The 56,653-nt window shown below is 71.2% G+C and carries 52 protein-coding genes, 5 tRNA genes and 1 pseudogene (2 of these 58 only partly in view); 41 read left to right on the top strand and 17 right to left on the bottom strand.

The window, feature by feature from the left end; all coding sequences use genetic code 11:
- A protein-coding gene (locus ACWGJM_RS18020; protein ID WP_453412645.1) for a sensor histidine kinase crosses the window boundary here: on the bottom strand, positions 1-278 show its start. Its footprint begins 3,535 nt before the window's first position; only the first 278 of its 3,813 coding nucleotides appear in the window; its start codon is at positions 276-278; the stop codon falls past the left edge of the window.
- A gap of 562 nt (positions 279-840) precedes the next feature.
- Between ACWGJM_RS18020 and ACWGJM_RS18015 the strand changes: the two genes are divergently transcribed.
- The 9 genes from ACWGJM_RS18015 (at position 841) to ACWGJM_RS17975 (ending at position 4,897) form a co-directional block, all read left to right on the top strand.
- On the top strand, positions 841-1,029 hold the full coding sequence (locus ACWGJM_RS18015) for a hypothetical protein (protein ID WP_453412644.1): 189 nt from the start codon (positions 841-843) through the stop codon (positions 1,027-1,029).
- A 169-nt stretch (positions 1,030-1,198) separates the two neighbouring features.
- Positions 1,199-1,984 carry a fumarylacetoacetate hydrolase family protein gene (locus ACWGJM_RS18010; protein ID WP_453412643.1) on the top strand — a complete coding sequence of 262 codons (786 nt, stop codon included), beginning with the start codon at positions 1,199-1,201 and terminating at the stop codon, positions 1,982-1,984.
- Complete coding sequence (gltX, locus tag ACWGJM_RS18005) at positions 1,977-3,500, top strand: glutamate--tRNA ligase (RefSeq protein WP_453412642.1); 1,524 nt, start codon at positions 1,977-1,979, stop codon at positions 3,498-3,500. The genes ACWGJM_RS18010 and gltX overlap by 8 nt, the downstream gene beginning before the upstream one ends.
- Positions 3,501-3,594: 94 nt before the next feature.
- Positions 3,595-4,326 carry an HAD family hydrolase gene (locus tag ACWGJM_RS18000; RefSeq protein ID WP_453412641.1) on the top strand — a complete coding sequence of 244 codons (732 nt, stop codon included), beginning with the start codon at positions 3,595-3,597 and terminating at the stop codon, positions 4,324-4,326.
- Positions 4,327-4,417: 91 nt separating this feature from the next.
- Positions 4,418-4,489 (top strand) — tRNA-Gln (locus tag ACWGJM_RS17995).
- A gap of 39 nt (positions 4,490-4,528) precedes the next feature.
- A tRNA-Glu gene (locus ACWGJM_RS17990) sits at positions 4,529-4,601 on the top strand.
- A gap of 29 nt (positions 4,602-4,630) precedes the next feature.
- Positions 4,631-4,703, top strand: a tRNA-Glu gene (locus tag ACWGJM_RS17985).
- Positions 4,704-4,724: 21 nt separating this feature from the next.
- A tRNA-Gln gene (locus ACWGJM_RS17980) sits at positions 4,725-4,796 on the top strand.
- Between the two features lie 28 nt (positions 4,797-4,824).
- Positions 4,825-4,897: transfer RNA gene (locus tag ACWGJM_RS17975), tRNA-Glu, on the top strand.
- Positions 4,898-4,949: 52 nt separating this feature from the next.
- On the opposite strand, the gene ACWGJM_RS17970 is transcribed toward ACWGJM_RS17975, so the two are convergent.
- Positions 4,950-5,594, bottom strand: coding sequence for a MerR family transcriptional regulator (locus ACWGJM_RS17970; protein WP_453412640.1), 645 nt, complete (start codon positions 5,592-5,594; stop codon positions 4,950-4,952).
- A 79-nt stretch (positions 5,595-5,673) separates the two neighbouring features.
- Between ACWGJM_RS17970 and ACWGJM_RS17965 the strand changes: the two genes are divergently transcribed.
- Positions 5,674-6,198, top strand: coding sequence for a DUF4188 domain-containing protein (locus ACWGJM_RS17965; protein WP_453412639.1), 525 nt, complete (start codon positions 5,674-5,676; stop codon positions 6,196-6,198).
- Positions 6,199-6,276: 78 nt separating this feature from the next.
- Here ACWGJM_RS17965 and ndgR read toward each other — a convergent pair whose 3' ends face one another.
- Positions 6,277-6,993: an IclR family transcriptional regulator NdgR gene (ndgR, locus tag ACWGJM_RS17960; RefSeq protein ID WP_009320373.1), complete on the bottom strand. Its 717-nt coding sequence runs from the start codon at positions 6,991-6,993 to the stop codon at positions 6,277-6,279.
- Between the two features lie 188 nt (positions 6,994-7,181).
- On the opposite strand from ndgR, the gene leuC reads away from it, so the two are divergent.
- The 4 genes from leuC (at position 7,182) to ACWGJM_RS17940 (ending at position 10,486) form a co-directional block, all read left to right on the top strand.
- Complete coding sequence (gene leuC / locus ACWGJM_RS17955) at positions 7,182-8,609, top strand: 3-isopropylmalate dehydratase large subunit (RefSeq protein WP_453412638.1); 1,428 nt, start codon at positions 7,182-7,184, stop codon at positions 8,607-8,609.
- A gap of 6 nt (positions 8,610-8,615) precedes the next feature.
- On the top strand, positions 8,616-9,209 hold the full coding sequence (gene leuD, locus ACWGJM_RS17950) for a 3-isopropylmalate dehydratase small subunit (protein WP_453412637.1): 594 nt from the start codon (positions 8,616-8,618) through the stop codon (positions 9,207-9,209).
- A gap of 260 nt (positions 9,210-9,469) precedes the next feature.
- Positions 9,470-9,700 (top strand): SCO5555 family protein, encoded by a 231-nt coding sequence (locus ACWGJM_RS17945; RefSeq protein ID WP_453412636.1) that lies wholly within the window; start codon positions 9,470-9,472, stop codon positions 9,698-9,700.
- 138 nt (positions 9,701-9,838) lie between these two features.
- A complete protein-coding gene (locus tag ACWGJM_RS17940; RefSeq protein WP_453412635.1) occupies positions 9,839-10,486 on the top strand; it encodes an HU family DNA-binding protein in 648 nt (215 codons plus the stop codon).
- A gap of 93 nt (positions 10,487-10,579) precedes the next feature.
- On the opposite strand, the gene ACWGJM_RS17935 is transcribed toward ACWGJM_RS17940, so the two are convergent.
- Positions 10,580-10,804: a hypothetical protein gene (locus ACWGJM_RS17935; protein ID WP_453412634.1), complete on the bottom strand. Its 225-nt coding sequence runs from the start codon at positions 10,802-10,804 to the stop codon at positions 10,580-10,582.
- Positions 10,805-10,813: 9 nt separating this feature from the next.
- Positions 10,814-11,452, bottom strand: a complete 639-nt coding sequence (gene cofC, locus ACWGJM_RS17930) for a 2-phospho-L-lactate guanylyltransferase (RefSeq protein ID WP_453412633.1) — start codon at positions 11,450-11,452, stop codon at positions 10,814-10,816.
- Positions 11,453-11,616: 164 nt separating this feature from the next.
- On the opposite strand from cofC, the gene ACWGJM_RS17925 reads away from it, so the two are divergent.
- The 3 genes from ACWGJM_RS17925 to ACWGJM_RS17915 all read left to right on the top strand — a co-directional run bounded on the left by ACWGJM_RS17925 (position 11,617) and on the right by ACWGJM_RS17915 (position 14,616).
- Positions 11,617-12,381, top strand: coding sequence for a lysophospholipid acyltransferase family protein (locus tag ACWGJM_RS17925; RefSeq protein ID WP_453412632.1), 765 nt, complete (start codon positions 11,617-11,619; stop codon positions 12,379-12,381).
- A complete protein-coding gene (locus tag ACWGJM_RS17920; protein ID WP_453412631.1) occupies positions 12,378-13,388 on the top strand; it encodes an NAD(P)H-dependent glycerol-3-phosphate dehydrogenase in 1,011 nt (336 codons plus the stop codon). Before ACWGJM_RS17925 ends, ACWGJM_RS17920 begins: the two co-directional genes overlap by 4 nt.
- A gap of 70 nt (positions 13,389-13,458) precedes the next feature.
- Positions 13,459-14,616 (top strand): D-alanine--D-alanine ligase family protein, encoded by a 1,158-nt coding sequence (locus ACWGJM_RS17915; RefSeq protein ID WP_453412630.1) that lies wholly within the window; start codon positions 13,459-13,461, stop codon positions 14,614-14,616.
- 21 nt (positions 14,617-14,637) lie between these two features.
- On the opposite strand, the gene ACWGJM_RS17910 is transcribed toward ACWGJM_RS17915, so the two are convergent.
- Complete coding sequence (locus ACWGJM_RS17910) at positions 14,638-15,153, bottom strand: DUF3515 domain-containing protein (RefSeq protein ID WP_453412629.1); 516 nt, start codon at positions 15,151-15,153, stop codon at positions 14,638-14,640.
- Between the two features lie 20 nt (positions 15,154-15,173).
- Positions 15,174-15,407 (bottom strand): Lrp/AsnC family transcriptional regulator, encoded by a 234-nt coding sequence (locus ACWGJM_RS17905; RefSeq protein ID WP_020121007.1) that lies wholly within the window; start codon positions 15,405-15,407, stop codon positions 15,174-15,176.
- Between the two features lie 195 nt (positions 15,408-15,602).
- On the opposite strand from ACWGJM_RS17905, the gene ACWGJM_RS17900 reads away from it, so the two are divergent.
- Both ACWGJM_RS17900 and thiD read left to right on the top strand, forming a co-directional pair.
- Complete coding sequence (locus ACWGJM_RS17900) at positions 15,603-16,568, top strand: thiamine-phosphate kinase (protein WP_132855927.1); 966 nt, start codon at positions 15,603-15,605, stop codon at positions 16,566-16,568.
- Positions 16,565-17,374: a bifunctional hydroxymethylpyrimidine kinase/phosphomethylpyrimidine kinase gene (gene thiD / locus ACWGJM_RS17895; protein ID WP_453412628.1), complete on the top strand. Its 810-nt coding sequence runs from the start codon at positions 16,565-16,567 to the stop codon at positions 17,372-17,374. Before ACWGJM_RS17900 ends, thiD begins: the two co-directional genes overlap by 4 nt.
- Positions 17,375-17,461: 87 nt before the next feature.
- Here thiD and rpmB read toward each other — a convergent pair whose 3' ends face one another.
- Positions 17,462-17,647, bottom strand: a complete 186-nt coding sequence (gene rpmB / locus ACWGJM_RS17890; RefSeq protein ID WP_384995299.1) for a 50S ribosomal protein L28 — start codon at positions 17,645-17,647, stop codon at positions 17,462-17,464.
- Between the two features lie 259 nt (positions 17,648-17,906).
- On the opposite strand from rpmB, the gene ACWGJM_RS17885 reads away from it, so the two are divergent.
- Positions 17,907-19,628 (top strand): DAK2 domain-containing protein, encoded by a 1,722-nt coding sequence (locus tag ACWGJM_RS17885; RefSeq protein WP_453412627.1) that lies wholly within the window; start codon positions 17,907-17,909, stop codon positions 19,626-19,628.
- Between the two features lie 111 nt (positions 19,629-19,739).
- On the opposite strand, the pseudogene ACWGJM_RS17880 reads toward ACWGJM_RS17885, so the two are convergent.
- From ACWGJM_RS17880 to ACWGJM_RS17870, 3 genes and pseudogenes are all read right to left on the bottom strand, one after another.
- Positions 19,740-19,928, bottom strand: a pseudogene (locus tag ACWGJM_RS17880) (bifunctional hydroxymethylpyrimidine kinase/phosphomethylpyrimidine kinase); the annotation flags it as partial.
- A 38-nt stretch (positions 19,929-19,966) separates the two neighbouring features.
- Positions 19,967-22,918 carry a tetratricopeptide repeat protein gene (locus ACWGJM_RS17875; protein ID WP_453412626.1) on the bottom strand — a complete coding sequence of 984 codons (2,952 nt, stop codon included), beginning with the start codon at positions 22,916-22,918 and terminating at the stop codon, positions 19,967-19,969.
- The gene (locus ACWGJM_RS17870; protein WP_453412625.1) at positions 22,915-24,783 is read right to left on the bottom strand and encodes an HSP90 family protein; all 1,869 of its coding nucleotides are present in this window, start codon (positions 24,781-24,783) and stop codon (positions 22,915-22,917) included. Before ACWGJM_RS17870 ends, ACWGJM_RS17875 begins: the two co-directional genes overlap by 4 nt.
- A 175-nt stretch (positions 24,784-24,958) precedes the next feature.
- On the opposite strand from ACWGJM_RS17870, the gene recG reads away from it, so the two are divergent.
- The 8 genes from recG to mutM all read left to right on the top strand — a co-directional run bounded on the left by recG (position 24,959) and on the right by mutM (position 32,257).
- On the top strand, positions 24,959-27,178 hold the full coding sequence (gene recG / locus ACWGJM_RS17865) for an ATP-dependent DNA helicase RecG (protein WP_453412624.1): 2,220 nt from the start codon (positions 24,959-24,961) through the stop codon (positions 27,176-27,178).
- A 46-nt stretch (positions 27,179-27,224) separates the two neighbouring features.
- Positions 27,225-27,812, top strand: coding sequence for a 16S rRNA (guanine(966)-N(2))-methyltransferase RsmD (gene rsmD / locus ACWGJM_RS17860; protein WP_453412623.1), 588 nt, complete (start codon positions 27,225-27,227; stop codon positions 27,810-27,812).
- A 26-nt stretch (positions 27,813-27,838) separates the two neighbouring features.
- A complete protein-coding gene (gene coaD, locus ACWGJM_RS17855) occupies positions 27,839-28,318 on the top strand; it encodes a pantetheine-phosphate adenylyltransferase (RefSeq protein WP_453412622.1) in 480 nt (159 codons plus the stop codon).
- A 98-nt stretch (positions 28,319-28,416) separates the two neighbouring features.
- The gene (locus ACWGJM_RS17850; protein ID WP_453412621.1) at positions 28,417-29,505 is read left to right on the top strand and encodes a cell division initiation protein; all 1,089 of its coding nucleotides are present in this window, start codon (positions 28,417-28,419) and stop codon (positions 29,503-29,505) included.
- Between the two features lie 134 nt (positions 29,506-29,639).
- Positions 29,640-30,290: a YceD family protein gene (locus tag ACWGJM_RS17845; protein ID WP_453412620.1), complete on the top strand. Its 651-nt coding sequence runs from the start codon at positions 29,640-29,642 to the stop codon at positions 30,288-30,290.
- A 2-nt stretch (positions 30,291-30,292) separates the two neighbouring features.
- Positions 30,293-30,466 carry a 50S ribosomal protein L32 gene (rpmF, locus tag ACWGJM_RS17840; RefSeq protein WP_003951102.1) on the top strand — a complete coding sequence of 58 codons (174 nt, stop codon included), beginning with the start codon at positions 30,293-30,295 and terminating at the stop codon, positions 30,464-30,466.
- Positions 30,467-30,473: 7 nt separating this feature from the next.
- Positions 30,474-31,319, top strand: a complete 846-nt coding sequence (rnc, locus tag ACWGJM_RS17835; protein WP_453412619.1) for a ribonuclease III — start codon at positions 30,474-30,476, stop codon at positions 31,317-31,319.
- Between the two features lie 77 nt (positions 31,320-31,396).
- Positions 31,397-32,257, top strand: coding sequence for a bifunctional DNA-formamidopyrimidine glycosylase/DNA-(apurinic or apyrimidinic site) lyase (gene mutM, locus ACWGJM_RS17830; protein WP_453412618.1), 861 nt, complete (start codon positions 31,397-31,399; stop codon positions 32,255-32,257).
- Here mutM and ACWGJM_RS17825 read toward each other — a convergent pair.
- Entirely contained in the window at positions 32,230-32,631 is a 402-nt protein-coding gene (locus ACWGJM_RS17825) for a winged helix-turn-helix transcriptional regulator (RefSeq protein ID WP_453412617.1), read from the bottom strand. The two genes, mutM and ACWGJM_RS17825, sit on opposite strands and share 28 nt — an antisense overlap.
- A gap of 148 nt (positions 32,632-32,779) precedes the next feature.
- Between ACWGJM_RS17825 and ACWGJM_RS17820 the strand changes: the two genes are divergently transcribed.
- Entirely contained in the window at positions 32,780-33,364 is a 585-nt protein-coding gene (locus ACWGJM_RS17820) for a flavodoxin family protein (RefSeq protein ID WP_453412616.1), read from the top strand.
- A 45-nt stretch (positions 33,365-33,409) separates the two neighbouring features.
- On the opposite strand, the gene ACWGJM_RS17815 is transcribed toward ACWGJM_RS17820, so the two are convergent.
- Entirely contained in the window at positions 33,410-34,513 is a 1,104-nt protein-coding gene (locus ACWGJM_RS17815) for a CAP domain-containing protein (RefSeq protein WP_453412651.1), read from the bottom strand.
- Between the two features lie 170 nt (positions 34,514-34,683).
- Here ACWGJM_RS17815 and ACWGJM_RS17810 point away from each other — a divergent pair, with 170 nt between their 5' ends.
- The 4 genes from ACWGJM_RS17810 (at position 34,684) to ACWGJM_RS17795 (ending at position 41,446) form a co-directional block, all read left to right on the top strand.
- A complete protein-coding gene (locus ACWGJM_RS17810) occupies positions 34,684-34,965 on the top strand; it encodes an acylphosphatase (protein WP_453412615.1) in 282 nt (93 codons plus the stop codon).
- Between the two features lie 381 nt (positions 34,966-35,346).
- A complete protein-coding gene (locus ACWGJM_RS17805) occupies positions 35,347-35,550 on the top strand; it encodes a hypothetical protein (RefSeq protein ID WP_030048901.1) in 204 nt (67 codons plus the stop codon).
- A gap of 238 nt (positions 35,551-35,788) precedes the next feature.
- The gene (locus tag ACWGJM_RS17800; RefSeq protein WP_453412614.1) at positions 35,789-39,790 is read left to right on the top strand and encodes an AAA family ATPase; all 4,002 of its coding nucleotides are present in this window, start codon (positions 35,789-35,791) and stop codon (positions 39,788-39,790) included.
- 243 nt (positions 39,791-40,033) lie between these two features.
- Positions 40,034-41,446 carry a sugar porter family MFS transporter gene (locus tag ACWGJM_RS17795; protein WP_453412613.1) on the top strand — a complete coding sequence of 471 codons (1,413 nt, stop codon included), beginning with the start codon at positions 40,034-40,036 and terminating at the stop codon, positions 41,444-41,446.
- An 8-nt stretch (positions 41,447-41,454) separates the two neighbouring features.
- Here ACWGJM_RS17795 and ACWGJM_RS17790 read toward each other — a convergent pair whose 3' ends face one another.
- The gene (locus ACWGJM_RS17790) at positions 41,455-41,910 is read right to left on the bottom strand and encodes a hypothetical protein (protein WP_453412612.1); all 456 of its coding nucleotides are present in this window, start codon (positions 41,908-41,910) and stop codon (positions 41,455-41,457) included.
- Between the two features lie 77 nt (positions 41,911-41,987).
- Positions 41,988-42,959 (bottom strand): LLM class flavin-dependent oxidoreductase, encoded by a 972-nt coding sequence (locus ACWGJM_RS17785; RefSeq protein WP_453412611.1) that lies wholly within the window; start codon positions 42,957-42,959, stop codon positions 41,988-41,990.
- Between the two features lie 322 nt (positions 42,960-43,281).
- On the opposite strand from ACWGJM_RS17785, the gene ftsY reads away from it, so the two are divergent.
- On the top strand, positions 43,282-44,484 hold the full coding sequence (gene ftsY / locus ACWGJM_RS17780; RefSeq protein ID WP_453412610.1) for a signal recognition particle-docking protein FtsY: 1,203 nt from the start codon (positions 43,282-43,284) through the stop codon (positions 44,482-44,484).
- Between the two features lie 103 nt (positions 44,485-44,587).
- On the opposite strand, the gene ACWGJM_RS17775 is transcribed toward ftsY, so the two are convergent.
- A complete protein-coding gene (locus tag ACWGJM_RS17775; RefSeq protein ID WP_453412609.1) occupies positions 44,588-45,244 on the bottom strand; it encodes a bifunctional DNA primase/polymerase in 657 nt (218 codons plus the stop codon).
- A 478-nt stretch (positions 45,245-45,722) separates the two neighbouring features.
- Between ACWGJM_RS17775 and nsdA the strand changes: the two genes are divergently transcribed.
- From nsdA to ftsH, 6 genes are all read left to right on the top strand, one after another.
- Positions 45,723-47,201 carry a transcriptional repressor NsdA gene (nsdA, locus tag ACWGJM_RS17770; protein WP_453412608.1) on the top strand — a complete coding sequence of 493 codons (1,479 nt, stop codon included), beginning with the start codon at positions 45,723-45,725 and terminating at the stop codon, positions 47,199-47,201.
- A gap of 400 nt (positions 47,202-47,601) precedes the next feature.
- Positions 47,602-48,945: an ammonium transporter gene (locus ACWGJM_RS17765; protein WP_453412607.1), complete on the top strand. Its 1,344-nt coding sequence runs from the start codon at positions 47,602-47,604 to the stop codon at positions 48,943-48,945.
- Positions 48,942-49,280, top strand: a complete 339-nt coding sequence (locus tag ACWGJM_RS17760) for a P-II family nitrogen regulator (RefSeq protein WP_030990174.1) — start codon at positions 48,942-48,944, stop codon at positions 49,278-49,280. Before ACWGJM_RS17765 ends, ACWGJM_RS17760 begins: the two co-directional genes overlap by 4 nt.
- Positions 49,281-49,315: 35 nt before the next feature.
- Positions 49,316-51,763 (top strand): [protein-PII] uridylyltransferase, encoded by a 2,448-nt coding sequence (locus ACWGJM_RS17755; RefSeq protein WP_453412606.1) that lies wholly within the window; start codon positions 49,316-49,318, stop codon positions 51,761-51,763.
- A gap of 90 nt (positions 51,764-51,853) precedes the next feature.
- Positions 51,854-53,407, top strand: a complete 1,554-nt coding sequence (ffh, locus tag ACWGJM_RS17750) for a signal recognition particle protein (RefSeq protein WP_453412605.1) — start codon at positions 51,854-51,856, stop codon at positions 53,405-53,407.
- A 95-nt stretch (positions 53,408-53,502) separates the two neighbouring features.
- Positions 53,503-55,446, top strand: a complete 1,944-nt coding sequence (ftsH, locus tag ACWGJM_RS17745; RefSeq protein ID WP_453412604.1) for an ATP-dependent zinc metalloprotease FtsH — start codon at positions 53,503-53,505, stop codon at positions 55,444-55,446.
- Positions 55,447-55,504: 58 nt separating this feature from the next.
- Here the strand turns inward: ftsH and ACWGJM_RS17740 are convergent, their stop codons facing one another.
- A complete protein-coding gene (locus tag ACWGJM_RS17740; protein WP_453412603.1) occupies positions 55,505-56,338 on the bottom strand; it encodes a methyltransferase domain-containing protein in 834 nt (277 codons plus the stop codon).
- Between the two features lie 199 nt (positions 56,339-56,537).
- Between ACWGJM_RS17740 and proS the strand changes: the two genes are divergently transcribed.
- On the top strand, positions 56,538-56,653 hold the 5' portion of the coding sequence (proS, locus tag ACWGJM_RS17735) for a proline--tRNA ligase (RefSeq protein WP_453412602.1). It continues 1,300 nt past the right edge of the window; only the first 116 of its 1,416 coding nucleotides appear in the window; its start codon is at positions 56,538-56,540; the stop codon falls past the right edge of the window.

The raw sequence follows: 56,653 nt of genomic DNA, 5'->3' as shown, positions 1-56,653 counted from the left end.
AGCGACACCAGGCGCGTGGAGATGCGCCAGTTGCGCAGGGCTATGCGCGAACCGGGCCCCGTCGGGCCGCCGGCGGGCTTGACCGCGGGAGCGGGGCTCGCGGGCCCCGCAGGTGCCGACGCGCCGGCGCGCCCGGGGCGCTGACCGCCGTCACCGGACGGGGCCGGGCCCGGGTTCTGGGCGTGCTGGGGCGAGGAGCTGCCATTGCTGGGGGCAGTCCCGCCATGCGGCTCCGGCTCGGCCGAAGCACTGCCATCCCTCTTGAAACGTCCCTGCACTAGCGTCGCAACCTCTGGACCAGGCACCCCTCCGCGTGAACGGAAGGACACGGTGTCGGCGTTGTGGGGAACGCCCTGAAAACGCCCCCCTGGGTGGTCTTGAGTGACCGGCGCTGGCTCCCCCTGTCTCGCCGCCACTCGGCGCTGCGTCGCGCCCCCTGTGCGCCGGCTCGATCCTGCGGCGGTCCGTGAGATTCCAGCACAGTGCAGGATCTCCAACAAGGGCCGGAGCCGAGCTGTGACCTCCGTGACAGAATGTGAGTGACGCATTACGAGCCGTGGAAGTCGTTCTCGTGCAAAACGGACTTATTCCAGCGAGTCGCCGGGATAGCGTCGGTGTCCCAGTCGCCATGATCAGGAGCGGAATGGTGGCTTCAGGGGGTCAATGTCCGTTTCGGCGGTTTCCGTTGCAGGCCGGAATTGACCGGATTGTCTCCACAGTCGTGAGCAAACTCACAGACTGATCACGAGTACTTCGCGAGTCCGCCGGGGAATCGCGTGTTTAGCCTGACGCTTTACAAATACGGCAACAACGACAACGAGAACAGGGCGTACGACAACCGTGAAAACGACGATGATGTTCCGCACCATAGCCAACCCGCGGCGCACGACTCTGGCGCACCTCGAGGACGCCGACGAACTGCAGACCGTGGAGCAGCCGGAGCACTCCGTCGAACTGCCGGCCCAGACCGCCAACCCCAGGCGCACCATCCTCACCGAGGTCCCGGTCGGAGCCTCCGTCGCGGAGTAGTACGCACCCCGGCCGCCGGACGCTCAGCCGCGGCCGCACGAAACTCAGGGCGCCCCGCCACCAGGGGCGCCCTTCGTCATGCGCGAGGTCCCGGGCCTCTTCCGCGTTAGCCTGGAGCGTCAGACTCCAGCCGGCTCGGTCACCGAAACTTAAGGGGCGCAAGGATCCCGTGCGCATCGCCAGATTCTCCATCGACGGGAACGTCGCCTTCGGCGCGGTCGAGGGCGACAAGCAGGACGAACTCGTCCTCGACATCATCAAGGGCATCCCGTTCGCGGACTACGAGCTCTCCGGCACGAAGGTTCCGGTCAGCAAGGTCAGGCTGCTGCCGCCGGTGCTCCCCAACAAGGTCGTGGCCTTCGGCCGCAACTACGCCGAGCACGCCCGCGAACTCGGCAACGAGGTACCCGACGCCCCGTTCGCCTTCTTCAAGCCCTCCACCTCGGTGGTCGGCCCCGGCGACGACATCCAGTACCCGCCCTTCTCCCAGGAACTGCACCACGAGGCCGAGCTGGCCGTGGTCATCGGCCGCATGTGCCGCGAAGTGCCCCGCGAGCGCGTCCAGGACGTGATCTTCGGCTACACCTGCGCCAACGACGTCACCGCCCGCGACGTCCAGAAGCGGGAGAAGCAATGGGCCCGGGCCAAGGGCTTCGACACCTCCTGCCCGCTCGGCCCCTGGGTCGAGACCGACCTGGACCTCGCCACCGCGTCCGACCTGACCGTCCAGCTCACGGTCAACGGCGAACAGCGCCAGCTGGGCCGGACGTCCGAGATGATCCACTCCATCGAGGACCTGATCGTCAACATCTCCGAGGCCATGACGCTGCTCCCCGGCGACGTGATCCTCACCGGCACCCCGGCAGGGGTCGGCCCCCTGAACGTCGGCGACGAGGTCGCCGTCACCATCGAAGGCATCGGCACTCTCACCAACAAGGTTGTCAAGCGTGGCTAGCGCACCCTCCCCCAAGCCCTCGGCTTCGCTCGAGCAGGGGGCACTCCCGTCCCCCGTTCGCGTCCGTTTCTGCCCCTCGCCCACCGGTAACCCCCACGTGGGCCTGGTCCGCACCGCCCTGTTCAACTGGGCGTTCGCCCGGCACCATCAGGGCACTCTGGTCTTCCGCATCGAGGACACCGACGCCGCCCGCGACTCCGAGGAGTCCTACAACCAGCTGCTCGACTCGATGCGCTGGCTGGGCTTCGACTGGGACGAGGGCCCCGAGGTCGGCGGCCCGCACGCGCCGTACCGCCAGTCGCAGCGCATGGACCTCTACAAGGACGTCGCCGCCAAGCTCCTCGACGCCGGCCACGCCTACCACTGCTACTGCTCCCAGGAGGAGCTGGACAGCCGCCGCGAGGCCGCCCGCGCCGCCGGCAAGCCCTCCGGCTACGACGGCCACTGCCGCGACCTGAGCGCCGAGCAGGTCGAGGAGTACAAGGCCCAGGGCCGTACGCCTATCGTCCGCTTCCGCATGCCCGACGAGACGATCACCTTCACCGACCTGGTCCGCGGCGAGCTGACGTTCACGCCCGAGAACGTCCCGGACTACGGCATCGTCCGCGCGAACGGTGCCCCGCTGTACACGCTGGTCAACCCGGTCGACGACGCCCTGATGGAGATCACCCACGTCCTGCGCGGCGAGGACCTGCTCTCCTCCACCCCGCGCCAGATCGCCCTGTACAAGGCGCTGATCGAGCTGGGCATCGCCAAGCAGACCCCGGCCTTCGGTCACCTGCCGTACGTGATGGGCGAGGGCAACAAGAAGCTCTCCAAGCGCGACCCGCAGGCGTCCCTCAACCTCTACCGGGAGCGCGGTTTCCTCCCCGAGGGCCTGCTCAACTACCTCTCCCTGCTCGGCTGGTCGCTCTCGGCCGACCAGGACATCTTCACGATCGACGAGATGGTTGCGGCCTTCGACATCAAGGACGTGAACCCCAACCCGGCCCGCTTCGACCTGAAGAAGGCCGAGGCGGTCAACGCCGACCACATCCGCCTGCTGGATGTGAAGGACTTCACGGAGCGCTGCCGCCCGTGGCTCCAGCCGCCGTTCGCCCCCTGGGCGCCGGAGGACTTCGACGAGGCGAAGTGGCAGGCGATCGCCCCGCACGCGCAGACCCGCCTCAAGGTCCTGTCGGAGATCACCGACAACGTCGACTTCCTCTTCCTCTCCGAGCCGGTCTTCGACGATGCGAGCTGGGCGAAGGCGATGAAGGAGGGCTCCGACGCCCTGCTCCGCACGGCCCGCGAGAAGCTCGAGTCGGCCGACTGGGCCTCGGCGGAGTCCCTGAAGGAGGCCGTCCTGGCCGCCGGCGAGGCCCACGGCCTCAAGCTCGGCAAGGCCCAGGCCCCCGTCCGCGTGGCCGTCACCGGCCGCACGGTGGGCCTGCCCCTCTTCGAGTCCCTGGAGGTGCTGGGCAAGGAGAAGACGCTGGCCCGCATCGACGCGGCCCTGGCCAAGCTGGCCGCGTAACCGCGTACCCGTGAGGGGCGGTACCCGAAGTTCCGGGTCCCGCCCCTCGGCGCATTCCGGCCCATGCACCTCGCCCCCGGGTTACCGTCGGGGCATGAGCATCCGCGCCGTGGTCTGGGACGTCGACGACACCCTCTTCGACTACACGACCGCGGACCGCACCGGTATGCGGGACCATCTCGCCGCCGAGGGGCTGCTCGTCGGGTACGCGAGCCCGGAGGAGGCCGTCGTGCGGTGGCGGGAGATCACCGAGCGGCAGTGGGCCCGCTTCGCGGCCGGGGAGCTCTCGTTCGAGGCGCAGCGCCGGGAGCGCGTACGGGTCTTCCTCGGCCAGGAGCTGACCGACGCCGAGGCCGATGCCTGGTTCCGGCGTTACGTCGCTCACTACGAGGCCGCCTGGGCCCTCTTCCCGGACGTGCTGCCCGTCCTCGACGCCCTCGCCGCCACCCACCGGCACGCGGTGCTGTCCAACTCGAGCATCCACGTCCAGGAGCGCAAGCTGCGCACCCTGGGGGTGCGCGACCGTTTCGAGGCCGTCCTGTGCGCCGCCGAGCTCGGTGTCTCCAAACCGGAGGCCCGGGCGTTCCTCGCGGCCTGCGAGGCGCTCGGCCTGCCTCCGCACGAGGTGGCGTACGTCGGCGACCACCCGGAGATCGACGGCCGCGGTGCGGCGGAGGCGGGGCTGCGGTCCGTGTGGATCGACCGCGCCGGTGCGTGGGCCGGCGGTGACGGCCCCGTCGGACGCCACCGGATCGAGTCCCTCGCCGAACTACCCGCGCTGCTCGCTCCGGATAGTCGTTTTGGAGCCCCGTCCACCTTCAGGTAATGTTCTTCCTGCGCCGCCGGGGAGCGGGCCGAAAGGCCGGAACCCGGGGGAGCGAACTAGAACGAGATCCCCTCAAGGGCTTGCGTTCCAGTGGCCTATGGTGTAATTGGCAGCACGACTGATTCTGGTTCAGTTAGTCTTGGTTCGAGTCCAGGTAGGCCAGCTCGCGGAGCTCATCCGCACCGCGGAACAGATCCGCAAAGCCCCCGTTGTGTAGCGGCCTAGCACGCTGCCCTCTCAAGGCAGTAGCGCCGGTTCGAATCCGGTCGGGGGTACTGATCCTGATCCTGTCGGGATCGCTAGGGCCCCCGTTGTGTAGCGGCCTAGCACGCCGCCCTCTCAAGGCGGTAGCGCCGGTTCGAATCCGGTCGGGGGTACTGACTGGTCTAAACCATCATTGGTCTATGGTGTAATTGGCAGCACGACTGATTCTGGTTCAGTTAGTCTTGGTTCGAGTCCAGGTAGACCAGCACGGATCTGCGGAAACGTAAGATCCTCGCCCCCGTTGTGTAGCGGCCTAGCACGCCGCCCTCTCAAGGCGGTAGCGCCGGTTCGAATCCGGTCGGGGGTACGACATGAAGGCTCCTCGCTTCGGCGAGGAGCCTTCGTCTTTTCCGATTGGCTCACTCGAAGCCGTAACGCCGTGCCGACTCCTCCTCCTGGGCCAGCCGGTGCAGGGCTCGCAGCACCGGCTCGTTGAGGATCGCCCCCAGAACCGCGGTTTCCGCCTTCTCCGCCTCCGACGGATGGGTCTCCACGAAATCCAGGTCGAGCACGGCCGCCTGATGCATCAACCGGCCGTAGGGCGCGAGCAGTTCAGCTCCCCAGTCGTAGCCGAGCCGCCGGAACGCGGCCACGCCGACCACCAGTGAGCGGTAGGCGGGGGAGATGGTGGTCAGCGCCTTCGCGTTCGTCCAGCCCAGGGTCTCCAGCAACTCGCCCACCTCCCGGTGCGCGGCCCGGACGTACTCGTCGTCCTCGTCCGGCTCCGGCACCTGCGGCAACGCCCACAGTGCCGCGCCCAGGCGGATCGTCCGGCCCAGCGAGTCGTCGTCGACGTGCCCGAGCACTTCCCGGACCGTTGCCACCGGCAGTCGGCCCACCTGGATCATCGCGCGCACCAGACGGAGTCTGCGCAGGTGCTCGTCGTCGTATTCGGCCGTGGTCGTGTTGACCTGGCGGCCCGCCGGCAACAGCCCTTCGCGCAGGTAGTACTTGATCGTCGCGGTGGACACACCGCTGCGTCTGCTCAACTCGGCGAGCCGCATGTCTTGCGCTCCTTCTTGGATAACGGCACTATCCAAGCACGAGGACTTGGATAGCACTGCTCACCGACGAGGGGGAGTCATGCTCCGGAAACGGGTCATCCCGGGTCGCACCACCGCGGACGCCGGGGGAGATGTGGTCGTCCTGCTGATCGGCATGCGGATCAACCACTTCCGGGGGGTGCACCACTGGCTCCCGGTGTTCCTGGCGATGCCGCGCATGCTCCGCGAACTGCGGAAGGAGCCCGGGCGCGGCCTGCTCGGCCATGTGCTGCTGACGGCCTCGCCACGGACGTACTACGTCGTCCAGTACTGGGAGTCCAAGGAGAAGCTCTACGCGTACGCGAGCTCTCCCGACATGTTCCACCACCGGGCCTGGTCGATCATCAACCGCAAGGAGAAGGCGGGCAAGAGCCGGCGGCACGTGGGGCTGTGGCACGAGACCTACGTCGCGTCCGAGGGGGCGTACGAGTCGATCTATGCGGACATGCCGGCGTTCGGGCTCGCCGCCGCCCACGGGCAGGTGCCGCTGGAGCGGCGGGGGAGGCGGGCGAAGGACCGGTTCGCGCACCGGTCGGAGGAGGTGACGGCGTCGCGGGACTCGTGAGACAGGTGAGACCGGTGGGGTCGGGCCTGCCGCGGCGTTGAGGCGGGCCCGAGCCGTCCGGTCACCTGTCGCGGGCGGTCAGCCCGAGCGGCGCAGGGCCTCGGAGAGGCGGGCGGCGGCGTCGATGACCGCCTGGGCGTGCATACGGCCGGGGTGGCGCGTCAGGCGCTCGATGGGGCCGGAGACGGACACCGCGGCCACCACGCGGTTGGAGGGGCCGCGCACGGGCGCGGAGACGGAGGCCACGCCGGGCTCGCGCTCACCGATGGACTGGGCCCAGCCGCGCCGCCGTACGCCGGACAGGGCCGTCGCCGTGAAGCGGGCGCCCTGGAGGCCGCGGTGCAGGCGCTCGGGCTCCTCCCAGGCCATCAGGATCTGCGCCGAGGAGCCGGCCTTCATGGTCAGCGTGGAGCCGACCGGGACCGTGTCCCGCAGGCCGGACAGGCGTTCCGCCGCGGCCACGCAGATGCGCATGTCACCCTGGCGACGGTAGAGCTGCGCGCTCTCCCCGGTGACGTCCCTGAGATGCGTGAGCACCGGGCCCGCCGTGGCCAGCAGGCGGTCCTCGCCCGCCGCCGCGGCCAGCTCGGCCAGACGCGGTCCGAGAATGAAACGGCCCTGCATGTCGCGCGCCACCATGCGGTGGTGTTCCAATGCCACGGCCAGCCGGTGGGCCGTGGGTCGTGCCAGTCCGGTGGCCCCGACCAGACCCGCGAGGGTGGCCGGACCGGACTCCAGAGCGCTCAGGACGAGGGCTGCCTTGTCCAGAACGCCGACGCCGCTACTGTTGTCCATGCAACGATACTCGCGTCTCACTCTGTGAAACGCAAGTTCAATTTTCCGTGGACTGCGACACCCTTGAACACACAACGGCCCGCGGACCAACGGGCCCGGCGGCGGACGCCCGTATCTGGGGCGCGGGCAGCTGCCTCCTCAAGATCTCTAGTTGGGCCGGCGCACCTTTGCCGGCCGGAGGGAAAGCGATGGGTAGGACACTCGCGGAGAAGGTCTGGGACGACCACGTCGTCCGGCGCGCCGAGGGCGAGCCCGACCTCCTCTTCATCGATCTGCACCTTCTGCACGAGGTGACCAGCCCGCAGGCCTTCGACGGCCTCAGGCAGAACGGCCGCCAGGTGCGCCGCCTCGACCTCACCATCGCGACCGAGGACCACAACACCCCCACCCTCGACATCGACAAGCCCATCGCGGACCCGATCTCCCGCGCCCAGCTGGAGACGCTGCGCAAGAACTGCGCCGAGTTCGGCGTCCGGCTGCACCCGCTGGGCGACGTCGAGCAGGGCGTCGTGCACGTCGTCGGCCCGCAGCTCGGCCTGACCCAGCCCGGCACCACGGTCGTCTGCGGCGACTCGCACACCTCCACGCACGGCGCCTTCGGCGCGCTGGCGTTCGGCATCGGCACCTCCCAGGTCGAGCACGTGCTGGCCACCCAGACGCTGCCGCTGGCCCGCCCCAAGACCATGGCGATCACGGTCGACGGCGAGCTGCCCGAGGGCGTGACGGCCAAGGACCTGATCCTGGCGATCATCGCCAAGATCGGTACGGGTGGCGGCCAGGGCTACATCCTGGAGTACCGCGGCTCCGCCATCGAGAAGCTCTCGATGGAGGCCCGGATGACCATCTGCAACATGTCGATCGAGGCCGGCGCCCGCGCGGGCATGATCGCCCCGGACGAGACCACCTTCGAGTACCTCAAGGGCCGCCCGCACGCCCCCGAGGGCGTGGACTGGGACGCGGCCGTCGCGTACTGGAAGACGCTGAGGACCGACGAGGACGCCGAGTTCGACGCCGAGGTCGTCATCAACGCCGGCGAACTGTCGCCGTTCGTCACCTGGGGCACCAACCCCGGCCAGGGCGCGCCGCTTTCGGCGTCCGTCCCCGACCCCGCTTCGTACGAAGACGCTTCGGAGCGCTTCGCCGCCGAAAAGGCCCTGGAATACATGGGGTTGGAGGCCGGTCAGCCGCTGCGCTCCATCAAGGTGGACACCGTCTTCGTAGGTTCCTGCACCAACGGCCGCATCGAGGACCTGCGGGCCGCCGCCGATCTCCTCCGGAGCCGCAAAGTCGCCGACGGCGTACGGATGCTGGTCGTCCCCGGCTCCGCGCGGGTCGGTCTCCAGGCCGTCTCCGAGGGCCTGGACGTGGTCTTCAAGGAGGCCGGCGCCGAGTGGCGGCACGCGGGCTGCTCGATGTGTCTGGGCATGAACCCCGACCAGCTCGCCCCGGGTGAGCGCTCCGCCTCCACCTCCAACCGCAACTTCGAGGGCAGGCAGGGCAAGGGTGGCCGTACACACCTGGTGTCGCCGCAGGTCGCGGCCGCGACGGCCGTCCTGGGCCACCTGGCGTCCCCCGCCGACCTGTCCGCCGACACCCCCGCGCCCGCTGGAGTCTGATCAGTCATGGAAGCATTCACCTCGCACACCGGCCGGGCCGTCCCGCTGCGCCGCAGCAACGTCGACACCGACCAGATCATCCCTGCTCACTGGCTCAAGAAGGTGACGCGGGACGGGTTCGAGGACGGGCTGTTCGAGGCCTGGCGCAAGGACCCGGAGTTCGTGCTCAACCGCCCCGAGCGGCAGGGTGCGACCGTCCTGGTGGCCGGCCCCGACTTCGGTACCGGCTCCTCCCGTGAGCACGCCGTCTGGGCGCTCCAGAACTACGGCTTCAAGACGGTGATCTCCTCCCGCTTCGCCGACATCTTCCGCGGCAACTCGCTGAAGAACGGCCTGCTCACGGTGGTCCTGGACCAGAAGGTCGTGGACGCGCTGTGGGAGCTGACCGAGCAGGACCCCACTGCTGTGGTCACTGTGGACCTTGAGGCGCGTGAGGTGCGCGCTGAGGGCATCACCGCCTCGTTCGACCTGGACGAGAACTCCCGCTGGCGGCTGCTGAACGGACTGGACGACATCTCCATCACGCTCCAGAACGAGGCCGACATCGCCGAGTACGAGGCCAAGCGCCCGTCGTACAAGCCGCGGACGCTTCAGGTCTGAACCAACTGAAGAGGTCGACTTTCGGCCACTGCGACACCTCGGCTGTACCCCCGATCACCACGATTGGGGGTACAGCCGTTTCTGCACCCGAACGGCCCCGCACCGCTCGGACCCGGCAGCCAACTTCCCACGTTAAGAAGGTGGTTGCCGGGGTACGCGTCTTGTGGGACCGAGGCCTCCGGGCGAGCCAGGAAGCCCTTCCGGGGCGGTAGTTGCACCCTGGGCAGGCGACAACTCGCCCCAGATGGCACAATCTGTGCATGGAACACGACGGCCAACTCGAGCTCTATGCGGCGGTCGCGGACCGACTCAAGGAAGCGCACTCAAGGGTGCGCGCACTGCAAGTCCCGGAGGGCGTACGGATGGCGCTGACCCGGAAGCTGCTGGTCATTACGGCCGCGGCCAAGCACGATCTCGCCGACGCGGCAAGGCGGCTCGATCGGTTCACCGCGGACCTCGACGCGGGGCGCATCCCCGAAGAGGGCCGCTGAACAAGATCAGAACTCGCCGAGTCCGTTGCGGCACAAGGGTGATTAGCCCGTTTCGTGTTTGATTTGCGGTATATATCTGCCTAACGTGCGAAAAAGCTTGAACACTTTCGTTCTGGCGATGTCTCCGAAGGGGAAGACGTGAACAAGGCGCAGCTCGTAGAAGCGATTGCCGACAAGATGGGTGGTCGCCAGCAGGCCGCCGATGCTGTCGACGCGGTCCTGGACGCCATCGTTCGAGCGGTGGTCGGCGGAGACCGGGTCTCGGTCACCGGCTTCGGGTCCTTCGAGAAGGTGGACCGCCCCGCCCGCTACGCCCGCAACCCCCAGACGGGCGAGCGGGTTCGTGTCAAGAAGACCTCTGTGCCGCGCTTCCGTGCCGGTCAGGGCTTCAAGGACCTGGTGAGCGGCTCGAAGAAGCTGCCGCGCGGGGGCGAGGTGGCCGTCAAGAAGGCCCCGAAGGGCAGCCTGTCCGGCCCGCCGCCCACCATCTCCAAGGCGGTCGGCAAGAAGGCCGCCGCCAAGAAGGCGACGGGTGCGGCGAAGAAGACCACGGCGAGGAAGACGACGGCTGCCGCGAAGAAGACCACGGCCGCCGCCAAGAAGACCACCGCGAAGAAGACGACCGCCAAGACCACCGCGGCCGCCAAGAAGACGACGGGCACCAAGGCCGCCGCCAAGAAGACCACGGCCAAGAGCGCACCGGCCAAGAAGGCCACGGCCAAGAAGGCCCCGGCCAAGAAGTCGTCCGCGCGCAAGACCACCGCCAAGAAGGCCACCGCCCGCTGAGGCGCAAGGGCGAAGGGCACTCACACGCCGGGCCGGACTCCCCTCGGGAGCCCGGCCCGCGGCGCGTTTCCCGGACGTTCAGAAGGTCTGGAGTCAGAAGGTCTGAAGCGTCACCAGGGTGATCCGCAGGGCCGCTCCCGAGCCCTCCGGCGACTTCACCGCCGGCTCCGTCTCGATCCGCACCCGCTGCCCGGGCCGCAGCAGCCGCAGCCCGCCAGCGTCGAACGCCGGCGCCTCGAAGGCCACCGGGGTGCCGTCGTCGAGAAGTACCTGCCCGCTGCGGGTCTCGGGGTCGTACGTGTACGCGGTCGCCTGCATACCGGCAGCCTACTGCCCCGGAATCAGCAGCCGCGCGGTCACCGCCGCTGTGCGCGGGCCCACTCCGAGGGCCAGGGCCGCCCGCAGGTCCTCGCCGGTGTCCACGTCCTGGCGTACCGAATCCACCGCGTCGAGCAGGAGTTCCGCGGCGCCGGAGGCGCGGTGCCGGACGCGGGAATCGGCGCCGAAAGCCGGAGACAATTCCCGGCCGGGGGCTGCGGCCAGCAGGGTGGTGCCGACCCCGGCCGCGTCGGGGAGAAAAGCGCGCGGGAATTCCGCCGCCGCCGACAGGACCCGGGACAATTCCAGCGGCCGCAGGGCCGGCAGATCGGCGTTCACGGCCGCGAGCGGGCTTTCCGGACGCGATGCCCGTACGACGGCGGCGGCGTGCGCCAGAGCGGCGTTGAGGCCGCCGCCCGGCTCGTCGGAGACGATCTGGGCGCCCAGCGCGGCCAGCTCACGGCCGGCCAGGGCGTCGTCGGTGACGACCGCCACATCCGCCACCGCGGGGCAGGCGAGCGCGGCGGCCACCGTGTCCTGGGCGAACGCGAGGGCCAGCCCCGGGCGCAGCCCGTCGGCGGCGGTGTTCGCCAGCCTGCTCTTGGCCCGCTCCAGGGGCTTGAGGGGTATGACCAAGGTCCACTGCACCGACGTACCGTCCCTTACTCGTTGCGCCCATTGTCCCCCTGGGCTTCCGGCACGCCGGGCGGCGGGGCGTACGGTGTCCTCGACAGACCGGCGGCCTGGGGCGACACTTGTGCGGCTCCCCGGCCCTGGTGGCAGCCCTGGAGGACCTAGAGGAAGGTGTCCGCGTGCCCCGCCGCAGAATCGGCTTCTGGTACCGCTTCGCCGCGGTGATCTGCAAACCGCCCCTGGTGGTTCTGATCAAGCGGGACTGGCGTGGAATGGAGCACATTCCGGCCGAGGGCGGATTTATCACCGCGGTGAACCACAATTCCCATGTGGACCCCTTCGCGTACGCGCACTACCAGTACAACACCGGACGGGTTCCGCGATTCCTGGCGAAGAGCGGCCTTTTCAAGGCGGGATTCGTCGGCGCCGCCATGCGCGGCACCGGGCAGATCCCCGTCTACCGCGAGTCCACCGACGCGCTCAGCGCCTTCCGGGCCGCGATCGACGCCGTCGAGCGCGGTGAGTGCGTCGCCTTCTACCCCGAGGGCACTCTCACCCGCGACCCGAACGGCTGGCCCATGACCGGCAAGACCGGCGCCGCGCGCGTGGCGCTCCAGACCAAGTGCCCGGTCATTCCGGTCGCCCAGTGGGGCTGCAACGAACTGCTCCCGCCGTACGCGAAGAAGCCCCAGCTGCTGCCGCGCAAGACCCACCGCGTGCTGGCCGGCCCGCCGGTGGACCTCGCGCGCTTCTACGACAAGGAGATGACCGCGGACCTCCTGAAGGAGGCCACCGAGGTCATCATGGCGGCCATCACCCGCCAGCTGGAGGAGATCCGCGGCGAGAAGGCCCCCGAGGCGCCCTACGACCCGCGCCGCGAGCGGATCGAGCAGCGGCGCAGGACGCGGGCGCAGAGCGGCCAGGAAGAGGAGAGCGCCAAGTGAGCGAGTCGGTCAAGGCGGCGGTCTTCAGTGCCGGTTCGTGGGGCACTGCCTTCGGGATGGTGCTCGCCGACGCCGGCTGCGAGGTCACGCTGTGGGCCCGCCGCGCCGAGGTCGCGGACGCCATCAACTCCACCCGGACCAACCCCGACTATCTGGCCGGCGTGGAGCTCCCGGAGAACCTGCGGGCGACCACGGACGCGGCCGAGGCCCTCGCGGGCGCGGACTTCACGGTCCTGTCGGTGCCCTCCCAGACCCTGCGCGAGAACCTCGCCGAGTGGACCCCGCTGCTCGCCCCCCGCACCGTCCTCGTCTCCCTCATGAAGGGCGTCGAACTCGGCTCCGCCATGCGGATGAGCGAGGTCATCGAGGACGTCGCCAAGGTCGGCCGAGAGCGCATCGCCGTGGTCACCGGGCCCAACCTGGCCCGCGAGATCGCCGCCCGCATGCCCGCCGCGGCCGTGGTCGCCTGCACCGACGAGACGGTCGCGCAGCGGCTCCAGACCGCCTGCCACACGCCGTACTTCCGCCCGTACACCAACACCGACGTGGTGGGCTGCGAACTCGGCGGCGCGGTCAAGAACGTGATCGGCCTGGCGGTCGGCATCGCCGACGGGATGGGCCTGGGGGACAACGCCAAGGGCTCGCTCATCACGCGCGGGCTCGCCGAGACCACCCGGCTCGGTGCGGCCCTGGGTGCCGACCCGCTGACCTTCTCCGGCCTCGCCGGTCTGGGCGACCTGGTGGCCACCTGCTCCTCGCCGCTGTCCCGCAACCACACCTTCGGCACCAACCTCGGCAAGGGCATGACCCTTCAGGAGACCATCGCGGTCACCAAGCAGACCGCGGAGGGCGTCAAGTCCTGCGAGTCCGTGCTGGATCTGGCCCGCCGGCACGGCGTCGACATGCCGCTCACCGAGACGGTCGTCGGCATCGTGCACGAGGGCAAGCCGCCGGTGGTCGCCCTGAAGGAGCTGATGTCGCGCAGCGCGAAGCCCGAACGACGCTGAGCGACGCCGCGCTCTTCCCGGCCCGCCGACGCTGTCTCGGGGCCCTACCACCGGGTACTCTCAACGCGATATGAGCACCGAGAACCTCCCCCAGAGCCCTGAGCAGCCGTCCCGCAAGCCGCGCGTGGCCGTCGTGTTCGGCGGGCGCAGCTCCGAACACGGGATCTCCATGGTCACCGCGGGCGCCGTCCTCAAGGCCATCGACCGGACGAAGTACGACGTCCTGCCGATCGGCATCACCAGGGACGGCCGTTGGGCGCTCACCGCCGACGCGCCCGAGCGCATGGCCATCGTCGACCGGCGCACGCCCAGCGTGGAGGAGCTCGCGGAGTCCAGCGAGGGCAGTGTGGTCCTCCCCGTCGACCCCGCCAACCGGGAGGTCGTCTACAGCGAGCCGGGTTCGGTGCCCAAGGCCCTCGGCGAGGTCGACGTGGTCTTCCCGGTGCTGCACGGCCCGTACGGCGAGGACGGCACCCTCCAGGGCCTCCTGGAGCTCTCCGGCGTCCCGTACGTGGGTTCGGGCGTGCTCGCCTCGGCCGTCGGCCAGGACAAGGAGTACATGAAGCGGGTGTTCACCTCCTTCGGGCTCAAGGTGGGCCCGTACGTGGTGATCCGGCCCCGCGAGTGGGAGCAGGACGAGCCCGCCGCCCGCAAGAAGATCGTCGACTTCGCCGGCGAGCACGGCTGGCCGCTGTTCGTGAAGCCCGCGCGCGCGGGTTCGTCGATCGGCATCACCAAGGTCGACGATCTGGCCGGCCTCGACGAGGCCATCGCCGAGGCCCAGCGGCACGACCCGAAGATCCTCGTGGAGGCCGCGCTGCGCGGCCGCGAGATCGAGTGCGGGGTCCTGGAGTTCGAGGACGGGCCGCGCGCCTCCGTGCCCGCGGAGATCCCGCCGCCGGACGCGCACGCGTACTACGACTTCGAGGCGAAGTACATCGACTCCACGCCCGGCATCGTGCCCGCCCCGCTCACCGAGGAGGAGACCGCCGAGGTGCGGCGCCTCGCGGTGGAGGCCTTCGAGGCGGCCTCCTGCGAGGGTCTGGTCCGCGCGGACTTCTTCCTCACCGAGGACGGCGAGTTCGTGATCAACGAGATCAACACGATGCCCGGCTTCACGCCCATCTCGATGTACCCACAGATGTGGCAGGCCACCGGCATCTCCTACCCCGAGTTGGTGGACCGGCTGGTGCAGGCGGCGCTGCGGCGGTCGACCGGGCTGCGGTAGCCGCCGGAAACGGCCGCGCGGTCAGACGGTGGAGGCGATCCCTGTGGGGATCGCCTTCTTGATGGCGGCGGCCAGGTCGACGAGGACCGCGGCACTGTCCTGCTCGGCCACCGACTTCGGCAGGGCCACCTGCACATATGCCTCGCGCTTGGCCGTGGTGAACCGGTACGTCCCGTCGTCCTGCTTCTCCATCAGCCAGTCGACGCCGTCGACCCCGCCGCCGATCGCGTCCGGGTCGGTGCCCTTGGCCACCTTGGGGTCGATCATCTTGGGCGGCCTTCCGACACCGCAGCGCAGTATGATCGCCGGGCTTCCCCAGCCCGCCGTGAGGGCGGACCTGGGTTCGGGGTCGTTGCGGCTCCGGCCGTCCACCTTCTCCGGCAGTACCTTGTGCAGGTTGCGGCACAGCTTCGCGGTCTTGGCGTCGGGGCTGGGAACCGCCACCGTGGCGCTGTCGTCTGCTGAGGAGCAGCCCGCGACGGCGATCAGCAGGGCGAGCGCGGGCAGGCCGGTGAGCCGGTGACGGAAGATATTCACCGGCCAAGGGTAGACGGGGGCTACAGATGCACGACCGGGCAGGTCAGGGTGCGGGTGATGCCGTCCACTTGCTGGACTTTCGCGACCACCAGGCGGCCGAGGTCGTCGACGGTGTCGGCCTGGGCGCGCACGATGACGTCGTACGGGCCCGTCACGTCCTCGGCCTGGATGACTCCAGGGATCTTGCTGATCGTCTCGGCGACGGTCGACGCCTTGCCGACCTCCGTCTGGATCAGGATGTACGCCTGTACCACGGAACCTCCAGGGCGGCCACGAGGATCATGTGGGGAAAAGGAACGCCACGGTATCGCGTCGCCGGTCGCCACGGGGAGACCTGGGCGGCCCACGAAGCAACGCGCCCATTTTGTTCGGGGCTCCGGGGGGACCAGGATGACGCGCGAGCGGGTACGGACAGGCGTACGGCCAGGTACAGAAGGGGCTGAAGGGCAATGAAGGGCACTGTGGGTGAGCTGGGCGAGTTCGGGCTCATCCGGGAGCTCACCTCCCGTCTCACCACCACCCCGGCGGTCCGGGTCGGCCCCGGCGACGACGCCGCGGTGGTCGCCGCGCCCGACCGCAGGGTGGTGGCGAGCACCGACATCCTCCTCGAGGGGCGGCACTTCCGCCGCGACTGGTCCACGGCGTACGACGTGGGCCGCAAGGCGGCCGCGCAGAACCTCGCCGACATCGCCGCCATGGGTGCCGTACCGACCGCGCTGCTGCTCGGCCTGGTCGTACCCGCCGAACTCCCGGTCACCTGGCCGAGCGAGCTGATGGACGGGCTGCGCGACGAGTGCCAGGTCGCGGGCGCCTCCGTGGTCGGCGGTGACGTGGTGCGCGGTGACACGATCATGGTTTCGATCACGGCGCTCGGCGATCTGCGCAACCAGGAGCCGGTGACCCGGGCCGGTGCCCAGCCCGGCGACCTCGTCGCGGTGACCGGCTGGCTCGGCTGGTCCGCGGCCGGATATGCGGTGCTCGCCCGCGGGTTCCGCTCGCCGCGCGCCTTCGTGGAGGCCCACCGGCGCCCCGAGCCGCCGTACCACGCGGGCCCGGCCGCCGCCGGGCTCGGCGCCACCGCCATGTGCGACGTGAGCGACGGCCTGATCGCCGACCTCGGGCACATCGCCGAGGCCAGCAAGGTCCGCATCGACATCCGTTCCGGCGCCATCGACATCCCCACCCAGATGAACGACATCGGGCAGGCCGTCGGCGTCGACCCGTTGCAGTGGGTGCTGACCGGGGGAGAGGACCACGCGATCGTGGCGACCTTCCCGCCGGACGTGAAGCTGCCGGCCCGCTGGAAGGTGATCGGCGAAGTGCTCAACCCCTCGGCGCTGCCCCAGGTCACGGTCGACGGGGCGCCGTGGACCAGCAAGGGCGGCTGGGACCACTTCGGGGACATCGAGTCATGATCCCCAGGGTCCTGACCGTGGCGGGCTCGGACTCGGGCGGAGGCGCGGGCGTCCAGGCCGACCTGAAGACGATGCTCGCGCTCGGGGTGCACGGCATGAGCGTGATCACGGCGGTCACCGCACAGAACTCGCTCGGCGTGCAGGGCGCCTGGGAGCTGCCGGTGGCGGCCGTACGGGCCCAGTACCGCAGTGTCGTCGACGACATCGGCGTACGGGCCGTGAAGACCGGGATGCTGGCCTCGGCCGAACTGGTCGAGGCGGTCGCCGAGTTGCTCGGCGGGACGGACGCTCCGGCGGTCGTGGACCCGGTGGGCGTCTCCAAGCACGGGGACCCGCTGCTGGCCGCGTCCGCGCTGGACTCCGTACGTACGAAGCTGCTGCCGGTCGCGACCGTGGCGACCCCGAACCTGGATGAGGTGGCCCAACTCACCGGGGTGCGGGTCGCATCGGAAGGTGATCTACGCCAGGCGGCGGCGGCCGTGCTGGAGTACGGACCGCGGTGGGTGCTGATCAAGGGCGGGCATCTCGCCGGGGACGCAGGGCGGGCGGGCGCGAGCCAGGCTGTGGATCTTCTGACGGACGGCACCGAGGAGCACTGGCTGCGGGCGCCCCGGCACGACAACCGGCACACCCACGGCACGGGCTGCACGCTCGCCTCGGCGATCGCGTCGGGGCTGGCGAAGGGGCTGAGCGTGCCGGAGGCCGCGGCGGAGGCGAAGGAGTACGTCACCGGGGCGATCGCGGCCGGGTTCGCGCTGGGGAAGGGGATCGGGCCGGTGGATCACGGATGGCGCTTCCGGACCTGATGTACGGGTACGGCAAAAAGCCGGCCCACCGTGAGGTGGACCGGCTCTGTGCAGCGAACCAGCAGTGGCCGCGCGCTCAGCAGTGCGTCAGCGCGAGATCTTGCCGGCCTTGATGCACGAGGTGCAAGCGTTCACGCGCTTCGGCGTCCCGCCGACCACGGTACGCACGCGCTGGATGTTCGGGTTCCAGCGACGGGACGTACGGCGGTGCGAGTGCGAGATGTTGTTGCCGAAGCCCGGCCCCTTGCCGCAGACGTCGCAGTTGGCAGCCACGGGTCACTCCAAAGACTTCAGATGCACTTACGGTTGATCCCGGCATGCCGGGATCGAGATCATAAGACCTTAGATCTTGAGTGGCGCTGCCAGGGGAATGGCCCGATCGGGATCGGGCAACCGGAGCAGCATACAACGGCTGCGCCCGTACAACGAAACTACCATGGCAGCTCAGGGGCCCGCCCCCGGCCCTCTTCCGGTCGGCACCCGTCCGGGGTCTACGCTGCCTCCCACGTCCAGCCAGCTCAGGGAGGCGCAGGTGGCGCAGGTGCCGCAGACATTCTTCGATGCTCTCGCGGTGCGTGCCTGGTGCGGTCTGGCGCTACGGGCGCTGGGGCACTCGCGCGAGGAGATCGACGCGATCAACGTGTATCCGGTGGCGGACGGCGACACCGGCACGAACCTGTACCTGACCCTGGAGTCAGCGGTGGCGGCCGTGGAGGCCGTGTTCACCGGATACGAGGTGGAGCCCGGGGGTGGCCCGGGGCCGTCGTCGGCCGATGCCATGCACGCCATGGCGCACGGGGCACTCATAGGGGCGCGGGGCAACTCCGGGACGATCCTCGCGCAGCTGCTGCGCGGTATGGCGCAGGTGCTCGCCGCTGATGGTGAGGCACCTCACACCGACGGGCAGGGGCTGCGGCTCGCCCTGCGGCGCGCCGCCGACGCCGCCCGCCACGCGGTGGCCCATCCCGTGGAAGGAACGGTCCTGTCGGTCGCCTCGGCCGCCGCCGACGCCGCCGAAGGGGCCGGGGACGACTGCGGAAGCGTGGCCCGGGCGGCCTACGAGGGAGCGCGCGCGGCCCTGGCGGCGACTCCGGGCCAGCTGGCCGTGCTGGAGCGGGCCGGGGTGGTGGACGCCGGCGGGCGCGGGCTGGTGGCCGTCCTCGGGGCGCTGGTGGAGACGTTCACGGGGGAGGCGCCCGGGTCGCCCGTCACGGAGCTGCCGTACGCGCGCGTGCGGCCCGCCGGAGCGGACGGGGAGCCCGCCGGGACGGCCGTGCGGCCCGCCGCGACCGATGTGGGGCACGCGAAGGCGGCGGGGTGCGCCGGGAACGGCGGGCCCGCCTTCGAGGTGATCTACCTGCTGGAGGCCGAGGACGCGGCCGTGGACCGGCTGCGCGAGCGGCTCGACCGGCTCGGCGACTCCCTCGTCGTCGTCGGCGGCGACGGGCTGTGGAACGTGCACGTGCACGTCGACGACGCGGGCGCCGCCGTGGAGGCCGGTGTCGAAGCCGGACGGCCCCACCGGATCCGGATCACCCACTTCGGGCTCGGGGACGTGCACACCGGCTCCGAACCACCGCCCAGGGAGCGGGCCCAGCGCGCGGTCGTGGCCGTCGTGCCCGGCGAGGGCCTGGCCGGGCTGTACGCCGAGGCCGGCGCGACCACCGTGCTCGCCCGCCCCGGGGAGTCGCCCGCCAGCGGGGAGATCGTCCAGGCCGTGCGCCGCGCCCACGCGCGCGAGGTCGTGCTGCTGCCCAACGACGCCGAGCTGCGCCACACCGCGGCCGCGGCGGCCGAGCAGGTCCGCACGGAGGGCGTCCGCGTCGCCCTCATCCCGACCCGCTCGGCGGTCCAGGGGATCGCCGCGCTGGCGGTGCACGAGCCCGACCGCCGCTTCGACGAGGACGTCGTCCAGATGACCTCGGCGGCGGGCGCCACCCGGTACGCCGAGGTCGTCGTCGCCGAGCACGAGTTCTGGACCATGGCCGGCATCTGCCAGGCCGGTGACGTGCTGGGCCTCGTCGACGGCGACGTGGCGGTGATCGGCTCGGACGTCACGACCACCGCCGAGACCGTCCTGGACCGCATGCTCCAGGCCGGCGGCGAACTGGTCACCCTCGTGCTCGGCGACGAGGCACCGGAGACCGTCGCCGAGCACCTTCAGGCACGCGTGCGGGAGATGTACCTGGCCGTCGACACGGTCGTGTACCGGGGCGGGCGGCAGGGGGCGCTGCTGCTCATCGGGGTGGAGTGAGCGGTGGGGTGCGGTGATCGGCTCGGACGTCACGACCACCGCCGAGACCGTCCTGGGCCGCATGCTCGGCGCCGTCCATCAGAAGATCCACAGCCTGGCTCCCGCCCGCCCTGCGTCCCCGGCGAGATGCCCGCCCTTGATCAGCACCCACCGCGGTCCGTACTCCAGCACGGCCGCCGCCTGGCGTAGATCACCTTCCGATGCGACCCGCACCCCGGTGAGCTGGGCCACCTCATCCAGGTTCGGGGTCGCCACGGTCGCGACCGGCAGCAGCTTCGTACGTACGGACGTCGCCGTCGACGAGGCCCAGCACTGACCGCCGGCGGGGAACGTACCTCCTACGACTCCGGAACCGCCGGCAGCGCGTCCAGCAGCTGCTCAGCCTCCGTCCGCCGGGCCCGCACGGCGTCGTCCGCGTCGTCGTGCGCGTCGTCGTGCGCGTCGCCCACCCCGTCGTACGCCGTCAGCACCGCACGCGCGCGTGCCGCCGCATCCGCCGGGCGGCTCAGGTCCGCCTCCAGCCAGCCCGCGGCCAGCTCCGCGCCGGTACGGCTGTGCAGGGCCTCCTCGCCGAGCGAGGCGAACACCGCGACCGCCCGCGTCATCTGGGCCAGCGCCTCCTCGAACGCGGCTTGCACCGCGGTGTCCCCGCCGTCCTGGGACACCGAGCGGGCCAGCAGGTCGCCGTACTGCCGGTGGGTGTGGCCGAGTTCGGCGGTGACCCGCTCCCGGGCCTCCGCGTCGCCGGCCGGCTCCAGCGCCTGCGCGCACGCCCGGACCGCGCCCTCCATCAGCTCCCGCGCCCCGTCGAGCCCGGCCTCGGTGCGCAGCGCCAGCCACGCGCGGGCGCGCAGGCTGCGGACGAGGCCGTGGATGTTGCCCAGGGAGCGCCACAGCTCGCCCGCGCGCGCGTAGGCCTGGTCGGCGTCGGCGGGCAGCCCGGCCTGCCCGAGGGACTCGGCGGCGAGGTGGGCGAGGGTGGCGTGGTCCTGCTGCTCGGGCCAGTGCCGGGCGATCTCGGCGGCCTCGAGCCGGTGCTCGGCGGCCTCCCGGTGCTCGCCCAGCTCGCTCAGACAGTCCCCGATCCACCACCGCGTCTGCACGATCGCGCCGTCACCGTGCGTCTCGGCGGTCAGATCGGCCAGCGCCGACTCCAGCACCTCGGCGGCCTCGGCGCACCGCCCCTGCCGCAGCAGGAAGCCGCCCAGCTGGTGCCGCGCCCAGGCGCCGAGCGTGGCGCCCTCGCCCGCCGCGTCGGCCCAGTGCGCCGCCTCCAGGGCGTGCTCCGCCGCCTCCCGCGCGTCGTCCCGGCCGCCGACCACCTCCGCGAGCTGGAGGTGCAGCTGGGCCCGCCCGATCGCCTCCACATGGGGCCCGCCGTGCTCCAGGGCCGCCCGCAGCGCCCGTTCGGCCTCCGCCATGTCGCCCTGCGCGTGGGCGAAGGCGGCCACCCGGACCTCGTACTCCACCGCGAACCACGGCAGGCCCGCCTCCACGAACTGTCTCGTGGCCCGGCGGAAGAGGTTCGCGGCCGTCTCGACATCCCCGGAGTGCTCCGCGAGCTCCGCCAGCATCGCCCGCGCCTCGGCCGCCCGGGACGCCAGCCGCACGTCGCCCCCGACATGCCCGTCGACGAGCGCCAGCAGCTCCCGGACCGCCCGCCCGACGGCCTCCCCCGCGCCCTGCGGGTCCTCGTGCAGCCGGCGCATCAGGATCCGCGCCCGGCTCGTCAGTACCGACGCCGCCTGCCGCACGCCGGTGGCGTCCTCGGCGTAGAGGGCGAGGACCCGGTCGTACGGCTCGACGACCGCCGCGAGCGCCTCGTCGACCTGGCCCGACAGGGCCCGTGCGTAGGCCGCACGCGCGCGTGCCGCCAGCGCCTCCCCGGCGTCGCCCGCCTCCGCGTACAGCTCGGCGGCCCGCTCGAACAGCTCGACGCCCTCGGGGCCCCGGCCCATCGCCTCGTGATCGACGATCTCCGCACGGTCCCGCGCCGCCACCTGGACGCCCTCGGCGGCCTGTGCGGCCGCCGCCCACGCCTCGAGGGCGTGCGGCTGGAGGGAGTCCGACAGCCGCCGGGCCTCGGCCAGCAGCGCGGCCAGGTCCGGCTCGTCCGGGCCCGCGGCGGTGACCGGGGGGACCGGGGCGACCGGTCGGGCCACGGAGGCCGGCACGGCCGCGGTGCGCACGCCGAGCGGCAGCCGCTCCACCAGCGGGCGCTGTGCCATGCGCTCGCGGGTCCGGTCACCGACGTACGTGGTGCCGTTGCGCAGGTCGAACCGTCCGGCCAGATCGAGGGCCTCCGCACGCGCGTGGGCGGCGAGTTCTCGCGCGGTCCACACCTGCCCGTCCGGGCCCGGCACGCGCTGCTCGCCGAGCCCCAGCTCGGTCAGGCGGTCCATGAGCAGCGCCACCACGGCCATGAAGTCCAGGCGGCTGCGCGGATGCCCGGTGTCCGTGAAATAGGCCGGCCGCTCGGCGAGCAGTTCCAGGCCGCGTGCCTCGTTGCCGGTGAGCGCGCAGAACTCCACATGGTCCGCGTACGCGCCGCGCATGCTCTCCATCGGCCGCACCAGCCGGAAGCCGCGCAGGTGGTGGGCGCGGGCCTCGTCCACGCGGCCCAGCCTGAGCAGCGGCGTGAGGGAGGAGGCGAGGACGCTGTGCGGCTCGTGGGCGCAGCTGTACTCGCCCTCCAGGACCGGCCGCCACAGTTCGAGCGCCTCGGTGTCCCGCCCGCGTTTGATCTGCCACGTGCCCTGCCCGTGCAACTCGCAGGCGTGGCAGTCGGCCATCCGGTCCCGGTCGGCGGCCAGCCAGGCCGCGTAGGCCCGTTCGGCGCGGTCCAGGTCCCCGATGTGCGCGGCGACGCTGAACTCGGCGCTGCGCACGGCCCGTTCGGAGTGGCCGGCCAGCCGGTAGCGGTGCTCCATCTCGCCGAGCCACTTCTCGATGGAGGCGAGCGGCACATGCGGCTGGTCGAGCATGCCGGCCGACACCCACTTGAAGACCCAGTGCAGCGAGTGCGTCTCGTACTCGTCGAAGTCCTCGGGCCGTTCGTCCCAGACGCGCAGCAGCCGCGCGAACGGGACGAACATCTTGTCCTTCTCGGAGCTGTAGTTGTAGACCTTCAGCTGGTGCCCGAGCGCCTCGATCACCGCGAGCGGGATGTTCAGCTTCTCCGCCTCGGCGAGCAACTGCTCCGCGCGCGCGTTGCGGGCCGGGCCCTCCGGCTGCTCGGAGTTCTCCGCCATCGCCCGGCGCAGCGCGTCGAAGTCCGTGATCCCGGTCATCGGTGACCGCCCTCCCCGTGTGCGGAATCCCCAGGTGCGGAATCCCCGTGTGTGGCCCACTCCAGGAGGCCGATGAACGCGCGGTTGAGCAGCGCGGAGTCCGCGGGCCTGAGCGGCCGCTGCGCCATCAGCAGCGCCTGCCCGTACAGCGACTCGGTCGCGGTGCCGATCAGCTCGGGATCCTTCAGGGAAGCGATCCGCCGGATCAGCGGGTTGAGGTGGTTGAGCACCAGACGCGCGCGCGGGGCGCTGCCGCGCAGCGAGCCGAGGATGCCCGCCCACAGGTCGTCGGCCTGGGCCTCCGCCTCCGCGCGGGCCTGCTCGTGCCGGGCGGCCCGGTCGTCCAGGTGCAGCGCGGGCACCGAGAGGGGGTGGAAGGCCCGCAGGACCACGTCGCACCCCAGCGGGTCGAGTTTCGCCCGCGCCGCGGCCAGGAAGCCGGACAGGGCCAGCTCCTCCGCCGGGTCGGCCGAGTCCAGGTGGGCGGTCACGGTGTCCGCGTCCAGCTCGGCGACCACCGTCCCGGGGCGCACCGACGGCAGCGCCTCGACCAGTTCGCTGTCGTAGGTGTAACCGCCGTTGACCACTCCGACGCCCTGCGCGGAGGCGATCGGCGCGACCTGCCGGTACTCCTCGACCGTGCGCGTGAAGTGCACCACGGGGTGGCGCTGCGCGAACTCCTCCAGGGACAGCTGCCCGTCGGTCGTCTCGAACGGCAGCCACGGCAGCATCGTGCGCAGCATGTCCTTGTCGTGCCGGGCGAGGGACTTCACCCCCAGGTGGTGCACCGACAGGAAGGCCGCCAGCCGTTCCGGATCGCCCGCCGCCAGAGCGGTCAGCCAGGACCGAATCCTTTCGCCGAGCGCTTCCCGTACGGCGGCCAGCGTCTCGTCCTCGTACAGCGACTCGCGCGAGGCCGTGGGCCTCAGGCTGTCGGTGTCCAGGACGCAGCGCACGAAGAACGCCCAGTCCGGCAGCAGCTGTTCGGCCCGCTCGGTCAGCAGCATGCCCTTCAGGTGCACCCGGTGGGTGGCGCGCTGGGCGGGGCTGACCGCGGACGGCAGCACGTACGCCACCCCGCGGATCCCGGCCAGCGGCACATCCAGCTCGATCGAGTCCAGCGGGGTGAACCCGAACGTCTCGTGGCAGTGCCGGGCCAGGGCCACCCGGCGGGCGGCGGGGGAGGGGTAGGGGCGGTCCCAGGGCGCGGGCAGATCGGTGACCGCCTCGTCGCCCACCCGTACGTCGTAGGGCAGCAGCGAGCCGAAGTCCCGTGCCAGCGTCAGGACGCGTTCGGGCGAGAGCCACTCCCCGGCGCCGGCCCGTGCGATCAGATGCACGGTGGTGCCCGGCTCGGGCCGGGCCTCGTCGGGCAGCGTGCGCACGGTGTAGGAGCCGTCGTCGCTCGCCGTCCACTCCACGGGCGGGGCGTCGGGCGTACGGGCGCTGCGGCTGACCACCCGGATGCGCTCGGCGACCACGAAACAGGCCAGCAGGCCGATGCCGAACTGGCCCAGGAAGTCGGAGCGGGCCTCCTGCAATCCTTCGGCGCGCTTGGAGCTGCGGCCGATGGTCGCCAGCAGGCTGTGCACGTCCGACTCGGTGAGCCCGACGCCGGTGTCCTCCACCCGCAGGGCGGCACCTTCACGGGAGTCCGTGTACAGCCGCACCCGCGCCGGGGCGTCGGGCTGTTCGGCGCGCCGGGCGGTGATGGCGTCCACCGCGTTCTGGAGCAGCTCGCGCAGGTAGACCTTGGGGCTGGAGTAGAGGTGATGGGAGAGCAGGTCCACCAAACCACGCAGGTCGACCTGGAACGTATGAGGTGACTGGGATGCCTGGGATGACTGTGGGGTCTGGGAGTCCATCGTCGCAGCGCTGCCGGTGGGGGGGGACTTCGCGACGGCGCGGGGGTCGGGCGGTCCCTTGGTTGGGGAGGTGACCGCGGGGGATGGCCGGAGCGCGCCATCCTAGAGCCCGAACAGCCCGCCTGACCAGGACTTTCCCGAGACGTATACGGCATTGTCAGTGTCGTGGTGTGCAATGGATCTCGTGCCCGCACTGGAAGAACCACTGAAACAGCCGCTGAAGTCAGTGCTCGGCCCCGCCACCGCGAAGGTGATGGCCGAGCATCTCGGCCTGCACACCGTCGGCGACCTGCTGCACCACTACCCGCGCAGATACGAGGAGCGGGGCCAGCTCACCCATCTCGCCGACCTCCCCATGGACGAGCACGTCACGGTGGTCGCCCAGGTGGCCGACGCCCGCCTGCACAGCTTCGCCTCCGCCAAGGCCCCGCGCGGCAAGGGCCAGCGCCTGGAGGTGACGATCACGGACGGCAGCGGCCGGCTCCAACTCGTCTTCTTCGGCGCGGGCGTTCACAAGCCCCACAAGGAGCTGCTGCCGGGCACGCGCGCGATGTTCGCGGGCAAGGTGTCCGTGTTCAACCGGCGGCTCCAGCTGGCGCATCCCGCGTACGAGTTGCTGAAGGGCGACAGCGAGGAGACCGTCGAGACCTGGGCCGGGGCCCTCATCCCCATCTACCCGGCCACCGCCAAGCTGGAGTCCTGGAAGATCGGCAAGGCGATCCAGACGGTGCTCCCCAACGCGCGGGAAGCCCTGGACCCGCTGCCCGACTCGCTCCGTGAGGGCCGCGGACTGGTCTCCCTCCCCGAGGCCCTGCTGAAGATCCACCGTCCGCACACCAAGGCCGACATCGCCGACGCCCGCGCCCGCCTCAAGTGGGACGAGGCCTTTGTCCTCCAGGTCGCCCTGGCCCGCCGCCGGCACGCCGACGCCCAGCTCCCGGCGGTCGCCCGCAAGCCGCTCCCCGACGGCCTGCTGACCGCCTTCGACGACCGGCTGCCCTTCACCCTCACCGAGGGCCAGCTGAAGGTCTCCCGGGACATCTTCGGCGACCTCGCCACCGAACACCCGATGCACCGGCTGCTCCAGGGCGAGGTCGGCTCCGGCAAGACCCTGGTCGCCCTGCGCGCCATGCTCGCCGTCGTCGACGCCGGCGGCCAGGCCGCCATGCTCGCGCCCACCGAGGTCCTCGCCCAGCAGCACCACCGGTCGGTCACCGAGATGATGGGCGAGCTCGCCGAGGGAGGCATGCTGGGCGGCGCCGAGCACGCCACCAAGGTGGTGCTGCTCACCGGCTCGATGGGGGCCGCCGCGCGCCGCCAGGCGCTGCTCGACCTCGCCACCGCGGAGGCCGGGATCGTCATCGGCACGCACGCGCTGATCGAGGACAAGGTGCAGTTCCACGACCTCGGACTGGTCGTGGTCGACGAACAGCACCGCTTCGGCGTGGAACAGCGCGACGCCCTGCGCGGCAAGGGGAAGCAGCCACCGCACCTGCTCGTCATGACCGCCACGCCGATCCCGCGCACGGTCGCCATGACCGTCTTCGGCGACCTCGAGACCTCCGTCCTCGACCAGCTCCCGGCCGGCCGCTCGCCGATCGCCAGCCATGTCGTCCCGGCCGCCGACAAGCCGCACTTCCTGGCGCGCGCGTGGGAGCGGGTGCGCGAGGAGGTGGGCAACGGCCATCAGGCATACGTGGTCTGCCCGCGCATCGGGGACGAGGAGGACGACCCCAAGAAGGCCGGGAAGAACAAGTCCCCGGAGGACGAGGCCGAGAAGCGGCCCCCGCTCGCGGTCCTCGACGTGGCCGAGCAACTGGCGAAGGGCCCCCTGAAGGGCCTCAGGGTCGAGGTGCTGCACGGCAGGATGCATCCCGACGACAAGGACGCGGTGATGCGCCGCTTCGCCGCCGGGGAGGCCGACGTCCTCGTCGCAACGACCGTCATCGAGGTCGGCGTCAACGTCCCGAACGCCACCGCGATGGTGATCATGGACGCCGACCGGTTCGGCGTGTCCCAACTCCACCAGCTGCGCGGCCGCGTGGGACGCGGCTCGGCGCCCGGCCTGTGCCTGCTGGTCAGCGAGATGCCCGAGGCGAGCGCCGCCCGCCAGCGGCTGAACGCCGTCGCCGCCACCCTCGACGGCTTCGAACTGTCCCGCATCGACCTCGAACAGCGCCGCGAGGGCGACGTCCTCGGCCAGGCCCAGTCCGGCGCCCGCTCCAGCCTGCGGGTCCTCGCCGTCATCGAGGACGAGGAGATCATCGCCGAGGCCCGCGCGGAGGCGGCGGCGGTCGTGGCGGCCGACCCGGACCTGGAGCGGCTGCCTGCACTGCGCACGGCGCTGGACGCCCTGCTCGACGAGGAGAGGGAGCAGTACCTGGAGAAGGGCTGACAGACTGGGAGCGGCCCCCATCCGCGCACACCGACAAGGACCCGAGATGACCCGCGTGATCGCCGGCGCAGCCGGCGGACGCCGCCTGGCCGTCCCGCCAGGGAACGGCACCCGCCCCACATCGGACCGCGCACGCGAGGGTCTCTTCTCCACCTGGCAGTCCCTGCTCGGCGGGCCCCTGGACGGCGAACGCGTCCTGGACCTGTACGCCGGCTCCGGCGCCGTCGGCCTGGAGGCCCTCTCCCGCGGCGCGGGCCACACCCTCCTCGTCGAGTCCGACGCGCGGGCGGCCCGCACGGTCCGGGAGAACGTGAAGAACCTCGGCCTGCCCGGCGCCGAGGTCCGGGCGGGCCGAGCCGAACAGATCATCCAGTCGGCGGCCCCTTCGGAGCCGTACGACCTCGTCTTCCTCGACCCGCCGTACGCCGTCTCCGACGACGATCTTCGCGAGATTCTGCTCACACTCCGCACACAGGGGTGGCTCGCGGCGGAAGCCCTCGTCACCGTGGAGCGCAGCACCAGAGGTGGCGAATTCCGCTGGCCGGACGGCTTCGAGGCGATCCGGGCCCGTCGCTACGGCGAGGGAACGTTTTGGTACGGTCGCGCCGCCTCTACGTGCGAAGACGCACGATGACCGGACCGGAGAGCGAGGGATCACTAGTGCGCCGCGCCGTCTGTCCCGGGTCGTTCGACCCGATCACCAACGGACACCTCGACATCATCTCCCGCGCCTCCCGTCTCTACGACGAGGTCTATGTCGCGGTGATGATCAACAAGGCCAAGAAGGGCCTGTTCGAGATCGACGAGCGGATCGACCTGATCCGCCAGGTCACCGCCGAGTACGGCAACGTGATCGTCGAGGCCTTCCACGGTCTCCTCGTCGACTACTGCAAGCAGCGCGACATCCCCGCCATCGTCAAGGGCCTGCGCGCCGTCAGCGACTTCGACTACGAGTTGCAGATGGCCCAGATGAACAACGGTCTGTCGGGCGTCGAGACCCTCTTCGTGCCGACCAACCCCACCTACAGCTTCCTCTCCTCCTCCCTCGTCAAGGAGGTCGCGACCTGGGGCGGAGACGTCTCCCACCTGGTGCCGCCGGAGGTCCTGGAAGCCCTCCGCGAGCGCCTCAGGAAGGACTGACGGGCTGACAACCCGTCACCCGGTGTCGGACCGCAACCCAGGGGTCGTACAGTCGTCCCGTCCGTCTCCAACACAGCTGTAGAGAGTGGCGAGCAAAGGTGGACGTCCAGAAGAAGCTCGACGAGATCGTCACCGCGGTCTCCGGCGCCCGGTCCATGCCCATGTCGGCCTCCTGCGTGCTCAACCGCGCCGAGCTGCTCGCGCTGCTCGAAGAGGTGCGCCAGGCCCTGCCCGGCTCCCTCGCCCAGGCCCAGGAGCTGATCGGCGACCGCGAGCAGATGGTCCAGCAGGCCCACCAGGAGGCCGAGCGGATCATCGAGAGCGCGCACGCCGAGCGCGGCTCCCTGATCTCCGACACGGAGGTGGCCCGCCGCTCCCAGGCCGAGGCGGACCGGATCCTGGCCGAGGCCCGCAAGGAGGCCGAGGAGGTCCGCGCCGACGCCGACGACTACGTCGACTCCAAGCTCGCCAACTTCGAGGTCGTCCTGACCAAGACCCTCGGCTCGGTCGGCCGCGGCCGCGAGAAGCTGCTCGGCACCGGCCCCGGCCTCGACGAGCAGGGCTACGAGGACGAGGACGCCCCCGAGCGCAGCCACGACCCGGAGACCCTGCGCCGCGACGCCGACGCCTACGTGGACGCCAAGCTCGGCGCCTTCGAGGCGGTCCTCGCCAAGACCCTGGAGGCCGTCGGCCGCGGCCGCCAGAAGCTGCACGGCCGCATCGCCACGGACGACCTCGGCGCCCTCGCCGACGACTCCACCACCCGGCAGCACTCCAGCGACGCCGACTACCTCGCCGACCTCGCGGCCCTCGCCGAGCAGGACGCCCAGGCCGAACAGCCGGCGCAGCAGCAGCCGCAGCAGCCCCAGCAGGCGCAGTACGAGCAGCAGCCGGCCTACGGATACCAGCAGCAGCCCGACCCGTACGGCGGCTTCCCACAGCAGCACGGCTACGGCCAGCAGGACCCGTACGGCTACCAGCAGGCCGACCCCTACGCCTATCAGGGCGGCTACGAACAGCCCACCGGCTACGACCCGAACGCCGTACAGCACGCCCAGCAGCCCCACCAGCCCCAACAGCCCCAGCAGTCACAGCAGGGCTACGCGCTCGACGAGACCAGCCTCTTCGACACCAGCATGATCAGCGCCGAGCAGCTGCGGGCGTACGAGCAGGAGCGCGGGCTGTAGCGACGGCCCCGATTGGGCTGTCAGCGAAAGGTCCAGTATCCTGGCTCTTCGGTCGCGTGCACGTCCGTGATCAGCGCTGCCCCGGCGACATCCTCCGGGCGGCGTCCCTCTGAGCTCGAAGATCGAAAGCAGGAATGGCCTCCAACCCGCGCCTCGACCACCGCAACCCCCTCGTGTTCGACACGCACGAGCTGGGGCGGCGTCCTGGTGCCTTGCAGCGCCTGACCCGCATGATCGACGCCCCCAGGGACTTCGGTGTCCAGGGAGTCATCGGAGTGCCGGAAGGCGCCCCGGTCGAGCTCGAACTCCGGCTCGAGTCGGTCATGGAAGGGGTGCTCGTCACAGGCACCGCCCGTGCCACGGCCGAGGGGGAGTGCGTAAGGTGTCTGGAACCGGTCGGGCTGGAGCTCGAAGCGGAATTCCAGGAACTGTTCACGTACCCTGACGCCGACGACCGGGGCCGTGTGATCGCGGAACCGGGCGACGACGCCGAGGACGACGAGGACAGGTTCTTCCTCGAGGACGGACTCTTCGACCTCGAACCTCTGCTGCGCGATGCGGTGGTGCTCGCACTGCCGATGCAGCCGGTGTGCCAGGAAGACTGCCCGGGACTGTGCTCCGAGTGCGGAGCGCGGCTCGCGGACGACCCGGACCACCATCATGACGCCGTCGACATCCGTTGGGCGGCTTTGCAGGGACTCGCCGGTTCCATGAGGGACGGCGAGAAGGACGAGATGAGCGGCGCTGACGCGGAAGCGGGCGTCGACGAGAAGCAGGAGAAGTAGCCGTGGCTGTTCCGAAGCGGAAGATGTCGCGCAGCAACACGCGCCACCGCCGGTCGCAGTGGAAGGCTGCGGTCCCCACCCTGGTTGCGTGCGAGCGCTGCCACGAGCCCAAGCAGCAGCACATCGCGTGCCCGTCTTGCGGCACCTACAACAAGCGCCAGGTCCTCGAGGTCTGAGCGGCTGGTGAGAGGTGTGATGTCTGATCCGAAGGAAAACACGTCCCGTCCACGCGCGGGTCGTCCGGCGGACAACACGGCCTCGTCCCACACGCTTCTGGAAGGGCGGCTCGGCTACAAGCTCGAGTCCGCCCTTCTGGTGCGAGCACTGACCCACCGTTCCTACGCGTACGAGAACGGCGGTCTGCCGACGAACGAGCGGCTGGAGTTCCTCGGTGACTCCGTCCTCGGCCTCGTCGTCACGGACACGCTGTACCGCACCCACCCCGACCTGCCCGAAGGCCAACTGGCCAAGCTGCGGGCCGCGGTGGTCAACTCGCGTGCGCTGGCGGAGGTGGGCCGCGAACTCGACCTGGGTTCCTTCATCCGGCTGGGCCGCGGTGAAGAGGGCACGGGCGGCCGGGACAAGGCGTCCATCCTTGCCGACACCCTGGAAGCGGTGATCGGCGCGGTCTATCTCGATCAGGGCCTCGATTCGGCGTCCGAGCTGGTGCACCGGCTCTTCGACCCGCTGATCGAGAAGTCCTCCAACCTCGGAGCCGGCCTGGACTGGAAGACCAGCCTCCAGGAGCTCACCGCGACGGAGGGACTCGGCGTGCCCGAGTACCTGGTCACGGAGACCGGCCCCGACCACGAGAAGACCTTCACTGCTGCCGCCCGCGTCGGAGGCGTCTCGTACGGCACCGGCACCGGCCGCAGCAAGAAGGAAGCGGAGCAGCAGGCCGCGGAATCCGCGTGGCGGTCCATCCGGGCCGCGGCGGACGAGCGCGCCAAGGCGACGGCCGACGCCGTCGCCATCGACGCCGTCGCCATCGACGCGGGCGCCGACGACGAGGCATCCGCTTCCGCCTGACAGGCAGAAACAGCCGAGCGCCCGCCCCGCTCAGGGGCGGGCGCTTCGCTCATCACCGGCTTTCCACAGGGGTCCCGATGCCCGAGTTGCCCGAGGTCGAGGTCGTACGGCGTGGCCTGGAGCGGTGGGTCACCCACCGTGCCGTCGCCGACGCCGAGGTGCTGCACCCGCGTGCCGTGCGCCGCCACCTGGCCGGTGCCGACGACTTCGCGCACCGGCTCAAGGGGCATCGCGTGGGCACGCCCAGCCGCCGCGGGAAGTATCTGTGGCTGCCGCTGGAGGACACCCGGCAGGCGGTGCTGGCGCACCTCGGGATGAGCGGACAGCTGCTGGTGCAGCCGGACACCGCGCAGGACGAGAAGCACCTCAGGATCCGCGTCCGCTTCGCCGACGCGCTCGGCACCGAACTCCGCTTCGTCGACCAGCGCACCTTCGGCGGCCTCTCGCTGCACGACACCACCCCCGACGGCCTGCCGGACGTCATCGCGCACATCGCCCGTGACCCCCTCGACCCGCTGTTCGACGACGAGGCCTTCCACCAGGCGCTGCGCCGGAAGCGGACCACCATCAAGCGGGCCCTGCTGGACCAGTCGCTGATCAGCGGCGTCGGCAACATCTACGCGGACGAGGCACTGTGGCGCGCCCGTCTGCACTACGAGCGCCCCACCGGCACCTTCACCCGCCCCCGCACCGCTGAACTCCTCGGTCACGTCCGTGACGTGATGAACGCGGCCCTCGCCGTGGGCGGCACCAGCTTCGACAGCCTCTACGTCAATGTGAACGGCGAGTCGGGCTACTTCGACCGCTCCCTGGACGCGTACGGCCGGGAGGGCCTGCCCTGCCGGCGTTGTGCGACACCCATGCGCCGCCGCGCGTGGATGAACCGCTCCAGCTACTTCTGCCCGAAGTGTCAGCGGGCGCCGCGCGTGTCGTCGTAGCGCTCGCGGGCCTCCAGTACGTCGTCCATCCGGCCCTCCACACAGTGGATGAGGTCCAGCAGACGGGTCGCCACCTCGCGGCCCAGCGGCGTCAGTTCGTAGTCCACGCGGGGCGGGTTCGTCGGCTGGGCCTCGCGGTGCACCAGGCCGTCGCGCTCCAGCGCCTGAAGCGTCTGGGACAGCATCTTCTCGCTCACGCCGTCGACACGGCGGCGCAGTTCGTTGAAGCGCAGCGCTCCTTCGTACAGCGCGCCCAGGGTGAGTGAACCCCAGCGGCCGGTGACGTGCTCCAGGGTGCCGCGCGAGGGGCACGCCTTCGCGAACACGTTGTAGGGGAGGTTCTGCCCCTCCGCGTTCTCCTGCGTGACGGTCATGTGTTCAAGCGTACTCGAGGGTAGCGCTAACCAACAGGTTGCACTAACCAGAAGTTAGTGCTTTCCTTTCGTTGTTGCCGATGAGCTGCGCAGACGAGCTGCTCAGATGAATCGCCCAGATGAATTGTCCATTCGAGGAGTACCCCTAGTGACCAGCCCTGTTGTCTCCATCGCCTACCACTCCGGCTTCGGCCACACCGCCGTCCTCGCCGAGGCAGTCCGCGCCGGTGCCGCCGAGGCCGGCGCGGAGGTCCACCTGATCAAGGTCGACGAGATCACCGAGGAGCAGTGGGCGCTGCTCGACGCCTCGGACGCGATCGTCTTCGGCTCGCCCACCTACATGGGCACGGCGAGCGGCGCCTTCCATGCCTTCGCCGAGGCGACCTCCGGGCGCTGGGCCACCGAGGCGTGGCAGGACAAGCTGGCGGCCGGCTTCACCAACTCCGCCTCCAAGAGCGGCGACAAGCTGCACACGCTCCAGTTCTTCCAGATCCTCGCCGCGCAGCTCGGCATGCACTGGGTCAGCCTCGGCCTGCTGCCCGGCTGGAACAGGTCCACCGCCTCCGAGAACGACCTCAACCGCCTCGGTGTCTTCCTGGGCGCGGCCGCCCAGACCAACGCCGACGAGGGCCCGGACGCCGTGCACAAGGCCGACATCGCGACGGCGGAGCACCTGGGACGCCGGGTGGCCGAGACGGCACGGGCGTTCACGCTGGGGCGCGCGGCGGCGTGACGGGCACCGTGACGCCGCCCGTCACGGAGCCGGGGTGACCGGCTCCTAGTAACCGAAGTCCTGCGTCCACCAGGGCCCGCCGGACCCGTAGTGGACACCGACCCCCAGGGTCTTGAAGTCGCAGTTCAGGATGTTGGCCCGGTGGCCCGGGCTGTTCATCCAGGCCTCCATCACCGCGGCCGCGTCCGCCTGGCCCCGCGCTATGTTCTCGCCGCCGAGGCCGGTTATGCCGGCCTTGGCGGCGCGGTCCCACGGGGTGGCGCCGTCGGGGTCGGTGTGGTCGAAGAAGCCCCGCGCGGCCATGTCCGAGCTGAAGGACTCGGCCAGCTTGGACAGCGAGCTGTTCGCCGACAGGGCGCTACAGCCGATCTTGGCCCGCTCCTCGTTGACCAGCTTCAGCACCTCCGCCTCGGCGGCGGCCTCCGCCGACACCGTCACCGGCGCGGACGTCTTCGCCGGGGCCTTGGTGGCCGTACGGCTCGGGGTGGCCCTGGACTGGGAGGGAATCTTGGTCTGCGGCTTCTTCGAGGGCGCCTTCGTCGGCGTGGGGGACGTCGGCACGGAGGCGGACGCGGAGGCCGAGGCGGACGGGGACTGCGAGGCGGAGGGGGAGTGCGAGGCGGACGGGCTCGACGGCGAGGTCGAGCGGTCGCTGTCACGGCTGGTGGAGGACCCGCCGGCCCGGCCGTCGGTGGCGGTCGCGGAGGTGCCGCCCTGTTCGCTCGCCGTGTTGCTGGGGGAGCCCGCGGCCTGCACCTTGTCGCCGCCGGCACTGGTGCTGCCGCCGAGCCGGTAGTTGTCGAGGCCGGGCACCGCGCCGGTCGCCACCGCCACCGTGCCGAGGGCGACCGCGGCGGAGACGCCCAGCAGGCCCGTACGCACCGGCGTCGCCATCCTCTTCTTCCGGCGACGGCCCCGCGACGACCCGCCCGAGGGGGTGTACCCGCCCTCCGGGAAGACGACCGTGCCGGTGCTGTGCGCGTAGTCGTCGTCCGTGGCGTACAGGTAGTCGTCGGACTTCCGGTGGGCGTCGGCGTACGCCTCCGGGTTCAGGTAGGGCGCGATGCCCATGGTGGCGCGGTCACCGGCGTACGAGTCCTGCGGGTCGTGGCCGCCCGTGCCGGCGGCGGAGCGTCGGTGGCGTCCCATGTCCTGGCCTTCCTCGTCCCTCACGGTCAACTCCACTCATACGATCTTGCGGGTCAACCCGACTCACTCGATCGAGTGAGTTTCATATGAGATTCATTGGGTGGGGACGGTACCCCATGGCGCCCGGGGGCGAAGTGTCCCGAGAGACATTGGCCGGTTAGGTTGCACCCATGAGCGAGGATGTACGGCTGGTCGCCTGGGTGCGTGGACGCGTGCAGGGCGTGGGATTTCGCTGGTTCACGCGGGCCAGGGCGCTCGAAATCGGCGGCCTGAGTGGTTTTGCTCTCAATTTGGCGGACGGACGGGTCCAGGTGGTCGCCGAGGGCTCTCGTGAAGCCTGCGAAGGGCTGCTGAAGTGGCTGCAAGACGGCGACACGCCCGGGCGCGTGGAGGGTGTCACCGAGATCTGGGACACACCCCGTGGCGGCTACGACGGCTTTGCCGTCCGCTGACTCATTCCGCGAAGAGCCGCAGGCCGAAGCGGAGGGATGTGCCACGGGCACCTGCCCCGAGCAGAAATGGGCTGGTAGTTGCCAAGAACCGCTTGCCGTGGCAGGCTCCGCACGTAAGGATGATCGCCACGCCCTGAGGGCCCCGCAGGAGTCGCAGCGTCGCCGCTTTCCGGCCGCGCGAAGCCGGGTTGCCCACCAATCCGGGGCGTGATCGTGTTGACCGTCAAACTTTTTGGTGAGACGCTGAAAGCCCCGCGCACCTTAGCTGTTTGGCATGTAGCAATAGCAGAGCAACACTCGAGTGTGCCAAGCACTCCGGGTGCGAATCCCTCACGACCCACACCGCTTCGGTCGGTCGCTCAGTGTGGAGGACCATCCATCATGGCAAAGGCGCTTCTCGGTTACGTCGGCGGCTCCGACCCTCGACTCCTTGCCGAGATGCGACGGCTCCAGCAGCGCGTACAGGACCTGGAATCCGAGCTCGGTCGGATCCAGGCGGAGAACGACGCGCTGACGGCTGCCGCTTCTCACGACAGGATCATGGAGAGCATCGACGCACACCAGGCGGAGCCTGCGCTCACCTGATCGCTGCATCGCTCACGACAGCACACGCAGTGGTTGGGCTGCCCGTATCAACCGCTTGAGTTGTCAGAGTTGCAAGGGACGCTTCGGCGTCCCTTCTTTCTTGGCCCCCGTCTTTCTTTCCCCCGCGCATCCTTTCACTCTCTTTAACGTCTGGTGTGCCCTGCATGTTCATGCGCGAAACCGCGCGGTTGCCAGTGTTCATGGAGTGAGATAGCGGCGGAAGGTAGAGTCCGGCGGCGTGCACCTCAAGGCCCTGACCCTCCGCGGGTTCAAGTCGTTCGCCTCGGCGACCACACTCCGGTTCGAACCGGGGATCACATGTGTCGTCGGTCCGAACGGCTCGGGCAAGTCCAACGTCGTGGACGCCCTCAGCTGGGTCATGGGCGAGCAGGGCGCCAAGTCGCTGCGCGGCGGCAAGATGGAGGACGTCATCTTCGCCGGCACCACCGGCCGTCCGCCGCTCGGCCGCGCCGAGGTGTCCCTGACCATCGACAACTCCGACGGGGCGCTGCCCATCGAATACGCCGAGGTCACCATTACGCGGATAATGTTCCGCAACGGCGGCAGTGAATACCAGATCAACGGCGACACCTGCCGCCTGCTGGACATCCAGGAACTGCTCTCCGACTCCGGCATCGGCCGCGAGATGCACGTCATCGTCGGCCAGGGCCAGCTCGACTCCGTCCTGCACGCCGACCCCATGGGCCGCCGCGCCTTCATCGAGGAGGCGGCCGGCGTCCTCAAGCACCGCAAGCGCAAGGAGAAGGCGCTGCGGAAGCTCGACGCGATGCAGGCCAACCTCGCGCGCGTGCAGGACCTGACGGACGAACTGCGCCGCCAGCTCAAGCCGCTGGGCCGCCAGGCCGCGGTCGCCCGCCGCGCGGCGGTGATCCAGGCGGACCTGCGGGACGCGCGCCTGCGCCTCCTGGCCGACGACCTCGTACGGCTGCGCGAAGCCCTGCGGGCCGAGATCGCCGACGAGGCCGCGCTCAAGGAGCGCAAGGAGGCCGCCGAGCAGGAGCTGAAGAAGGCCCTTCAGCGCGAGGCACTCCTCGAGGACGAGGTGCGTCAGCTGGCGCCGCGTCTTCAGCGCGCCCAGCAGACCTGGTACGAGCTCTCCCAGCTCGCCGAGCGGGTGCGCGGCACGATCTCGCTGGCCGACGCCCGGGTCAAGAGCGCCACCTCGGCGCCGCCCGAGGAACGCCGTGGCCGGGACCCCGAGGACATGGAGCGCGAGGCCGCCCGGATCCGCGAGCAGGAGGCCGAGCTGGAGGCGGCCCTGGAAGCGGCCCAGCGCGCCCTCGACGACACCGTCGCCCACCGGGCCGAGCTGGAGCGCGAACTCGCCGCCGAGGAACGCCGCCTCAAGGACCTGGCCCGTGCCATCGCCGACCGCCGCGAGGGCCTGGCCCGGCTCAGCGGGCAGGTCAACGCGGCCCGTTCACGCGCCGCCTCCGCCCAGGCCGAGATCGACCGCCTCGCCGCCGCACGGGACGAGGCCCAGGAACGGGCGGTCCGCGCGCAGGAGGAGTACGAGACCCTCAAGGCCGAGGTCGACGGCCTCGACGCCGGGGACGTCGAACTCGCCGATCAGCACGAGGCCGCCAAGCAGCAGCTGGCTCAGGCGGAGGGCGCCCTGTCCGCCGCCCGCGAGGCGGCCACCGCGGCGGAACGCAGACGCGCCGCGACCCAGGCCCGCCACGAGGCGCTGGCGCTGGGCCTGCGCCGGAAGGACGGCACCGGCGCGTTGCTCGCGGCGAAGGACCGGCTCACCGGCCTGCTGGGCCCGGCCGCCGAACTGCTGACGGTGACGCCCGGCTACGAGGTTCCGCTGGCCGCCGCCTTCGGCACCGCCGCCGACGCCCTCGCCGTCACGACCCCGTCCGCCGCCGCCGACGCGATCCGCCTCCTGCGCAAACAGGACGCGGGCCGGGCGGCCCTGCTACTGACGTCAGCACCGGGGGAGCCGACCGCGACCCGTGGCGGCACCGGCCGGGCGCCCGATGCGCATGGGGCACCGGAGGCTTCTGGGGCTGCCAGAGAGCAGGAGGCCAGCACCGCCGACGCCACGCCGGAGGCCTTCGGCGGCATGGGCGGCCGTGCGACTGGTGTGGCAGAAGCGCCGGATGGCACGGCGGCTTCCACTGGCGGGAGCGCTGGTGCCGACGGCGTCGCGTTGCCGGGTGGGGCTCTTGGCTTCCCGGGTCCGGCCGCTGGGGCGGCGGGAGCGGCGCAGGTCTCGGCGGCCTCCGGCGACCAGAACGCCCGTGCCGACGGCGTCGCGTTGCCGGGTGGGGCCCTTGCCCTCCCGGGCCTGGCCGCCTCCGCTGACCGAAACGCCCGTGCCGACGGTCCCGCAGGGCCGTCCGCCGCCCACGGTGAGGCGGACGCCCGTACGGGGGGTGCCCTCGCCGCCGAGCAGTCGGACCGCCCCGCCGAACCCCCGCTCGCCGCCGACCTCGTCCGGGGTCCCGCCGAGCTCATGCCCGCCGTGCGCCGGCTGCTGCGCGGGGTCGTCGTCGTGGGCACGCTCGAGGACGCCGAGGATCTGGTCGGCGCCCGCCCGGACCTCACCGCCGTGACCGCCGAGGGCGATCTGCTGGGCGCGCACTTCGCGCAGGGCGGGTCCGCCGGTGCGCCCAGTCTCCTGGAGGTACAGGCCTCCGTGGACGAGGCCGCCGCCGAGCTGGAGGAGCTGGCGGTGCGCTGCGAGGAGCTGGCCGAGGCGCAGCGGGCGGCGGCCGAGCGGCGTGCGGAGTGCGTCGCGCTCGTGGAGGAACTGGGGGAGCGGCGCCGGGCGGCCGACCGGGAGAAGTCGTCCGTCGCGCAGCAGCTCGGCCGCCTCGCCGGCCAGGCACGCGGCGCCGCCGGGGAGGCCGAGCGGTCCACCGCGGCCGCGGCCCGCGCGCAGGAGGCGCTCGACAAGGCCGTCCAGGAGGCGGAGGAACTCGCCGAGCGGCTCGCCGTCGCCGAGGAGATGCCGGTCGAGGAGGAGCCGGACACATCGGTACGGGACCGTCTCGCCGCCGACGGCGCCAACGCCCGCCAGACCGAGATGGAGGCCCGCCTCCAGGCTCGTACGCACGAGGAGCGGGTCAAGGGCCTGGCCGGACGGGCCGACTCGCTCGACCGGGCAGCCCGCGCGGAACGCGAGGCACGCGCGCGTGCCGAGCAGCGGCGGGCCCGGCTGCGGCACGAGGCCGCCGTCGCCGAAGCCGTCGCCTCCGGCGCGCGCCAGCTGCTCGCCCACGTAGAGGTGTCCCTCGGCCGGGCCGAGCAGGAGCGCGCCGCCGCCGAGGCCGCCAAGGCGCTGCGCGAGCGGGAGCTGACGGCCGCCCGGCACACGGGGCGCGAACTGAAGTCCGAGCTGGACAAGTTGACGGATTCAGTTCACCGAGGCGAGGTACTAGGAGCGGAGAAGCGGCTGCGGATCGAGCAGCTGGAGACCAAGGCTCTGGAGGAACTCGGTGTGGAACCGGCGGGGCTCGTGGCCGAGTACGGCCCGCAGCAGCCGGTGCCTCCCTCGCTCCCCGCCGAGGGCGAGCAGCTGCCGGAGGACCCGGAACACCCGCGCAACCAGCCGAGGCCGTTCGTCCGCGCCGAGCAGGAGAAGCGGCTCAAGGCCGCCGAGCGGGCCTATCAGCAGCTCGGCAAGGTCAACCCGCTGGCCCTGGAGGAGTTCGCGGCGCTGGAGGAGCGGCACAAGTTCCTCAGCGAGCAGCTCGAGGACCTGAAGAAGACCCGTGCCGACCTGCTCCAGGTGGTCAAGGAGGTCGACGAGCGGGTCGAGCAGGTCTTCACGGAGGCCTACCGGGACACGGCCCGGGAGTTCGAGGGCGTGTTCAGCCGGTTGTTCCCCGGCGGTGAGGGCCGGCTGGTGCTGACCGACCCCGACAACATGCTCACCACGGGCGTGGACGTCGAGGCGCGTCCGCCGGGCAAGAAGGTCAAGCGGCTGTCGCTGCTGTCCGGCGGCGAGCGGTCGCTGACCGCCGTCGCGCTCCTCGTGTCGATCTTCAAGGCGCGGCCGAGCCCGTTCTACGTCATGGACGAGGTCGAGGCGGCCCTCGACGACACCAACCTCCAGCGGCTGATCCGGATCATGCAGGAGCTTCAGGAGGCCTCGCAGCTGATCGTGATCACGCACCAGAAACGCACGATGGAGGTCGCCGACGCGCTGTACGGCGTCTCCATGCAGGGCGATGGCGTGTCGAAGGTCATCTCGCAGCGCCTTCGCTAGCCCTTCGGGTCGCGCTCCTCGGCTGCGCTCGCCGGTCGTGCTCCTCGGTTGCGTTCACCTCACATTCCCTTCAAGAAATGAACACAAGCTACCGCTGCGTATCTCAAAGCTCACAGCACCGCGCCTATTGACTTCGAAACTTGAAGGCATAGTCTCTGCAACGTTCCTTTTACCTTCAGGTCTCGCCTGAAAGGGCTCACCCCCACGCCGGCAGCGTTGCCGACGGCCCGAGGAGTTGTACACGTGACCAGCACAGCGCAGGCTTCAGGAGCCAGGACGGCTCACCCCGATCATCTCGGGCACGTCATCTTCATCGCGGCGGCGGCCGCGATGGGCGGCTTCCTCTTCGGCTACGACAGCTCCGTGATCAACGGCGCCGTCGAGGCCATCCGCGGCCGCTACGACGTCGGCTCCGCGGCCCTGGCCCAGGTCATCGCCATCGCCCTGATCGGCTGTGCCGTCGGCGCCGCGACCGCCGGCCGCATAGCCGACCGGATCGGCCGCATCCGCTGCATGCAGATCGCCGCCGTCCTGTTCACGATCAGCGCCGTCGGCTCCGCCCTGCCCTTCGCGCTGTGGGACCTCGCCTTCTGGCGCATCGTCGGCGGCTTCGCCATCGGCATGGCCTCCGTCATCGGCCCCGCCTACATCGCCGAGGTCGCCCCGCCCGCCTACCGCGGCCGCCTCGGCTCCTTCCAGCAGGCCGCGATCGTCGTCGGCATCGCCATCTCCCAGCTGGTCAACTGGGGCCTGCTCAACGCCGCCGGCGGCGACCAGCGCGGCAAGCTGATGGGCCTGGAGGCCTGGCAGGTCATGCTCGGCGTCATGGTCGTCCCCGCCGTCCTCTACGGCCTGCTCTCCTTCGCGATCCCCGAGTCCCCGCGCTTCCTGATCTCCGTCGGCAAGCACGACCGCGCCCGCGAGATCCTCGCCGACGTCGAGGGCGGGAACGTCGATCTGAACGCCCGCGTCGCCGAGATCGAGCACGCCATGAACAGTGAGGAGAAGTCGAGCTTCCGCGACCTGCTCGGCGGCGGCTTCTTCTTCAAGCCGATCGTCTGGGTCGGCATCGGCCTGTCGGTCTTCCAGCAGTTCGTCGGCATCAACGTCGCGTTCTACTACTCCTCGACGCTGTGGCAGTCGGTCGGCGTCGACCCGGCGGACTCGTTCTTCTACTCCTTCACGACGTCGATCATCAACATCCTCGGCACCGTGATCGCGATGATCTTCGTGGACCGCATCGGCCGCAAGCCGCTCGCGATCATCGGCTCGGTCGGCATGGTCGTCGGCCTCGCCCTGGAGGCCTGGGCCTTCTCCTACGACCTCGTCGGCGGCAAGCTGCCGGCCGCCCAGGGCTGGACCGCGCTGATCGCCGCCCACGTGTTCGTCCTCTTCTTCGCCCTCTCCTGGGGTGTGGTCGTCTGGGTCATGCTCGGCGAGATGTTCCCGAACAAGATCCGCGCCGCCGCCCTGGGTGTGGCCGCCGCCGCACAGTGGATCGCCAACTGGGCCATCACCGCGAGCTTCCCGTCGCTGGCCGACTGGAACCTCTCCGTGACCTACGTGATCTACACGGTCTGCGCCGCGCTCTCCATCCCGTTCGTCCTGAAGTTCGTCAAGGAGACGAAGGGCAAGGCGCTGGAGGAAATGGGCTGAGCCTCGCCTCAGGCCCCGTGAACTCGAGGAGAAGGGCCAAGTCCCCGCTGCCTCTCTCCTCGTACTCCCCGCCGCCCCCGGCCCGGCCACTGCCCGGACCGGGGGCGGCGGTCTCGTGAGGACGCGGTCACCGGATGAGGACTCGGGCGCCGACCTTCCGGGCCCGCAGGGTCAGCCGCCCCGATGTTGTCCAGGCGGCTGACGATGTGCGACGGACGCAGTTCGACCGCCGCGCAGATCACGTCCATGCGGGCACGCAACAGGGCGATCTCCTCCAGGAACAGCGGCAGCTGAGCGGTCGGGACCTCCATCCGGTCACCGTCGAGCAGGGGAAGGTACCGGGCCCCCAGCGGGCGCGCCACGTCCGAGCCCCACACCTTCCGGCGCCAGGACTCGAATCCCGCCGAGTCGTTGCACCCGTCCGGCGTGCCGAGCACCTCGAACTCCTTGTTCGGTCCTCTCACGACCACGTCCACGTTGCGGCTCGTGGGCTCAGTGGAGCACCGCCGGACCCGACCGGGCCACCGGTCATCGCCGTAGATCAGCCGCCCAACGCCGGAACCACCCGCTCCGCGAACAGCCGCAGACTCCGCCACCCCTCCGCCAACGGCATCCCGCCCGCCAGCGGATGCAGCACGAGGTTGTCCAGCCCCTGCGCCACGCATTCCTCCGGAGTGAGGATCCGGTACACGCCCTCCGCCCGCAGCTCCTCCACCGTCGTGGCCGCCGACCGCACCGCCGAGCGGGTGCCGGCGGACTGCCAGGAGGCGTACGTCCGCGCCTCGTGCAGGAAATGGCCGCCGTACTCGGCCCAGGCGCGGTCCGGGTCCTCGGAGATGTGCAGCAGCGGTGTCTCGGCGGCGGGCATCATCGTCCAGCCCTCGGTGCTGTACTCGACGAGCTTCTCCTTGTAGTACGACTCCAGCTCGGGCAGGTGCGCGCTCGGGAAGAACGGCAGGCCGAGGCGAGCCGCCCGGCGGGCGGCGGCCTTGGAGGAACCGCCGACCAGGAGCAGCGGGTGCGGTTCGGTGAGCGGGCGCGGGGTGACCCGTACGGTACGCCCCCGGTACTCGAACTCCTCGCCGGTCCAGGCCCTGAGCAGGGTCTCGAGCAGCTCGTCCTGGAGCCGGCCGCGCCGCTTCCACTCCACGTCGAACAGGGCGTACTCCTCCGGCCGGTATCCGATCCCGGCCACCGTGACCAGCCGGCCGCCGCTCAGCAGGTCCAGTACGGCGATCTCCTCCGCCAGCCGCAGCGGATCGTGCAGCGGGCCGATGATCGCCGACACCGTGACCGCGATCCGCCGGGTCGCCCCGAACACCGCGCCCGCGAAGACGAACGGCGACGGCAGCCAGTTGTTCTCGGCCCCGTGGTGCTCCTCCGTCTGCACCGTGGTGACGCCCCGCTCGTCGGCGTACGCGGCCATCTCCAGGGCCGCCCGGTAGCGGGCACCGAGAGCGGCGGGGGAGGCACCGGGTTCCACGAGGTTGAAACGCACGACCGTGACGGGCATGGGGTCCCCCTTCACCGGGTGGGCGGGGTCGGTGCGGGGACGATAACTGACGAGGCGCCAGGTGGCCAGGGGTTCGCGCGCTTGGAGCCGCCGCTCGATGCCTGCGGCAAGGGCCCGCAGGGCCCTTCGGATACTGGACCCGTTTTGAACCCTCCCCCTCGGGAACGAGGGGGGTCCCTGGCTCACGCTGCTCGGCCGCTCGGCGAACGAGCGAGTCCTACGCGATCAACACCAGCCGGGTTGGAACCAGCCCGGCAGGGGCCGTGGCCCCTGCGCGTACAGCGAACGGCCGAGCGGGAGGTCACGCCATACTGGACGTGTTATGGAAACCATCATCCTTGTTGTAGTCATCGCCGTGGTCGTGCTCGCCGCGCTCGGTGGGCTCGTCGTCGGCAGCCGGCGGAAGAAGCCGCTGCCCCCGCCGCCCCCCAGCACGCCCGACATCACCGCGCCCCCGGCCGAGCCGCACGTCGGCGACGAGGCCGAGACGCCGCGCGAGGAGCCGCGCCGGACGATCGAGGAGGTGGACCTCCCGGGCGGCCCGGCACCGGTCGTCGTGGAGGAGCCCCCCGCCGCCGAGGCTCCCGCGATCGAGATCCCGGAGCCCACCGCCGGCCGCCTGGTGCGCCTGCGCGCCCGTCTCTCCCGCTCGCAGAACGCCCTCGGCAAGGGCCTGCTGACCCTGCTCTCCCGCGAGCACCTCGACGACGAGACCTGGGAGGAGATCGAGGACACGCTGCTCACCGCCGACGTCGGCGTACTGCCCACCCAGGAACTGGTCGAACGACTGCGCGAGCGGGTCAAGGTGCTCGGCACCCGCACCCCCGTGGAGCTGCGCGGCCTGCTGCGCGAAGAGCTGGTCAAGCTGGTCGGCACCGAGTTCGACCGCACGGTCAGGACGGAACCCGAGGACCGCAAGCCCGGCATCGTGATGGTCGTGGGCGTCAACGGCACCGGCAAGACCACCACCACCGGCAAGCTCGCCCGTGTCCTGGTGGCCGACGGCCGCACCGTCGTCCTCGGCGCCGCCGACACCTTCCGGGCCGCCGCCGCCGACCAGCTTCAGACCTGGGGCGAGCGCGTGGGCGCCTACACCGTGCGCGGGCCCGAGGGCGGCGACCCCGCCTCCGTCGCCTTCGACGCGGTCAAGGAGGGCAAGGAAATGGGGGTCGACGTCGTCCTCATCGACACCGCCGGCCGGCTGCACACCAAGACCGGTCTCATGGACGAGCTCGGCAAGGTCAAGCGCGTGGTCGAGAAGCACGCCCCGCTCGACGAGGTGCTGCTCGTCCTCGACGCCACCACCGGCCAGAACGGTCTCGTGCAGGCCCGCGTCTTCGCCGAGGTCGTCGACATCACCGGCATCGTGCTGACCAAGCTGGACGGCACCGCCAAGGGCGGCATCGTGGTCGCGGTCCAGCGTGAGCTGGGCGTGCCGGTCAAGCTGATCGGTCTCGGCGAGGGGGCGGACGACCTGGCACCGTTCGAGCCGGAGGCGTTCGTTGACGCCCTTATCGGAGAGTGACCCGACCCGCCTGCCGACGCCGGTACGTGGCCCACGAAGCGCCCGCCCCCGCACAACAGCCGGGAACGGGCGCTTCGCCGTTCGAGCGAGGCGGCGCCGGGCCCTAGGCCCGTGACCGGTGCGCCACGTACGCCAGCGTGCCGAGCAGCAGCCGGGCCGCCGGAGGCTTCGTCGCCGCGTCCAGCGCGGGTGGCCGCAGCCAGCGCACCGGGCCCAGGCCGGCCCGGTCGGAGGGCGGCGCGGTGATGTGCGTACCGGGGCCGAGGCCGCGCAGGTCGAGGGCGGAGGGGTCGTCCCAGCCCATCCGGTACAGCAGTGCGGGGAGCTCCGCGGCGGCGCCCGGGGCGACGAAGAAGTGGGCACGGCCGTCCGGGGTCGCGGTGACCGGGCCGAGGGGGATGCCCATGCGCTCCAGGCGGACCAGCGCCCGGCGGCCGGCTGGCTCGGCGACCTCGATCACGTCGAACGCCCGCCCGACCGGCAGCATCACGGCGGCGCCCGGGAACTCGGCCCAGGCCTTGGTCGCCTCGTCCAGCGTGGCCCCGGCGGAGACCCGCGGCGCGAACGCGAGGGGGTGCGCGCCCGGCGTGGGGCAGCCGGCGAGGCCACAGGAGCAGGCGCCCGCCGAGGCCCGCGCGCCCGGCACCACGTCCCAGCCCCACAGTCCGGTGAACTCGGCGACGGCGGTGCACTCCGACGTGCGCCCGCGCCGACGTGCGCCGGAGCGGATCTCGCGGATGCCGCCGATCGTGAAGTCCATGCCCCCTCCAACGGGTCCAACTCGCCGGTGGTTACGCGGCGGAACGAGACGGAGACGCAAAGTGACCTCCGTGGCTCCGCCTTCCCCTCTTCCCGCTTGTTGCAGACGGTTTCCCGCTTGCCGCGGACGGCGTCCGGAAGCGCTCAGGGTCGTACGCCCGGCCGCGCGCGCCCCTGGATGCATCGCTGCATCACTTCCGGCCGCTCTGTGTCAAGTGAATCGCGCCTGGCCGACCGTGAGTTCATTCGAAGGGGTGGCGAATGGTGGCGTTTCCGGGATCGTCGTGGCTGCGTCAGTGATCGTAGGATTACGGTGTGTGCACGAGTCCTGGGGGCACATGCACTTGTGGGTATGCCGGAGGCAAGTCGGCATCTCGTTCGAAGGGTGAGAACCGCCGGACGGGAGGCCGTATTTACCGGCATTCTGATAAGGCTTGGCGCAGTCGGCGACAAGTGGTTTCAGGGATGGGGGCGTTCCAGTGGGCGGCAATGGCGGTAGCGGGACGAACGCTGACAAGCGCCCCAACGAGCTGCTCGGCTCGTGGTTCGTGCGCAGCGGCTGGTCCAAGGGTGAGCTCGCCCGCCAAGTCAACCGCCGGGCCCGCCAGTTGGGCGCCAACCACATCTCCACGGACACCTCGCGGGTGCGCCGCTGGCTGGACGGGGAGAACCCGCGCGAGCCGATCCCCAGGATCCTCTCCGAGCTGTTCTCCGAGCGGTTCGGCTGCGTCGTCTCCGTCGAGGACCTCGGTCTGCGCGCCGTCCGCCAGTCACCCTCCGCGTCCGGCGTGGACCTGCCCTGGACGGGCCCGCAGACGGTGGCACTGCTCAGCGAGTTCTCGCGCAGCGACCTGATGCTGGCGCGGCGCGGCTTCCTCGGAACCTCGCTGGGCCTGTCGGCGGGCCCGTCCCTCATCGAGCCGATGCAGCGCTGGCTCGTCCCCTCGCCGTCCACACCCGTCCCGCACCAGGCCGGGCCCGTCGCCGAGCCCCGCCGCCCGGGCCGTCTGTCCAAGCCGGAGCTGGACCTGCTGGAGACCACCACGGTGATGTTCCGGCAGTGGGACGCGCAGTGCGGCGGCGGCCTGCGCCGCAAGGCCGTCGTCGGCCAGCTGCACGAGGTCACCGACCTCCTCCAGGAACCCCAGCCCGAGGCCACCACCCGCAAGCTCTTCCAGGTCGCCGCCGAGCTCGCCGAACTCGCGGGCTGGATGTCGTACGACGTCGGGCTCCAGCCCACCGCGCAGAAGTACTTCGTCCTCGCCCTGCACGCCGCCAAGGAAGCCGGTGACAAGCCGCTCGGCTCCTACGTCCTGTCCAGCATGAGCCGCCAGATGATCCACCTCGGCCGGCCCGACGACGCTCTGGAACTGATCCACCTCGCACAGTACGGCAGCCGCGACTGCGCGAGCCCGCGCACCCAGGCCATGCTGTATGCGATGGAGGCCCGCGCCTACGCCAACATGGGCCAGCCCGGCAAGTGCAAGCGGGCGGTGCGGATGGCCGAGGACACCTTCGCCGAGGCCCACGAGTGGGACGATCCCGACCCCGACTGGATCCGCTTCTTCTCCGAGGCCGAGCTGTACGCGGAGAACTCCCACTCCTTCCGCGACCTCGCCTACATCGCGGGCCGCAGCCCCGCCTACGCCTCCCTGGCCGAGCCCCTGATGCAGCGGGCCGTGGAGCTGTTCGCCAAGGACCACGAGCACCAGCGGTCGTACGCGCTGAACCTCATCGGCAAGGCCACCGTGCATCTGCTGCGCCGCGAGCCCGAGCAGAGCGCGGTCCTGGCCTCGCAGGCCATGCAGGTCGCCAAGAAGGTCCGCTCCGAGCGGGTGAACACCCGTATCCGAAAGACCGTCGACACCGCCGTCCGTGACTTCGGCGACCTCACCGAGGTCATCGAGCTCAGCGACCAGCTCGCCGTCGACCTCCCGGAGACCGCCGAAGCGGTCTGACCCCGCGAAACCCCGGCCGCGGCCGGCCCTCCCGAACTGTCCGACTCGGCTCCCCCATGCCAGGTCATCGGAAGGCCGTCCGCGGCCGGTTCCCCTTCTTTGCGCCTAAACCGGCGCCGCTCTCGCGGACGTGGTTGCTCGCCGTCGGGGTTCCTCAATTGATGGTTGCGGCCGCGTGCGCCGAAGGTTGCGCCACGATAACGATCGGCGCAACCGGCATCCGGCAATTCACTGACGCGTAACACACAGGGCGTCTTCGTCACCCCGGCGAAACAACGAGGGGCTTCCACCGAAACCGCGCTGCGCCAATCTCATGGCGCATAACCGGCCCACCCCTCACTGACCGGACCGCTCAAGGCTTCGCCCGCACGGGGCCGTACCAATCGACGAGGAGACGCCGATGGCACCAGCCATCACGCTTGCCGCGGAGGCACCCAAGCTGTCTGCCGCGAACACAGGCTTCATGCTCATTGCTTCCGCCCTGGTGCTGATCATGACACCGGGCCTTGCCTTCTTCTACGGAGGCATGGTCCGCGTCAAGAGCACCCTCAACATGCTGATGATGAGCTTCATCAGCATGGGCATCGTCACGATCCTGTGGGTGCTCTACGGCTTCTCCATGTCGTTCGGTACGGACCACGGCTCGCTGATCGGCTGGACCTCCGACTACTTCGGCTGGGCCGGCATCGACAAGATGGACCTCTGGCCCGGCTACACCATCCCGGTGTTCGTCTTCGCCGTCTTCCAGATGATGTTCGCGATCATCACGCCGGCCCTGATAAGCGGCGCCCTCGCGGACCGCGTGAAGTTCTCGGCCTGGGCCCTCTTCCTCGTCCTGTGGGCCACGATCGTGTACTTCCCGGTCGCCCACTGGGTCTGGGGCACCGGCGGCTGGGCCTACGAGCTCGGTGTGATCGACTTCGCCGGTGGTACGGCGGTCCACATCAACGCGGGTGCCGCGGCGCTCGGCGTGATCCTCGTCATCGGCAAGCGCGTCGGCTTCAAGAAGGACCCGATGCGCCCGCACAGCCTCCCGCTGGTCATGCTCGGCGCCGGTCTGCTGTGGTTCGGCTGGTTCGGCTTCAACGCCGGCTCCTGGCTCGGCAACGACGACGGCGTCGGCCCGCTGATGTTCGTCAACACCCAGATCGCCACCGCCGCGGCCATGCTGGCCTGGCTCGCCTACGAGAAGATCCGCCACGGCGCGTTCACCACCCTGGGCGCCGCCTCCGGCGCGGTCGCCGGTCTGGTCGCCATCACCCCGTCCGGTGGTGCGGTCTCCCCGCTGGGCGCGATCGCCGTCGGCGTCATCGCCGGTGTCGCCTGCGCCGCGGCCGTCGGCCTGAAGTTCAGGTTCGGCTACGACGACTCCCTCGACGTCGTCGGTGTCCACATGGTCGGCGGAATCATCGGCTCCCTGCTGATCGGCTTCTTCGCCAGCGGCAAGGGCCAGTCCGACGTCAAGGGCCTCTTCTACGGCGGCGGCCTGGACCAGTTCTGGAAGCAGTGCGCCGGTGTCTTCGCGGTACTCGCCTACTCCCTGATCGTCTCCGCCGTCCTCGCCTTCCTCCTCGACAAGACCATCGGCATGCGGGTCACGGAGGACGAGGAGGTGTCCGGCATCGACCAGGCCGAGCACGCCGAGACCGCATACGACTTCAGCGGCGCGGGCGGCGGTGTCGTCGGATCCGTCGCCGGTTCGGGCCTGGCCGCCGCCCCGCAGAGCAAGAAGGTGGACGCATGAAGCTCATCACCGCCGTCGTCAAGCCCCACCGGCTCGATGAGATCAAGGAGGCCCTCCAGGCCTTCGGCGTCCACGGACTGACGGTCACCGAGGCGAGCGGTTACGGTCGTCAGCGGGGCCACACCGAGGTCTACCGCGGTGCCGAGTACACCGTCGACCTGGTGCCCAAGATCCGCATCGAGGTGCTGGCCGAGGACGACGACGCCGAACAGCTGATCGAGGTCATCGTCAAGGCGGCCCGCACCGGCAAGATCGGTGACGGCAAGGTCTGGTCCCTGCCGGTCGAGACGGCCGTACGGGTGCGGACCGGTGAGCGCGGCCCGGACGCGCTGTAGAACAGAACCATCTGAATACAGTCAGGAGCGGCTGGGTGACGAGTACGGATGTGCGGAACGAAGCGGATGACTCGGGACCCAGCGGCTACGCGGCGGCCCGGCTGCGCCTCCTCGGTGACGGGGCGCGGTCCGGGCCGCCGCGCCGTGCCGCCCTCGCCCAGCTGACCGACGACTGGCTGTCGGGGCTGTTCGCCGCGGCGGCCGACGGACTGGGGGGCGTCTCCCTCGTCGCCGTCGGCGGCTACGGGCGCGGCGAGCTGTCCCCCCGCAGCGACCTCGACCTGCTCCTGCTGCACGACGGCGGCGACACCAAGGCGGTGGCCGCCCTCGCCGACCGGCTCTGGTACCCGGTCTGGGACCTCGGCCTCGCCCTCGACCACTCCGTGCGCACCGCGGCCGAGGCACGCAAGACGGCCGGCGAGGACCTCAAGGTCCAGCTCGGCCTCCTCGACGCCCGCCATCTCGCCGGTGACCTCGGCCTCACCGCCGGGTTGCGCACGGCGGTGCTCGCCGACTGGCGCAACCAGGCGCCGAAACGTCTCCCCGAACTCCAGGAACTGTGCGCCGAGCGCGCCGAACGACAGGGTGAGCTTCAGTACCTGCTGGAGCCCGACCTCAAGGAGGCGAGGGGCGGCCTGCGCGACGCCACCGCCCTGCGCGCGGTCGCCGCCTCCTGGCTGGCCGACGCCCCGCGCGAGGGCCTCGCGGACGCCCGGCGGCGCCTGCTGGACGTACGGGACGCCCTGCACCTGACCACGGGCCGGGCCACCGACCGGCTGGCGTTGCAGGAGCAGGACCAGGTGGCCGCCGAGCTCGGCCTGCTCGACGCCGACACCCTGTTGCGCCAGGTGTACGAGGCCGCGCGGGTCATCTCCTACGCCAGCGACGTCACCTGGCGTGAAGTGGGGCGCGTGCTGCGGTCGCGCGCCGTACGCCCGCGCCTGCGCGCCATGCTGGGCGGCGGCAAGCCGGTCGCCGAGCGGTCTCCGCTGGCCGAGGGGGTCGTGGAGCAGGACGGTGAGGTGGTGCTCGCCCGCGCCGCGCGACCCGAACGCGACCCGGTGCTGCCGCTGCGTGCCGCGGCCGCCGCCGCACAGGCCGGCCTCCCGCTCTCCCTGCACGCCGTACGCCGCATGGCGGCCAATGTGCGCCCGCTGCCCTCGCCCTGGCCCGCGGAGGCGCGCGAGCAGCTGGTCACGCTGCTCGGCTCGGGCCGCCCGACGGTGGACGTCTGGGAGGCACTGGAGGCCGAGGGCCTGATCACCCGGCTCCTGCCCGACTGGGAGCGGGTCCGCTGCCGCCCGCAGCGCAACGCCGTCCACCTCTGGACCGTCGACCGGCATCTGATCGAGACCGCCGTCCGCGCCTCCGAGCTGACCCGCCGCGTCAGCCGCCCCGACCTGCTCCTCGTCGCCGCGCTGCTGCACGACATCGGCAAGGGCTGGCCCGGCGACCACTCCGTGGCCGGCGAGATCATCGCCAAGGACGTCGCGGCCCGGATCGGCTTCGACCGCTCCGACGTGGCCGTACTGTCCGCCCTCGTACGCCACCATCTCCTCCTCGTCGAGACCGCCACCCGGCGCGACCTGGAGGATCCGGCCACCGTCCAGTCGGTCGCCGAGGCCGTCGGCACCCAGAGCACGCTGGAGCTGCTGCACGCCCTCACCGAGGCGGACGCGCTGGCCACCGGCCCGGCCGCGTGGTCATCCTGGCGGGGCTCCCTCGTCGCCGACCTGGTCAAGCGGGTCTCCGCCGTCCTCGCCGGCGACACCCTCGACGAGCCCGAGGCCGCCGCGCCCACCGCCGAACAGGAGCGGCTCGCCGTCGAGGCCTTCCGCACCGGCGGGCCGGTCCTCGCACTGCGCGCCCAGACCGAGCCGCCGGGCGAGGAACCGCCGGGCGAACCCGAGCCCCTCGGCGTGGAGCTCGTCATCGCCGTACCGGACCAGCCCGGCGTCCTGCCCGCCGTCGCCGGTGTCCTCGCCATGCACCGCCTGACCGTCCGGACCGCGGAACTCCGCGCACTGGACCTGCCCGACGGCTTCGAGGAGGGCTCGGTGCTGCTCCTGAACTGGCGGGTGGCCGCGGAGTACGGCTCCCTGCCCCAGGCGGCCCGGCTGCGCGCCGATCTCGTACGGGCCCTCGACGGCAGCCTCGGCATCGCCGCCCGCCTCGCCGAACGCGACGCCGCCTACCCCCGCCGCCGCGGCCGGGTGGCCCCGCCCCCGCGGGTCACGGTCGCCCCGGCCGCCTCCCACCACGCCACGGTGATCGAGGTCCGCGCCCAGGACGCGCCCGGGCTGCTGTTCCGGATCGGACAGGCACTGGAAGATGCGGGCGTACGGGTGCGCAGCGCGCATGTGTCGACCCTGGGATCCAACGCCGTCGACGCCTTCTACGTCACCGCGCCCAAGGGGGCACCGCTGCCGGGAGAGGAGGCGGTTTCGGTGGCGCGCGCGCTGGAGGAGGCACTGCGGGCGTGACCTTCTGGACAGGCGGGGACGATTGTCTTGCGCGGCCGGATACCCTGGAAGACGCTCAGACTGCCCCCGACTCCGAGGACCGACGCCGCCGTGTTCGATACTCTCTCCGATCGCCTCTCAGCGACTTTCAAGAACCTGCGCGGCAAGGGACGGCTCTCCGAGGCGGACATCGACGCCACGGCCCGCGAGATCCGCATCGCGCTCCTCGAGGCGGACGTGGCGCTGCCCGTCGTGCGGACGTTCATCAAGAACATCAAGGAGAGGGCGCTCGGCGCCGAGGTCTCCCGGGCGCTGAACCCCGCCCAGCAGGTGCTGAAGATCGTCAACGACGAGCTCGTCACCATCCTCGGCGGTGAGACCCGGCGCCTGCGCTTCGCCAAGCAGCCGCCCACCGTGATCATGCTCGCCGGTCTCCAGGGCGCAGGTAAGACCACGCTCGCGGGCAAGCTCGGCCGGTGGCTGAAGGAGCAGGGACACTCGCCCCTGCTGGTCGCCGCCGACCTCCAGCGGCCGAACGCCGTCAACCAGCTCAGCGTGGTCGCCGAGCGCGCCGGTGTCGCGGTGTACGCGCCCGAGCCGGGCAACGGCGTCGGTGACCCGGTGAAGGTCGCCAAGGACTCCATCGAGCACGCGCGGACCAAGGTCCACGACATCGTGATCGTGGACACCGCCGGCCGCCTGGGCATCGACCAGGAGATGATGCAGCAGGCCGCGGACATCCGCGACGCCGTCAGCCCCGACGAGATCCTCTTCGTCGTCGACGCCATGATCGGTCAGGACGCGGTCAACACCGCGGAGGCCTTCCGCGACGGCGTTGGCTTCGACGGCGTGGTGCTCTCCAAGCTCGACGGCGACGCCCGCGGTGGTGCGGCCCTGTCGATCCGCCAGATCACCGGCAAGCCGATCATCTTCGCGTCGAACGGCGAGAAGCTCGAGGACTTCGACGCCTTCCACCCGGACCGGATGGCCTCCCGCATCCTCGACATGGGTGACCTGCTCACCCTGATCGAGCAGGCGGAGAAGACGTTCAGCCAGGAAGAGGCCGAGAAGATGGCCTCCAAGCTGGCGTCCAAGAAGGGCCAGGACTTCACCCTGGACGACTTCCTGGCCCAGATGGAGCAGGTCAGGAAGATGGGCAGCATCAGCAAGCTGCTCGGCATGCTGCCCGGCATGGGGCAGATCAAGGACCAGATCAACAACCTCGACGAGCGGGAGGTCGACCGCGTCGCCGCGATGATCAAGTCGATGACCCCGGGCGAGCGCCAGGACCCGACGATCATCAACGGCTCGCGCCGCGCCCGTATCGCCAAGGGTTCCGGTGTCGAGGTCAGCGCGGTGAAGGGCCTGGTCGAGCGGTTCTTCGAGGCCCGCAAGATGATGTCCCGCATGGCCCAGGGCGGCGGCATGCCCGGCATGCCGGGGATCCCGGGCATGGGCGGCGGCCCCGGCCGGACCAAGAAGCAGCCGAAGCAGGCCAAGGGCAAGCAGCGCTCCGGCAACCCGATGAAGCGCAAGCAGCAGGAACAGGAGGCGGCCGCCCGCCGCGCCGCCGGAGCCCAGGGCGCCGGCGCCTTCGGCCTGCCGGGCCAGCAGGCCGGGGAGGACTTCGAGCTGCCGGACGAGTTCAAGAAGTTCATGGGCTGACACGCACCCACGCCGTACACCACTGAGGGCGCCCCTTCCGCGAAGGGGCGCCCTCAGCGCGTGCCATGGCCCGCTGTGTGCCGTAACGTCCAGATATGAGCAACGCCGGGCCACCCCCCAGGGTCCCCGACCGTCCGTGGCGCACCGAGGGCACCCCGGACGAGGCACCACGGCGGCCCGGCAGCAGATGGCCGCGCGGCCGATGGTGGGGGCTGGCCGTCACCGCGGTGATCGTCTTCCTGCTGGCGTACGTGGGGCTGAACTACCTCGGCCAGGGCAACGAGCCGACGATCTCGTACACGGAGTTCAGCAGGCAGGTCGACATGGGCAACGTCGCCAAGATCTACTCCAAGGGCGATGCGATCCAGGGGCAGCTCAAGAGCGCCCGCGGCAACCCCGAGGGCGGCGGCCAGTACACCAAGTTCAAGACGCAGCGCCCGGCCTTCGCCAACGACAACCTCTGGCGGAGCCTGAGCAACCATGGCGTCACGGTGACCGCGCAGCCGGTGGTGCAGCAGCGCAGCCTGCTGTCCAACCTGCTGCTCTCCCTCGCGCCGCTGGTGGTCCTGGCGGCGGTGTGGATCTTCTTCGCACGGCGGCTGCGCGCGGGCGGCCTGGGCGGCGCCGGGGGCATGCTCGGCCGCAAGGCGCCACCGAGGCCGGTCGAGCTCCGGCCCGGCACCCAGCGCACCACGTTCGCCGACGTGGCCGGCATCGACGAGGTCAAGGGCGAGCTGGACGACGTCGTCGACTTCCTGGAGCACCCCGACGTCTACCGCAGGATGGGCGCGAAGATGCCGCGCGGCGTGCTGCTCGCGGGGCCGCCGGGCACCGGCAAGACCCTGCTGGCGCGGGCCGTGGCGGGTGAGGCGGGCGTGCCGTTCTTCTCGGCCTCCGCCTCGGAGTTCATCGAGATGATCGTGGGCGTCGGCGCCTCCCGCGTCCGCGAGCTGTTCGGCGAGGCGCGCAAGGTGGCCCCGTCGATCATCTTCATCGACGAGATCGACACGATCGGGCGGGCCCGGGGCGGCGGCGCCTCGGTGAGCGGCCACGACGAGCGCGAGCAGACGCTGAACCAGATCCTCACCGAGATGGACGGCTTCTCCGGTTCGGAGGGCGTGGTCGTCATCGCGGCGACGAACCGCGCCGACATCCTGGATCCGGCGCTGACCCGGCCCGGCCGCTTCGACCGGGTGGTCAACGTCTCCCCGCCGGACCGCGGCGGACGCGAGGCCATCCTGCGGATCCACACCCGCGGGATACCGCTCGCCCCCGAGGTGGACCTGACCCAGGTGGCCCGCACCACCCCGGGCATGACAGGTGCGGATCTGGCCAATCTCGCCAACGAGGCCGTACTGCTCGCGATCAAGCGCAAACAGGAGCAGGTGACCCAGTCCGAGCTCTCGGAGGCCCTGGAGAAGGTGCAGCTGGGCGCCGAACGCACCCTGGTCATGCCCGAGGAGGACCGTCGCCGCACCGCCTACCACGAGAGCGGCCACGCCCTCCTGGGCATGCTCCAGCCCGGCGCCGACCCCGTCCGCAAGGTCACCATCGTGCCGCGCGGCCGGGCGCTCGGGGTGACCATGTCGACCCCCGAGGTGGAGCGGTACGCGCACTCGGAGGAGTACCTGCGCGGCCGCATCATCGGCGCCCTGGGCGGCATGGCGGCGGAAGAGGTGGTCTACGGGGTCGTCACCACGGGGGCGGAGAACGACCTCGAACAGGTCACCAACATCGCGCGCGGGATGGTGGCCCGCTGGGGCATGAGCGAACGCGTCGGCCGCCTCTCCGCCCTCCCGAGCGACGCCCAGCAGGCGTACGGGCTCGCCGCCGCCCCGCACACCCTCGACGTGATCGACGGCGAGATGCGGCGGATCGTCGACGAGTGCTACGAGGAGGCGTCCCGCAAACTGCTCGACCACCGCGGGCGGCTGGACGCCCTCGCCCACGCGCTGCTGGAGCACGAGACGCTGGAGGAGGCGGACGCCTACCGGATCGCCGGGATCACCCGTCTGACGAAGGACGGGGAGCCCCGCTGAGGACGCGGGCGACCCCGGCCCCCCCCCGGGCGCTTCCGGTCCCTCGGCCGACCCCGGCCTAGGGCACGCGGGCGATCAGGTAGCGGAAGATGTTCGGCATCCACACGGTGCCGTCCCCCCGCCGGTACGGATGCAGCGCCTCCGCCAGCTCCTTGCCCACCCGGTCCCGGTCCGCCGCGGCGACCGCCGTGTCGAGCAGGCCCGTCGACATGAGGCCGCGGGCGGCGCTGTCGAGGTCGGCGTATCCGAAGGGGCAGGCGACCCGGCCCGAGCCGTCCGGCTTCAGCCCGGCCCGCTGGGCGACCTCCTCGAGCTCGTCGCGCAGGGCGGGGCGCCACTGGGCGGGCCGGGTGGCCGCCCGCAGTACCGCCGACGTGGCGCAGCGCTCCTGCGGGCCCCAGCCGGCCAGCACCACGGGCGTCCCGCGCGCCGCGAGCGGGGTCGCCTCGGCGAGCAGCTCGCCGAGGTCCTCGCAGCCGGCCGCCAGGGACCCCACGGGGTCGAAGGCGGTGACCAGTGTGTAGGCGGGGGTGTCCGCGTCGGCCGCGTCCCGGAGTGAGCCGGCGACGATCCGGGTCCGGGCACGCGCGCGCGTGGTCCAGCCGTCCGGCTGGAGGCGTTGCCGCGCGAGGGCTAGTCGCTCGGGGGAGGAGTCGACGCCGGCGACTGCGGCCCCTCTGGAGGCAGCCATCAGCAGGGCGAGTCCGGAGCCGCAACCGAGGCCCAGCAGCCGTGTGCCGGGGCCCACTTCAAGTCGCTCGTAGACGGCCTCGTAGAGCGGGACCAGCATCCGCTCCTGAATCTCGGACCAGTCACGCGCGCGTGCGCACAGGTTCACGTGGGGAGCCGATCCCGCGTGAGACAGGTGTTGCCGCACGAGCGTAGGTGTCATAGGTAAGCGCCCCAATCCGCAGAGAGTTGCCGCTGTGCCCCGTTACGTGGCCCCCGTGCCGTGCGCTCGCACCTTCCACGTATGTCAGGTAACTCCCGGCTCGCGGCGGCGTCCAGTGCTAGTGGGGCCCTCCTTGTGCCTTCCCTGTGCCAGTGGCGAGAATTCACATCCCCGCAACGTGAGCCCGTACCATCTCGCCATGGCCAAGGCACCCGTTCTCACACCGCGGGCGGACGACTTCCCCCGGTGGTACCAGGATCTGATCAACAAGGCCGAACTGGCCGACAACGGTCCGGTGCGCGGCACCATGGTCAT

The organism is Streptomyces sp. NPDC054834 (genome assembly GCF_053611185.1).
Note: the sequence above shows the minus strand (reverse complement) of the source record. Positions and strands in the feature narration are given on the sequence as shown.

Coding starts and splice junctions, on each gene's coding strand:
- ACWGJM_RS18000 (WP_453412641.1), top strand. CDS start 3,595: ATGAGCATCCGCGCCGTGGTCTGGGACGTCGACGACACCCTCTTCGAC.
- ACWGJM_RS17970 (WP_453412640.1), bottom strand. CDS start 5,594: ATGCGGCTCGCCGAGTTGAGCAGACGCAGCGGTGTGTCCACCGCGACG.
- ACWGJM_RS17965 (WP_453412639.1), top strand. CDS start 5,674: ATGCTCCGGAAACGGGTCATCCCGGGTCGCACCACCGCGGACGCCGGG.
- ndgR (WP_009320373.1), bottom strand. CDS start 6,993: ATGGACAACAGTAGCGGCGTCGGCGTTCTGGACAAGGCAGCCCTCGTC.
- leuC (WP_453412638.1), top strand. CDS start 7,182: ATGGGTAGGACACTCGCGGAGAAGGTCTGGGACGACCACGTCGTCCGG.
- leuD (WP_453412637.1), top strand. CDS start 8,616: ATGGAAGCATTCACCTCGCACACCGGCCGGGCCGTCCCGCTGCGCCGC.
- ACWGJM_RS17945 (WP_453412636.1), top strand. CDS start 9,470: ATGGAACACGACGGCCAACTCGAGCTCTATGCGGCGGTCGCGGACCGA.
- ACWGJM_RS17935 (WP_453412634.1), bottom strand. CDS start 10,804: ATGCAGGCGACCGCGTACACGTACGACCCCGAGACCCGCAGCGGGCAG.
- ACWGJM_RS17915 (WP_453412630.1), top strand. CDS start 13,459: ATGAGCACCGAGAACCTCCCCCAGAGCCCTGAGCAGCCGTCCCGCAAG.
- ACWGJM_RS17900 (WP_132855927.1), top strand. CDS start 15,603: ATGAAGGGCACTGTGGGTGAGCTGGGCGAGTTCGGGCTCATCCGGGAG.
- thiD (WP_453412628.1), top strand. CDS start 16,565: ATGATCCCCAGGGTCCTGACCGTGGCGGGCTCGGACTCGGGCGGAGGC.
- ACWGJM_RS17875 (WP_453412626.1), bottom strand. CDS start 22,918: ATGACCGGGATCACGGACTTCGACGCGCTGCGCCGGGCGATGGCGGAG.
- ACWGJM_RS17870 (WP_453412625.1), bottom strand. CDS start 24,783: ATGGACTCCCAGACCCCACAGTCATCCCAGGCATCCCAGTCACCTCAT.
- recG (WP_453412624.1), top strand. CDS start 24,959: ATGGATCTCGTGCCCGCACTGGAAGAACCACTGAAACAGCCGCTGAAG.
- rsmD (WP_453412623.1), top strand. CDS start 27,225: ATGACCCGCGTGATCGCCGGCGCAGCCGGCGGACGCCGCCTGGCCGTC.
- ACWGJM_RS17845 (WP_453412620.1), top strand. CDS start 29,640: ATGGCCTCCAACCCGCGCCTCGACCACCGCAACCCCCTCGTGTTCGAC.
- mutM (WP_453412618.1), top strand. CDS start 31,397: ATGCCCGAGTTGCCCGAGGTCGAGGTCGTACGGCGTGGCCTGGAGCGG.
- ACWGJM_RS17825 (WP_453412617.1), bottom strand. CDS start 32,631: ATGACCGTCACGCAGGAGAACGCGGAGGGGCAGAACCTCCCCTACAAC.
- ACWGJM_RS17815 (WP_453412651.1), bottom strand. CDS start 34,513: ATGGGACGCCACCGACGCTCCGCCGCCGGCACGGGCGGCCACGACCCG.
- ACWGJM_RS17810 (WP_453412615.1), top strand. CDS start 34,684: ATGAGCGAGGATGTACGGCTGGTCGCCTGGGTGCGTGGACGCGTGCAG.
- ACWGJM_RS17805 (WP_030048901.1), top strand. CDS start 35,347: ATGGCAAAGGCGCTTCTCGGTTACGTCGGCGGCTCCGACCCTCGACTC.
- ACWGJM_RS17785 (WP_453412611.1), bottom strand. CDS start 42,959: ATGCCCGTCACGGTCGTGCGTTTCAACCTCGTGGAACCCGGTGCCTCC.
- ftsY (WP_453412610.1), top strand. CDS start 43,282: ATGGAAACCATCATCCTTGTTGTAGTCATCGCCGTGGTCGTGCTCGCC.
- ACWGJM_RS17775 (WP_453412609.1), bottom strand. CDS start 45,244: ATGGACTTCACGATCGGCGGCATCCGCGAGATCCGCTCCGGCGCACGT.
- ACWGJM_RS17765 (WP_453412607.1), top strand. CDS start 47,602: ATGGCACCAGCCATCACGCTTGCCGCGGAGGCACCCAAGCTGTCTGCC.
- ACWGJM_RS17760 (WP_030990174.1), top strand. CDS start 48,942: ATGAAGCTCATCACCGCCGTCGTCAAGCCCCACCGGCTCGATGAGATC.
- ftsH (WP_453412604.1), top strand. CDS start 53,503: ATGAGCAACGCCGGGCCACCCCCCAGGGTCCCCGACCGTCCGTGGCGC.
- ACWGJM_RS17740 (WP_453412603.1), bottom strand. CDS start 56,338: ATGACACCTACGCTCGTGCGGCAACACCTGTCTCACGCGGGATCGGCT.